We start from the raw sequence: 56,716 nt of genomic DNA, 5'->3' as shown, positions 1-56,716 counted from the left end.
CCAGGGCACCGGACGCGACGGGCAGCCGCCGACCACCAACATGTACCTGTGGCAGCCGCTGGCCGGCGGACCGTACCCGCCGTGCGTGGACGGCGACTACGACATGACGGTGATCGGCCACGAGTACACCCACGCGATCACCAACCGGATGATCGCCGGCCCGGACAGCGGGATCGGCGGCCACCAGGGCGGGGCGATGGGCGAGTCGTGGGGTGACCTGCTCGCCGCCGAATACCTCTTCCAGCACGGGTTGCGCGCACCCGGCGAGACGCCCTTCGTGACCGGCGGCTACGTCACCGGCAACCTGGTCAGCGGCATCCGCAACTACGACCTCAGCCGCAGCCCACTCAACTACTCCGACATCGGCTACAACACCGGCGGGCCGGCCGTGCACGCCGACGGGGAGATCTGGGGCGCCACCAACTTCCGGGTCCGCTCCGCACTCGTCAAGCGGTACGGCCTCGGCACCCCGCAGCGACAGCTCGAATGCGCGCAGGGGAAGGTCGCCGCCGACAAGTGCCCCGGCAACCGGCGCTGGTCGCAACTGGTCTTCGACTCGTTCCTGCTCCAGGCCGCCAGCCAGGTCAGCATGCTCGACATGCGGGACAACATGCTCACCGCCGACCTGCTCCGCTTCGGCGGCGCCAACCAGGACCTGATCTGGGCCGAGTTCGCCCGCTCCGGGATGGGCCGGGACGCCGTCACCCTCGGTGCCGGTGACACCGACCCGACGCCGAGCTTCGCCTCGCCGGGTGGTGGCAACGCGACGCTCACCCTGCGCCCGCGCGGGGACAGCGCCGACGCGCCGATCCGGGTGTACGTCGGGGCGTACGAGGCGCGGGCCGTGCCGGTGGCCGACACCGACCCGGCAACGCCGATCCCGGACACCGTGGAACTGGTGGCCGGCACGTACGACCTGCTCGCCGTGGCCCCCGGCTTCGGGCACCAGCGGCTCAGCGTGAACGCCAAGGCCGGGCAGAGCGGGTACGTGGACCTGCGGATGAGCCGCAACCTCGCGTCCACCGCGTCCGGTGCCACGGTCAGCGGCGACGGGGTCAACCTGGACCGGATCGTCGACGACACCGAGTCGACGAACTGGGCCTCTCTGGACGGGGTCGCCGGCCGGCAGCTCACCGTGGCGCTGCCCGGGGACGCCGCACAGGTGGTCAAGCGCGTGAACGTCAGCGCGATGTTGCGCCCGGCGATCACCGGCGACGCCGACACCGGCAGTCAGAACGCGCTCAGCGCGTTGCGCTCGTTCGCCGTGTCCGCCTGCAACGCGACGACCACCGACTGCGCCGACCCGGCACGCTGGCAACGGATCTACACCAGCGCGGGCGACGCGTTCCCCGGTGGGGCGTACCGGGCCTACAGCCGGGACATCAACCTCCGGACGTTCGCGGTGCCCACCACCCTCGCCACCCACCTGCGGTTGGAGGTGCTGGCGAGCCAGTGCACGGGCGGTCCGCAGTACGCGGGCGAGCAGGACGACGACCCGGCCACGACGACGGACTGCGCGACCGCCAGCCCGGCCCGGAACCAGGTCAGGATCGCCGAGTTCCAAGCGTTCTCCAAGTGACACCGTGAGGGCCGGCGGGATGTCCGCCGGCCCTCACGGCCCCGGTCAGCGGCGGGCCGGTCGCCAACGGTCGGCCGCGGCCGGTCGCTCCCAGCGCCGGTCCACGGGCGGGCCTTCGACCTCGTCGCCCGCGGCGCGGGTCAGGTGACGCAGCCGCAGCAGCAACCCCATCCCGAGCGAGAGCAGCAGCCCGCCGAGCAGGAACGCGGCCTGCACCGCCCCGAACCCTCCGGACTGCGAGACCGGGCGGCCGGGCGGCGGTGCCGCGGCGTCGACCGGTTGGTCCCCGATCGGCTCCTCCACGGACGTGCTCTCCTCCTCGGCCGGCGCGCTCGCCGGGTCGCTGGGCTGCGGCGGAGTGGCCTTCGGCTTCGGCGTACCGGTCGGGGCGCCGCCCACACCCACCACCGAGCGAGTGGCCGTCTGCCGGGCCAGCAGACGCGCGTCGGCGTCGTACGCCTCGGCGGCGAGGGTGACCCGGCCCTGGGTGACGTCCTCGTCGAAGGCCACCCGGTAGCGTGCCGTGACCGTGCGGCCCGGGCAGAGCGTGCCCGGGTCGAGCTGCCGGTCGGTCAGCCGGGCCACGTTGCCCTCGGTCCGGACGTCCAGGGGGAAGTCCCCGGTCTCCTCCACCCGATCCATCTTCACCTGGTCGAGTCGGACGCCCTGGACGCTGAGCACCATCGACCAGCGCACCTTCACGCAGCCGCCGCGCCGGTCGGTCCGAGCGACGACGGCGGACACCGTGCGCGCCTGCTCGCCGGCGGTGAACCGGGCCGGCAGCCCACTCAGCTCGGTGGTGAACGCCGCCTGTGCCGGAGCGGGCAGGGCCAACCCCACCCCGCTCAGGCAGGCCAGCACCACCCCTGCCCTCAGCGCATACCGCCACACCGTCACCACCGCCGTCCTCGCCTCCGGTTGCCCCCACCCCGCAACGCTAGAAGCGGGGCATCGACCCGACCAGACGGGTGTGTTCGCACCCGACGGCAAGGACAGGGTGGGTTTTCACCGACGGTGGTGAACCGGTCACCGCTCCCCCGCGACACGCCGGGAGTCGGCCCGCTGGGACAATCAGCGACGTGTCCGAGCTCTCCAGCGCGTTCGTCCGGCTGCACGCCCGGCTGACCCCGGTCCCCTTCGTCCCCGAGGTGCGGCTGCATCAGGCCGACGAGCCGATCGGGTTGTGGGAGCTGACCGAGGGCGAGTTCTCCACCGACCGGCCGCCGCCGTTCTGGGCGTTCGCCTGGGCCGGCGGGCAGGCACTCGCCCGCTACGTGACCGACCACCCGGAGCTGGTCGCCGGCCGCCGGGTGCTCGACCTTGCCTCCGGCTCCGGCCTGGTGGCCATCGCCGCCGCCCGTGCCGGCGCCGCGTCGGTGCGAGCCGTCGAGGTGGACGAGCTGGCGGTGGCGGCGGTCGCGCTCAACGCCGAGGCCAACGGGGTACGCGTCGACGCCGAGTTCGGCGACATCCTCGACTCCGACGCCGGGGACGCCGAGGTGGTGCTCGCCGGCGACGTCTTCTACAGCGACGCGATGGCCCGCCGGGTCCTGCGGTTCCTGCTCCGCGCCACCCGGGCCGGCGCACCGGCGTTGGTTGGCGACCCCGGCCGGGCCTTCCTGCCCCGGGACCGCTTCGACGAGTTGGCGGCGTACGACGTGCCGGTGCCGGAGGCGCTGGAGAGTGTCCGGGTGAAGCGCACCACCGTCTGGCGTCTGCGGGCCGGGCTGCCGGGGGCCTCCAGCTAGCGTGTCCGGGTGCTGTTCCGCAGCTGGGCGCAGGTGACCGACCCCGCATGGCCGGACGTGGCCCGGGTGCCGGACCACGTCGGCGGCACCCACCTGCTCGTCACCCGGCACGCGTTGGTCCGTCAGGTCCTCGCCGACCCGGTCACCTACCGACCGGACAACGCGCTGGACGCGGTGACACCGATGCCGGCGACCGCGCTGCGGGTGCTCGCCGGGCACCGGTTCCGGCTGCCGCCGACCCTGGCGAACAACTCGGGCGCCAACCATCCCCAGATCCGGGCGATCGTGGCGGACGCCCTGCACCCCGCCCGGGTCGCCGCGCAGCAGCCCTGGCTCACCACGCTGGTCCGGGACCGGGTCGCCCAGATCGGCGCCACCCTCGCCGCCGGCACGCCGGTCGACCTGTACGCGGACCTCGCCGCCGACCTGCCGCTGCTGGTGCTGGCCCGGCTGGTCGAGCTGCCGGACGCTCCGGTCGACGCGGTCAAGGAGTTCGCCCGCGCCGCGCTGGAACTGTTCTGGGCACCGCTGGACCCCGACCGGCAGGTGGCACTCGCCGCGGAGGTGGGCCGGTTCCACCGCGTACTGCGCGACTTCGCCGCCACCGGCGGCGGGTTGGCCGCCGAGTTGCGCGCGGCCGGGCACGCGCCGGACGTGGTGGTCGGCGCGCTCTTCTTCCTGCTGGTCGCCGGGCAGGAGACCACCTCGCAGTTCCTCACCCTGCTGCTGCACCGGTTGGCCGGCGAGCCCACGGTGCGCGCCGGTCTGCGCACCGGCGAGGTCGCGGTGGCCGACGTCGTGGAGGAGGGGCTGCGGCTGGAACCGCCGATCGTCACCTGGCGGCGGGTGGCGGCGACGGACACCACGCTGGGTGGGACGGCAGTGCCGGCGGGCAGCAGCCTCGTGCTCTGGCTGGGTCGCGCTGGTCGGGACCCAGCGGTCGTCGAGTCGCCCGACGAGTTCCGCCCGGGTCAGCGCGGATCGCGCCGACACCTGGCGTTCGGGGCGGGCGCGCACCGCTGCGTCGGTGACGTGCTGGCCCGCATGGAGGCGGCCGTGGTGGTTGCCGAGGCCGCGCCGCTGCTGGACGGGGTGACCGTGGTCCGCCCGCCCTGGTGCCCGGACAATCTGACCTTCCGGATGCCCGACGCCTTCGTGATCGCCCCCGCCCGGGCGAGCAGCACCGAGGGGGCGCGATCCTGACCTTGACCCGATATGTTTCCGGGCGTGTTGTCAGCCCCCGTGCGCCGCATCGTCGCGGCGGTAACGCTTCCGGCCATCCTGGCGCTGAGTAGCTGCACAGCCGGCCCCGGCCACGCGGCCCACGCCCGCCAGGTCGCCGCGGGCCCGCCGAGCCCGTCCGCCCCACCCCCGACGCCGTCGACCTCGCCGTCCCCGACGGCGAAGCCCGCACCCGGGACCCTGGAGTGGTACGTGTCCCAGGTGCCGACCTTCCCCGAGGCGCCACCACCGCAACCGGTACAGCTGCCGGCGACCGGCCCGGCCCCGATCTGGCATCGCCTGCCCACCGAACAGAAGGTCGCCTTCATCACCATCGACGACGGTGGCCTGGCCCGCCCGCCCGCGGTGGCCGACTTCATCTGGCAGGCGCACATCCCGGTCACGATGTTCCTGAACTCGCCGGCGGCGGAGGAGCACGACGTCTACTTCCGGCAGATCGAGGTGGCCGGCGGGGTCGTCGAGAACCACACGATCAGGCACACCTCGCTGGCCGGCCGGTCGTACGACCACCAGAAGCAGGAGATCTGCGGTGCGGCGGACAAGCTGGAAGCGTTGTTCGGCAAGCGCCCGACGCTGTTCCGGCCCCCGTTCGGCGAACATGACACCACCACGTTGCAGGCCGCGCACGACTGCGGCGCGAAGGCGGTCTTCCACTGGACTGAGACCGTCCACGAGGGGAAGGTGCGCTACCAGACCCCGGAGAAGGTGGTACACCCCGGCGACGTGCTGCTGATGCACTTCCGGCCGGCCCTGATGGACGACCTCCTCGCGGCGTTGAAGGCGATCCACCGAGCCGGGCTCACGCCGGCACTACTGGAGGACTACGTACGGTGACCAACCAGCCGCCCACCTGACGAAAGTCAGTGCCGGGTGGTGTCGTTCGGGCGCGGCGCGGCAGCAGGCCGCGCGCCTAGCGTCAGCGCATGATCACATTACGTGGGTTGACGAAACGGTTCGGGGCGACCGTCGCGGTCGACGCCTTGACCGTCGACATCGCGCCCGGCCGGGTCACCGGCTTCCTCGGCCCCAACGGCGCCGGCAAGTCCACCACCATGCGGATGATCCTCGGGCTGGACCGCCCCACCGCCGGGCAGGCGCTGATCGGCGGGCGCGCGTACCGGGAGTTGCGCCGACCCCTGCACGAGGTGGGCGCTCTGCTCGACGCCCGAGCCCTCCACCCGACCCGGTCCGGCCGGGCGCACCTGCTGGCCATGGCCCGCAGCAACGGCATCCCCACCCGCCGGGTCGACGAGGTGCTGGACACCGTCGGGCTGGACGCCCGGGCCGCCGGTAAACCGGGGCGGACCCTCTCCCTCGGCATGGGCCAACGGCTCGGCATCGCCGGCGCGCTGCTCGGCGACCCACCGGTGCTGATGTTCGACGAGCCGGTGAACGGCCTCGACCCGGACGGGGTGCGCTGGGTACGGCAGCTGATGCGCTCACTGGCCGACCAGGGGCGCACGGTCTTCGTCTCCAGCCACCTGATGAGCGAGATGCAGCTCACCGCCGACGAACTCGTGGTGATCGGCCGGGGACGACTGCTCGCCGACGCACCAGTCGACGAGGTGATCGCCGGCAGCGCGGTCGCGGTACGGGTCCGCAGCCCGCACCCGGATGGGCTGGCCGCCCTGGCCGCACGGCTCACCGCCGCCGGCGCCACCGTGGAGGCGGCCGACCGCAACGAGCTGACCGTCACCGGCACCACCGCGAACCAGGTCGGTGACCTGGCATACGAGCTGGGTGTACGACTGCACGAGCTGAGCCCGCACGGCGCGTCGCTGGAGCAGGCGTTCATGGAGTTGACCGCCGACAGCGTCGAGTACGCGGGTGGACTGACCGAAGGTGGGACGCGATGAGCACCAGCATCCGTGGTGGCGCCGTCGCCGCCGAGTGGACCAAGCTCTCCTCGGTGCGGAGCACCTGGTGGACGGCCCTGGCCGGGCTGCTGGTGATGGCCGCGAGCGCCGGCCAACTGGCCATCTACGCCGCCAACGCCAACACCAACGACGACCCGGTCGACGACCGGGGGATCGTCACCGTCGGCAGCGTGCTGATCGACTCGGTCGAGCTGACCCAGTACGTGGTGCTGGCGTTGGGCCTGCTGGCGATCACCGCCGAGTTCACCAGCGGCACCATCCGCACGACGTTGCAGTGCACCCCGTCACGCGGTCGTGTGCTGCTGGCCAAGGCCGCAGTGGCCGGCACGGTCACCTTCGCCCTGGGGCTGCTGCTCGGCGGCATCGGCGCCCTGGTCGCCCGACCGGTGCTCGGCGAGTGGGGCAGCGCCCCGGCCGCCGGCACGTTCGGCGACATCGTGGCGGTGGCGATCTACCTGGCGCTGGTCGGCGTCCTCGCCCTGGGCCTCGGCGCCGCACTACGCAGCGCGGTGCTCACGATCACCGTGCTCATCGCCACCCTGATGATCGTGCCGCTGTCACTGCAGGAGCCGGACATCGATGTGCTGAACCGGATCGCCGACGTGTTCCCCGGCGTTGCCGGCGGGCACTTCATGGCGGGCGACACCGAGCCGTACCCGAGCCTGGTCGGGCTGCTCCTGCTGGCCGGGTGGGCCGGTGCCGCGCTGCTGCTGGGCCGGGCCGCGCTGCGCCGCCGCGACGCGTAACGGCGTACCGGCTGAGCGGGGACCGCGCCGGTCCCCGCTCAGCCGTCGACCAGCCCCGCCTCGTACGCGAGGATCGCCGCCTGCACCCGGTTGCGCACGTCCAACCGGGTGAAGATGCTGGTCAGGTAGCTCTTCACGGTGCCCTCCACCAGGTGCAGCCGGCGGGCGATCTCGGCATTGGACAGCCCCGCCCCGACCAGGGCGAGCACCTCCCGTTCCCGCTCGGTCAGCCCGGCCGTACGGTCCCGCGCGACGGGCCGGCGGGCCAGCCTCCCGGCACCCAGCTCGATCACCCGGCGGGCCACCTTCGGCGACAGGTACGCACCACCGTCGGCGACGGCGTGCACACCCGCGATCAGCTCACGCGGATCGCCGGCCTTGAGCAGGAACCCGTTGGCGCCGTGCCCGAGCGCCCGGGCCACGTGGTCGTCCTCGCCGAACGTGGTCAGCATGATCGTCGCCGTCTCCGGCACGACCCGGCGGATCTCGGCGGCGGCAGCCAGCCCGTCCAGCCGCGGCATCCGGATGTCCAGCAACGCGACCCGAGGCCGGTGCGCGCGAACCAGCTCCACCGCCGCGTGCCCGTCGCCGGCCTCGGCCACCACCTCGATGCCGGGGTCGGTGGACAGGATGGCCCGGACCCCGGCCCGGATCATCGCCTCGTCGTCGGCCAGGACGACCCGGACCGGCGGTGCCCCGGCCATGTCGGTGTTCACTGCGCGATCCACTCCTTGCTGGCCAGCCGGCCATCGGTGAAACAGAGCCGCCAGGTCGGCTGCGCGAGGGGAAAGTTGCCGTCGGTGTAGTACTCGCAGTCGGACCGGTCGGCCAATGTGGGGCGTTCCAACTGCCGCCGAGGCAGACCGTTCAACTCCGACCTGGCCGTGCCGACGCGCATCTGGTCGAAGGTGGCCCGGTCCAGCACCGTCCCGGCGGTCGCCACCGGGTAGTAGACGAGGGAGAGCACCAGGGCGAAGCCGGCCGGTGCCACGAGCGCCACGAGGAGACTGCGCCGGACCCGTCGGCGGGCGTCCTGTAGCCGCCGCTCCGCATCCGCCGGCCGCTCCACCGGACCGGGCTTGCCGTCGCCGAGCCGTGCTGCCACACCCAGCCCGGGGCCCACCATCTCGATCGCCTCCAACGGCGGCGCGCTCACCGGCAACGCCGCCCGTAGGGCGAACCCGCCGTCGTCGCGTGGGCCGGCGTCGAGAGTCCCACCGGCGAGGCGGACCCGCTCGGCGAGGGCGAGCAACCCGCTGCCCTGCGACGTCGGCGCGGGCAACGGCCCAGCCGGCGGGGCGCCGTTGACGACACTCACCTCGACCCGGTCACCGTCACGGGCGAGGCGCACGTCGACCGGGGCACCCGGCGCGTACCGGGCGGCATTGGTCAGCGCCTCACGGACGATCCGGTGGGCCGCGTGGCCGGTCATCGCCGGTAGGTCCGCGACCGCCGGGGCGGCGTCCATCCGTACCGCCATGCCGGCCTCCCGGGCACCGTCAACCAGGTCGGCGACGGTCTCCCCGCTCGGCCGCACCGACGCGCCGCCCTCCTCGCGGAGCACCCCGATGATCTCGTGCAGTCGCTCGGTCGCGGCCGAGACGCTGGCCCGCAACTCCCCCGCCGCGGCCCGGTGCCGGTCGTCAAGGTCGGCGGCGACCTCAAGGGCGGCGGCGCGCAACGCGATCAGGCTGAGGTCGTGACCGAGCGAGTCGTGCATCTCCCCGGCGATCCGGGCCCGTTCCCGCAACCGGATCCGCTCGGCGGCACCCCGCTCCTCGCGGGTCAGCGCCTCGACGTGGCGACGACCCGCATGGGCCAACTCCTGCTGCTGGAGCCGGTACCGGCCCACCAACCAGGGGAACACCGCGGCGAAGAGCAGCACCGAGGCGAGCAGGAACCAGGTGGCCGCGCCGGTGCCGAGCAACCCCAGATTGAGCGCCGTGCCGCCGCCCACGATCAACACGAAGACCACGGCCGCCGAGGCCACGGTCGCGCTGCGCCGCCCCGCCAGATAGCTGAAGACCGGGATGGCGAACACGAAGTTGCCGTCGACAACCGACCCGAGCACCACCAGCACGACGGCGACCAACGGCGCGCGTCGACTCGCCACCACCGCCGCGCCAAGCAGCAGCAGCTTGCCGAGCACCAGCGGCAACGAGTACCGCGGATAGGGCGGGCTGAACCCGGCGTAACCGACCGGGGCCGCGACCACCGCCCAGAGCAACGCGTCCAGCAGTGGGCGACGCCACCGTTCCGCCCAACCTGGCAGCGAGAGGTCGAGGATCCGCACGGCCGTCAGGCTACCCAGGCCCGACCTGCGCGGACACCGACGAAAGTCAGGTCTTCAGCCGCTCTCCTCGGCCCAGACCCGCCAGTCGTCGAGCACCCCGTGCAGGGCCGGGGTGAGCCAACCCGGCGCGGAGCGCCGGAACACGCCCGGATCCATCGCGCCGGCGCCGTCCGGCAGCGCGCCGAGCAGATTCGGCACCAGGTCGGTGAGGTTGGTCCAGTGCACCAGCTCCGGCCTGGTCGGCCAGGCCCCGATCACCACACCGGCCGGCACCGCACGCCGGTCGAGCGCCTCCAACGTCAGCGCGGTGTGATTGAGCGTGCCCAACCCGGCTCGGGCAACCACCACCGCCGGTGCACCGAGCGACACCGCCAGGTCGGCCATCGTCCACGGCTCACCCGACGGACGCAGCCCCATCGGAACCAGCAACCCGCCCGCGCCCTCGATCAACACCAGGTCGTGCTTGTCGGCCTCGTCACGGACCGCGTCCACCGCCGCGTACAACTCCAACGGAGGCAGGTCGGCGACCCGGGCAGCGGCCAGCGGGGCGAGCGGGTCCGGGTAACTGGCCAGGGTCCGCCCGGTCAGCGGGGCAGCCAGCCGGTTGACCGCGTCCACGTCACCGGGCTCACCGCCGGCCGTACCGGTCTGGCCCGGCTTGACCACGGCCACCCGCAGCCCGGCAGCCTGCGCGGCGGCCGCGATCGCCGCGGTCGCCACGGTCTTGCCGACCTCGGTGTCGGTCCCGGTAACCAGAACCGGCCCCTCCCACCCGCTCACAGCACCACCTCGGCTCGCGACTGCGGGGCTCGCAAACCCGGCTCACTCCTCGCGCTCACGGGGCACAGTCCACGATGACCTCCAGGGCCCGCTCGAAATCCGCCCGGGGCACCCCGGCGCTGACCGTGAGGCGCAGGCGGGAGCGGCTGTCCGGGGTCGACGGCGGCCGGAAACAGCCCACCGCGACGCCCCGGTCCCGGCAGTCGGCGGCCCAGGCGGTCGCCGCCTCCGGCCCGGGGGCGGTCACCGAGATCACCGCCGCGTCCGGCGCGGAGACGGTCAGCCCGGCGGCACGCAGCCGACCAACCGCCAACCCCACCCGGTCGGACAGCTCCACGCGCAGGTCGTCGCCGACCCGCGCCAGCCGCAGCGCGGCGTGCACACCAGCGGCGACCGCCGGTGGCAGTGCCGTGTCGAAGATGAACGTGCGTCCGGTCTCGACCAGGTGCCGGATGAACTCGGCCGGGCCGGCGACCAGCCCACCCGCGCCACCGAGCGCCTTGGACAGGGTGGCGGTGATCACCACGTCCGGTTCGCCGGCCAGCCCGGCAGCGGCGACCGCGCCCGCGCCGGCCGGACCGGTCACACCGAGCGCGTGCGCGTCGTCGACCAGCAGAAGCGCGCCGTGCCGACGCGCCACCGCGTGTAGTTGGGTCAGCGGGGCGAGGTCACCGTCGACCGAGAAGATCGACTCGGTGACCACCACCGCCGGGCGGCCCGGAGCGGCCGCCAGCGCCGCGGCGACCGCCTCCACGTCGGCGTGTGGGGTGACCACCGTCTCCGCACCGGAGATCCGGCAGCCGTCGATCAGGGACGCGTGATTGTGCGCGTCGGAGACGAGCAGCGTCCGAGGTTGGACGAGCGCCCGCAGCGCACCGAGGTTGGCCAGGTAGCCGGAGGAGAAGACGAGGGCGCGGTCGGTGCCCAGCCACTGCGCCAGCTCGTCCTCCAGCGCCTGGTGGGCGTCGGTGGAGCCACGTACCAGACGCGACCCCGTCGCCCCCAGCCCGTACGCCGACAGAGCCGCCGTGGCCGCGGCGGTGACCTCCGGGTGGGTGGCCAGGCCGAGGTAGTCGTTGCCGGCCAGATCGGTCATCTGATCGCCAGCGGGACGCGGGTGCAGTCGCCGGGTCAGCCCGGCCTTCGCCCGCAACTCCGCGCGGCGGTCGAGCGCCGCCAGCCAGTCCGCCACCGTCACCCCTCGCCGCCGTCCGCGCCGGTCAGCCCGACACCTGCCGGGCGAAATTACCACCCGCCATCATCGGCCCGACGGATCCACTCGGTGCGAGGGGTCGACGGGCTGCCAGGTCATTCCGCCTGTCCGGGGGGCCTTGTAGGGTACGAGCCATGCCAGAGATCCTCGACCAGGCCCGGACCCAGGTCCTGGGTGACGGTGTCGGCCTCGACCAGGCCGGCATCCTCGCGGTGCTCAACCTGCCCGACGAGCACCTACCCGCCGCCCTGCAGCTCGCCCACGACGTACGGATGCGCTGGTGCGGCCCGGAGGTCGAGGTCGAGGGGATCGTCTCGCTGAAGACCGGCGGCTGCCCGGAGGACTGCCACTTCTGCTCCCAGTCCGGCCTGTTCACCTCCCCGGTGCGCTCGGTCTGGCTGGACATCCCGTCGCTGGTCGAGGCGGCGAAGCAGACCGCCAAGACCGGGGCGACCGAGTTCTGCATCGTCGCCGCGGTGCGCGGCCCGGACGCCCGGCTGATGAAGCAGATGCGCGAGGGCGTCGCCGCCATCAAGGCCGAGGTCGACATCCAGGTCGCCGCGTCGCTGGGCATGCTCAGCCAGGAGCAGGTCGACGACCTGGTCGACATGGGCGTGCACCGCTACAACCACAACCTGGAGACCTGCCGGTCGTACTTCCCCAACGTGGTCACCACGCACTCCTGGGAGGAGCGCTGGGAGACGCTGCGGATGGTCCGCGACTCCGGCATGGAGGTGTGCTGCGGAGGCATCCTCGGCCTCGGTGAGACCGTCGAGCAGCGGGCCGAGTTCGCCGCGCAGCTCGCCGAGCTGGCCCCGCACGAGGTGCCACTCAACTTCCTCAACCCGCGCCCCGGCACCCCGCTGGGCGACCGCCCGGTGGTGGAGGGCAAGGACGCGCTGCGGGCCATCGCCGCGTTCCGGCTGGCCATGCCGCGCACCATCCTGCGGTACGCGGGTGGTCGCGAGATCACCCTTGGTGACCTCGGCACCCGCGAGGGTCTGCTCGGCGGCATCAACGCGGTCATCGTCGGCAACTACCTGACCACGCTGGGTCGGCCGGCCACCGCCGACCTGGACCTGCTGGAAGAGTTGAAGATGCCGGTCAAGGCGCTCTCTGCCACGCTGTGACGACCATGACGACGACCGAGCTGTGGTGCGACCGGTGCGGTGAGCCGGCGACGGCGAGCGCCGCCCATCCGGGTTGCGCGGAAGCCCGCCGGTTGGAGCCGCCCCGGTTCTGCCACCAGTGCCGCCGCCGGATGAAGGTGCAGGTGCTGCCGGTCGGCTGGTCGGCGGTCTGCGTCGAACACGGCGAGATGCGAGGCTGACCCGGTGCTGCGCGGGCGAGCGGTGACACTGCGACCGGCGACGGTCGACGACGTGCCCGCCCTCGCAGCGATCCGGGCCGACCCGGAGGTACACCGGTGGTGGCGGGGCGGCGACGACCTGGCCGGCTCCGTCCGGGCCGACCTCGACGACGACGACCTGCACGTGTACGCGATCGAGCACGATGGCCAGGTGATCGGCGCGATCCAGTGGTACGCCGAGCCGGACCCGGACTACCGGCACGCCAGCCTCGACGTCTTCCTCGACCCGGCGGTGCGCGGCGCCGGCCTCGGCGGTGACGCGATCCGCACCATGGCCCGCCACCTGATCGACGAATACGGCCACCACCGTTTCACCATCGACCCGGCCGCGGCGAACAGCGCCGCGATCCGGGCGTACGCGAAGGTGGGTTTCCGCCCGGTGGGCGTGCTGCGCCGCTACGAGCGCGGCGCGGACGGGCGCTGGCATGACGGTCTGCTGATGGACCTGCTCGCCGACGACCTCGTGGAGTGACCGGAAGCTCACCCTTCTCCGCGCCCTGGCGGACGGTGCACCCGTCTAGCGGGCCGAGTCGGGAGTGCGCTGCGGAACAGCCAGGACCCAGCCGGCAAAGGCTTCGACGCCGTCCACGACCGCCTCGAAGCGCGGGGAGTGAAAGAGGTCGAACGCGTGCTGTCCGCCGGGCAGTTCGGCGTAGACCACCGCGTTGGAGGAGATGCGGCGCAGCCCAGCGGCGAAGTCGCGGGCGGCTTCGACGGTCGCCAGGGCGTCCTTGGTGCCGTGGGCGATGAGGAACGGCGGCGCGTCGGGCTGGAGGTAGTCCCATGGTTGATTCGGGGACGGCGTGTGCTCGGGCGTCTCGCCGAAGTAGTAGCCGTAGTAGCCGTAGAGGCAGATCGCGGCGGTGACCGAGGTGTCGGCGGACTCGAATCCGGGCTGGAACGCCGGGTCGTTCGGGGTGAGTGCGCACAGGGCCGCCAGGTTGGAGCCGGCGGAGCTGCCTGCCACGAACAGCCGCGACGGATCGGCACCGTACTCGGAGGCGTGCTCGCGGACCCAGGCGATGACTTTCTTGGCATCGATCTGATGGCCGGGGAAGGAAGTCTGCGGCCGCAGCCGGTAGTTGGCGCTGATGCACACCCATCCCCGGCTGGCGAGCTGGTACAGCAGCGGCCGCGCCTCGCGGTTCTTCGCTCCGCTGGTGAAGCTGCCGCCGTGGAAGTAGATCAGGACCGGTGCGTTCTGCGGCGCGTCACGGCGGCGGTAGAGGTCGAGGAGATTCCGGCGTCCGGCGTCCCCGTAACTGATGTTGGGGATCCGCTCCACGTCACGCCGCCCCATGAGCCCCGGTAGCAGCAGGATGCGGGTCCAGGGCCGGTGGCTGCGCAGCGGTGCTTGCACACGATTTCGCCAGTCGGCCCCCAGCCCCTGGTCGAGGGCCTGTCTGACCACCCGAACGGTCCGTACGCCCTGCCAGGCGGAGACCGCCAGCCCGGCCAAGGTGACGGCCGCCACTGCGGCCGTCGCCTTGGCGCCCGATGACTCCAGATCGCCCTGAGCGGCGGCCAGTGCCGTGGAGGCCAGCAGCGCCAAGATGCCCAGGAACGGCACCTCGTTGAGGATGAGGCCGAACCAGAAACTCAGGGTCGCCAGCGGTTGGGGTCGGCGCGGCGCGACAACGGCGAAGAAGGTGCACCAGGCGAGCAGCGCCACAGTGAACACATAACCAACGGGCACGAAGCCTCCAAGGACGAACACCGGCGCCGACGCGGTCTGGGCGAATGTAAACGACACGTGTCGTTCCTCCATGATCATGACCATGGACGCGATCGGTGTCAACACGACACGTTCCGTTTCCACTAAGGTAGGGGGATGTCCAGGGCACCGAACGCCGCGCGCCGCAGCGAGAGCAGCCGACGGGCGATTCTCACCGCCACCGCGGAGCTCTGTAGCGAGGACGGTTACGGGCGGCTGACCATCGAGGCCATCGCCACCCGTGCCGGGGTGAGCAAGAAGACCATCTACCGGTGGTGGCCGTCCAAGGGCGCGGTCGTCCTGGAGCTTCTCGACGAGGCAGCGAGTGTCGCCGTCGACCCGCCCGACACCGGTGATCTGGCCACCGACCTGCGCGCCCTCTTGACCGAGGTCATCGGCCTGCTCACCCCGCCACACAACTCGCCCGCCATCGGCTTGATCGCTGAGGCACTGCACGACCCAGACCTCGCCCGCGACCTGCGGGAACGCCTCATCCAACCGCGCATCGCCACGTTCAAGGAACGGCTCCGCCGAGCCCAAGAGACCGGCCAGCTACCCCCGGACGCCGACCTCGACGTCGCGCTCGACCTGCTGTACGGCCCGCTCTACCACCGCATGGCCCTTCATCTCGGCATGCCCGACTCCAGCCACCTCGATTCCCTCATCGCCCACGTCCTGCGCGCGCTCACCCCGCCGCCGTCCGCCGGTGTCCCCGAGCAGCGAAGGGAATCGCAGACCGGCGTTTCATGAGTCGGCAACCGTCCAAGATCTCGTTGCGGCGCGGCTCAGGCGACGGCGCAGGCGGTGTTGTTGACGGTGAAGGCCGTCGGCTTCGGGTTGGTGCCGGTGTGGGCGCCGTTGAAGCCGAAGCTCACCGACGCGCCCGGCGCGATCGTGCCGTTGTAGGAGAGGTTCGTGGCCGTGACCGCCGCGCCGCTCTGGCTGACCGTCGCCGACCATCCCTGGCTGACGGTCTGCCCGCCCGGGAAGCTGAACCGCAGCGTCCAGCCGTTGATCGCGCTGGTGCCGCTGTTGGTGATCGTCACCGTGGCGGTGAAGCCGGTGCTCCAGTCGTTGGTGGCGTACCCCACCGTGCAGGTGCCGCCGACCGGCGGAGCCGCGGTGGTCACCGCGACCGGCGCGGACGCCGCGGAGGTGTTGCCGGCCGCGTCGACGGCGACCACGTAGAACTGGTACGCCGTCGAGGCGGTCAGCCCGGACACGGCGAGGGTGGTGCCGGTCGGCGAGCCGACCAGCGGGTCGGTCGTGCCGGCCTCGCGGTAGACGCGGTACCCGGTGACGCCGACGTTGTCGGTGGACGCCGCCCAGCTCAGGGTGAGACCGGTGGCGGTGACCGCCGAGGCGGCCGGGGTGCCGGGCACGCTCGGCGCGGTGGTGTCGGCGCTGCCGGCGGGCGGCGTGGTCACGGTGAGCACCGCTGAGGCCGCCGACGTGTTGCCCGCGCCGTCGCGGGCGACGACCGAGAACTCGTACGTCCGCTCCGGCAGCAACGTCGAGATGGTGAGCGTGGTGCCGGTGACGGGCCGGTTCACCACCACGTCGTTGCCGACCAGGAATTCGCGGACCTCGTACCCGGCCAGGCCGCTGCCGCCGGTGTCGGTGGACGCCGCCCAGTTGAGGGTGACCGAGCGGGGCGCGAGGCCGGACGCCACGGGCTTGCCCGGCACGGTCGGCGCGGTGGTGTCCGGAACGGCCGGGCCCGGCTCGTCGCCCCAGACGCGGGTGGTGCCGGAGTAGAGCGGCACTTTCCGGTTCGGCCCGGCGGTGGCCTGGTACGACGGGTCGTTGGTGGGGTCCCAGGTGCCGCCCTCCGGCACGCCGATCTTGAACTGGACCTCCATCCGGTGCTGCGACTGCCCGGCGGGCGCGATGGTGTGCCCGGTGCAGTCCACTTCGACGTACCAGATGTCGCCGCTGAGCTGTTTGGCGGTGGTCGGGGACGGGCAGCCCTGGGTGTAGCCGGCGGTGACCTGGACCGGGCCCGTGCCGTCGGGCCGGAAGTAGTACCGGAATCGACCGTCGGTCAGCGCGCGGGCCGGGAACGCCGACTTGTTGTAGACGATCGCCTTGAGCCCGGTGGCCCGGGGCTCGGCCTGCATCACCGTGGTCTCCACGGTCAACTCGTCGATGTCCGGCGTCTCGGCGACCGGGAAGCCGGCGAGCGGGCTGCCGCCGTACTCGGAGGCCAGCCGGACCAGCGCGGACGTGAAGCCGGCGTTGTAGTCGGTGGCCACCTCGTTCATCACGTAGTCCGACCGGCTGTCGCTGTAGGCGTCGTTGGCCGCGGACGGACCGCCGACCATTGCGCCGTAGAGGGTATGCCGCGTCTCGACGGGGACGGTCTGGCTGTCCCACCAGGAGCCGTGCGCGGTGCGGTGGTGTGGGTTGCGCGGCGCGTTGGCCCCGAACCCGATGAGGTAGCTGGAGTTGCGCGGGTTGTCGCCGAGCGCGTAGTTGATCTGCCGGACGGCGAAGTCGTGGTAGCGCGCCTTGCGGGTGGTGTCGGTGGTCTTGTCGCTGTAGACCAGCGCGGCGAACGAGGTGTTGGCCGCGTAGCGCAGCGCTCCCCAGGAGTCGAGCACCGCCATCCCGCCCGGCGAGTACGGCACCCGCTGGCCGTTCACCCCGACGGTCCAGTAGTCCAGCCAGCGGTTGGCGTCGTCGACGTACTTCTGCTTGCCGGTCAGGTTCGCCAGCAGCACGTACGCCCCGAACTGCTTGTTGTCCCAGGCGATGGTCCACTTGTAGGAGCGGGTGGTGGACTGGTTCTCGGTGCCGAGCTTGTCGTATTCGCTCTCGGCCTTCGCCAGGTAGCTGGCCTCGCCGGTGGCCCGGTGCAGCCAGATCGCGGCCCACACCAGCTCGTCCTGCCAGCCGCTCCACGAGCGGTAGAAGCTGGTCGCGTCGGTGATGCACTCGTGGTAGGCCTTCCGCACCGTGTCGGCGAAGGTGTAGAGCTGCCGGGCGTGCCCGAGCAACCGGTCGGCGTAGGCCGCGTCGGTGGGCCGGAACACCATCGACGAGGCGGCCATCGCGGCCGCCGTCTCCCCCGCCAGGTCCGCGCCGCCACAGCTCGCGTCGATCTTGTACGCGGGCCGCGCCATCGCCATCACCTCGGCCGGGCCCCACCACTTGTGGTCGTCGTCGCCCTTGCCGACCTGTCCGTAGAGGACGTTGGCCGACGGGTGCGCCTTGATGAAGTAGTCGTTGACGAAGCGCAGGTTGTTGAGCAGGTGTGGCAGTTGCCCGGATGCCGTGTAGCCGCTGCGGTACTCCACCGCGCCCCAGGCGAGCATCGTGGCGCTGAACGCCATCGGGAAGCCGAACTTGACGTGGTCGCCGGCGTCGTACCAGCCGCCGGTGAGGTCCAACCCGACGTCCGCGCCGTCGGTGAGCGCGCTGTCGCCGCGCCAGGAGACCCGGTTCCAGTCGGGCAGCCGGCCGGACTGCTGCGCCTCGTAGAAGAACAGCGACTTCTGCAACGCCTCGGCGTAGTTGTAGGTCGCCGCCGGGGCGGCGGACGCGGGCGACGACGCCGGCCCGGCGGCCACGAGGGACAGGCCGGTGAGCAGGGCGATGCCGGCGGCCAGCAACCGCCGCGGCCAGGGTTGGTCGGCCGGAGACAAGCCGGGGCGGCCGGAGACCGGCCGGGTGGGGTGGCGCATGGCGGGCTCCTGTCGGAGGCGCCGCCGGCGGCCGCACCGACGCGGGACGGCGTCGAAACGGCACGACCACCGGCGACTGCGTGGGGTGGCGGCGTGACCAGAGTCAGCGCTGTGGAAGCGCTCCCATGGATAACCGACAATGTAATGCGCTCGTCACCGATTTGTGAAGGGGCACCCGGGCCCGCGCTATCGCCACACCGTCGCCGCAGCCACGACTAGCGTCACCACCAGGCGGTACGCAACGAGTGCGCCGACAGGAGGCGGGAGTCGCATGAGCATCAGGACGGAGAAGTGGGCACCCGAGGGCCCCGGTGCCACGCGGCTCACACTGCACCAACCGGAGGCCCCCGACCCGGGCACCGGCGAGGTCACGATTGCCGTTCGCGCCGTTGGCATGAACCGTGTCGACGCGATCAACGTCTCCGACGGAGCGCCGGACATCGGTTACGAGGTGTCCGGAACTGTCGCGGCGCTCGGGCAGGATGCCGACGGTCACGACATCGGCGACGAGGTCCTGTCGTTCCGGGTGCAGGGCGGCTACGCGACCGCGGTCACCGTCTCAGCCCGGGACGTCTTCGCGAAACCACCGGGCCTCGGATGGGCCGAAGCGGCCAACCTCCTGCTCACCGGCACCACCGCCGCCGAGATGGTCCACCGAACCAAGATCGCGGCGGGCGACGTCGTTCTCGTCCACGGCGCATCCGGCGCCGTCGGCATCAGCGCCGTTCAGCAGTCGAAACTGCTCGGAGCGCGCGTGCTGGGAACGGCGAGCCAGAAGAACTGGGATCTGCTCCGACGCTTCGGCGCCGAGCCGGTGGCCTACGGACCGGGCCTTGAGCAACGCGTACGCGAGTTGACCGATCACGTCGATGTCGCCCTGGACGCGGTCGGCACGGCCGAGGCCGTCGACGTCTCACTCGCCCTGGTCGCTGACCGCCGACGCATCGCCTCCAGCGCGGCGTCCGATCGTGCGAAATCCGACGGCTTCTGGATCGCCGGCCACGAAACCGACAGCGCCGACTACCGGAACCAGGTTCGGTCCCACCTGATCGAGCTCGCCGGCGCGGGACGCCTCACGGTGCCCATGGCGAAGACCTTCCCCTTCGCGGACGCTCCCGACGCGCTGAACCTCGTGGCCTCGGGACACGCCGGCGGGAAGGTCGCCCTGCTCGTGTGAGCAACCGGAGCTACTTCACATCATCGATGGTCGTTGATGGCTGCATCTGCGTCCGCACTGCTCAGGTCAGACCCCGCTGCGTCAGCCACTCGACTGTCCGGACGTGACCACGCCCAGCCAGACAAACGTACTGTTGCCGACCGACTACCCGGCGCGAGACAGTACCGATCATCAGTGGTGCCATCGACGCCGCCGCTCCCCGGTCAACCCTGAGGAGAACGCGATGGCACTACGACTCGCCGAGGGCACCGCCTGGTCCGACGTCCTCGCCCGCGCGGTGGCCGCCACCCCGGAGGCGTTCGGCGCCGAGGTCGACGGCATCACCACGCTGCACAATCTCATCGAGGGCGACTGGCGGGCAGGCGGCCAGCCTGCCCCGGTCCGCACCCCGGTGGACAACACCATCGTCATCAACCTGCCCCGGCTCGACGCCGAGGCCGCCCGCGCCGCGGTCACGCACGCCGCCGCCGCGCACCGGGCCTGGGCCCAGACCCCGCTCTCCGACCGCAAGGCCCGGGTCGCCGACGCACTGGACTCACTCACCGCCCACCGCGACCTGCTCGCGCTGCTGCTGGTCTGGGAGATCGGCAAGCCGTGGCGGCTGGCCTGCGCCGACGTGGACCGGGCGCTGGACGGCGTCCGCTGGTACGCCGGCGAGATCGACCGGATGCTGGCCGACGGCCGCGAGCCGCTCCCCGGCCCGGTCAGCAACATCGCGTCGTGGAACTACCCGATGAGCGTCCTGGTGCACGCCGAACTGGTCCAGCTGCTGGCCGGCAACGCGGTCATCGCCAAGACCCCGTCCCAGGGCGGCGCGGTCTGCCTGACCGTCGCGCACGCGCTGATGCGCCGGGCCGGCCTGCCCGCCACCCTCGTCTCGGGCAGTGGCGAGGAATTGTCCGAAGTGCTGGTCCGGGCACCTGAGATCGGCGCCGTCGCGTTCGTCGGCGGCCGCTCCAACGGTGGCAAGGTCGCCGCCGCGCTGCTCGACAGCGACAAGCGGCACTTCATCGAGCAGGAGGGCCTCAACGCCTGGGGCATCTGGAACTTCTCCCAGTGGGACCTGCTCGCCACCCACCTCAAGAAGGGCTTCGAGTACGGCAAGCAGCGCTGCACCGCGTACCCCCGGTTCGTGGTCCAACGCGACCTGGTCGACGAGTTCCTCGACATGTACCTGCCGGTCGTACGCTCCGTCCGCTTCGGCCACCCGCTCGCCGTCGGCGACGACTGGGCCGTCGGCGACCCGCTGCCCGAGCTGGACTTCGGCCCGCTGATCAGCGCCGCCAAGGCCGACGAACTGCACCGCAAGGTCGACGAGGCGGTCCGTGGCGGCGCGGTGCCGCTGCACCGGGGCAAGTTGACCGGCGCGCCGTTCCTGCCCGAGCAGGACACCTCGGCGTACGTGGCACCGGCGGTGCTGCTCGCCCCGCCCGGCCGGTCCCGGCTGATGCACGCCGAGCCGTTCGGGCCGGTCGACACGATCGTCGTGGTGGACACCACCGACGAACTGCTGGCCGCGATGAACGCCTCCAACGGCGCCCTGGTGGCATCGCTGGCCTGCGACGACACCGACGAGGCCGGCAAGCTCGCGGTGGACCTGCAGGCATTCAAGGTGGGCATCAACAAGCCGCGTTCGCGGGGTGACCGGGACGAGCCGTTCGGCGGCCGGGGCGCCTCCTGGAAGGGCGCGTTCGTCGGCGGCGACCTGCTGGTGCAGGCCGTCACCGTGGGCGGCGGCAGCCGGCTCTACGGCAACTTCCCCGACTACAACAGCTACCCCACCACCTGAGCGCAGTACGCGGGAGGGCGCCAGCTACACGGAGGTGCCCTTCCGCTCCGCCAGGGCGGCCACGGCGAGCGGAACCGTCATGGTGAGGAACGCGCCGTCGCGGTCCACGGCGCCGGGCCGGCCCAGTCGGCGCAGCGTACGCAGCATCGGGCCGTTCTCCGCCTGCACGTGCAGCACCAGCGCCGCGTACCCGGCCCGGTCGGCATGCTGGGCCAACCGGCGCAGCAGCGCGGAGCCGAGCCCCCGCCGCTGCCAGTCGTCCCGCACCAGCAGCGCCACCTCGGCCTCGTCACCCTCACCGAGCAGGTTCGCCATGGCGACCACCGACTCCGCCGCGCCGTCCGAGCCGGTGGTGGTGGCGAGCAGAGTCAGCCCACGACTCGGTTCCAGCAGCCGACGCAGTCGGGCCGGCTGCGGCAGCGCCGCCCCGCCCAGGTAACGCCGCTGCCGGCTACGCGGTGAGCACGTCTCGTGCAGCTCCAGCACGCCGGACAGGTCGTGCGCGCTGGCCGGCCGGACGTCCACCTCGGCTCCGTCGGGCAGCACCAGGGTGACCTGTTCCGCAGCCCGGCGCGCCACGGTGGCGGCCAGCTCGACCAGGGCCTGCGCCCGCGCGTACTCCGCCGGGGTGAAGGCCGGCGCGGCCCGGCGCAACGAGAACGAACCGCCCGCCGGGTCGGCCAGCAGCATGCTGGCGCCGGTGATCCCCCGTTCGACGCCGGTCGACGCGGGTCGCCAGCTGACCGAGTCGGCGCCGAGCAGCGTCCGCAACGCCTCGCCCGTCGCGTCCGGGTCACGCACCAGCCGGTTGGCCAGGCCGAGCACCCGGGTGGGCTGGTCGGCCAGGCCGCGCGCCTCGCTGCGCGCAACCCAGCAGTCCCGGCCCCGACCGCGCTCGACGGCGGCGATCAGCTCAGCCTCGTCGAGCGTGTCCGGCGCGTCCACCAGGAAGTCGTCCACCGCGCCCTGCTCGGTGGGTTGCACCTGCACGGTGAGGATGTTGACCCCGCGCAGCGCGAGGCTCGCCGTGAGCACCGACAGGTATCCCGGCCGGTCGTCCACGGTGGCTCGAATCCGCCACAACGTCATGGTTGGCTCCCTTCCCCACCCAAGAGCCTTGCCCCCGCCTGTTGCCGCCCGGTTGCTCAGCGGTGTCGGCCCGGGAACTCCTCGGACTGCTCAGGGGCCGGCGACCACCGGGGGCGTCCCGACGAGGTCGAGCCGATCACCGAGGATCACCGCGCTGGCCCGGACGAGCTGGGTGAGCCGGTCCACCTCGGTGCTGTGGAACGCGGCGGCGGAGAGGGTCTCGCTGTGTTCGCGGGCCACCACCAGCACCAGGCCCGCCCGGCCGAACGGCGCAATCGCGTGGTGGGTGCCGTCGGGCGTGGTCATCGACCGCCCGCGCAGCGGGGTCACCTCCGGCAACCGCAGGGGTACGGGAGTACGCCAGCTCGCGTGCCCCACGGTTGCCCCGCCACTCCCGTTCCGTGACGCCCAGTCGACCGGCACCACGGCGGCGACGGCCCAGTCGGCTGCCAGCAGCCCGGGCACCGCGTCGACCAGGGTGGCCAGCCCGTCGGCCGGGTTGGCCGCGACCTGGGCCAACAGCTCCGCGTCCTGGCCGGTGGTGGTGGGCGCGCCGATCGCCCGCCACACACCGTCCACCCGCACGCCCGGAATCGCCGCGAGACCAGCCAGCAGCCGCTCCACCCGCGCCGCGCCCGGCCAGACGACCGTGAAGTCGTCCACCGCGCGCCCGCCGAGACGTTCGAGGACCACCACCTGGACGATGTCCGCCCCGGAGACGCCCAGCGTGCGGGCGACCTGGCCGAGCGTGCCCGGACGGTCCGGCAGGGTGACCCGAACTCGCAGCAACATGTCTGTCCCTCCGCTCGGCGGGCCGGCGAAGAGCGGCCGGCAGGCTGCGTCCCAGCCTGACTGTTGACCATTTCGTCCCTGTTGCAGAGGCATGTCCCGAGGGGAAAATCTGACCTTGACAACGTGAGCGAGCTGCCATGAACTAGTCCGATGAGTGATCCGGCCGTCGATGCAGTGCGGCCGGGTGCCGTCCCCACCTCTCCCGCCGGGCTCTCCCTGGACCGGCTCGCCGGCTACCTGGCCGAGCACCGACCCGAGCTGGCCGTCGGTCCGCTACGGGCCAACCTGATCGCGGGCGGCAAATCCAACCTCACCTACCTGCTGAGCCTCGGCGACCGGGAGGTCGTGCTGCGCCGCCCTCCGCTCGGGCACGTGCTGGCGACCGCGCACGACATGGCCCGCGAGTTCCGGGTCATCTCGGCGTTGGCGCCGACCGAGGTGCCGGTCCCGGGCGCGCTGCTGCTCTGCACCGATCCGGACGTGATCGGCGCGCCGTTCTACCTGATGGAGCGGATGCCCGGCGAGGTGTTCCGCACCCGCGCGCAGACCGACCCGCTGGGTGACGAGCGACGCCGCGCCCTCGCCCTGGCGATGATGGACACGCTCGCCGCGCTGCACAGCGTCGAGCCGTCCACGGTCGGGCTGAGCGACTTCGGCCGCCCGGAGGGCTACCTCGCGCGGCAGGTCCGCCGCTGGGGCGGACAACTCGACCGCTCGCGCAGCCGCCCGCTGCCCGGCATCGACGAGCTGCGTGACCTGCTCGCGGCGACCGCCCCGGAGGGCGCGAACGCCGGCCGGATCGTGCACGGCGACTACCGGTTGGACAATCTCCTCGCCTCGGCCGACCCGGTGGCCGTGCACGCGGTGCTCGACTGGGAGATGGCCACCCTCGGCGACCCCCTCGCCGACCTGGGGCTGCTGCTGACGTACTGGGACGTGCTGGGCGGCAGCGACACCGCCGCGGGCAACCCGGTCGCCGACGGGCTCGGCCCGCGCGCCGGCTTCCCCACCGGCAGCGAGCTGATCGACCGGTACGCCAGGCGCAGCGACGTGAACGTCGGCCCGCTGCACTGGCACGTGGCGCTGGGCTGTTTCAAGCTCGCGGTCATCTGCGAGGGCATTCACTACCGCCACACGCTCGGGCAGACGCTCGGCGAGGGCTTCGACCGGATCGGCGAGATGGTGGCACCGCTGGTCGCGCACGGGCTGACCGCCGCCAGGGAGCGGTGATGGACTTCTCATTCGACAGCCGGACCGAGGAGCTGCGCGACGAGCTGACCCGGTTCCTGACCGAACATGTCTACCCGGCCGAAGCCGTGCACGCCGAGCAGGTCGCCGCCGGTGACCCGTGGTCGCGTACCCCCGTGCTGGCCGAACTGAAGGCCGAGGCCCGCAAGCGCGGCCTGTGGAACCTGTTCCTGCCCGACCCGCGCTACGGCGCCGGCCTGACCAACCTGCAGTACGCGCCGCTCGCCGAGCTGACCGGGCGCAGCCCGCACCTCGCGCCGGAGGCGGTCAACTGCGCGGCACCGGACACCGGCAACATGGAGTTGCTGGCCGAGTTCGGCTCGGACGCGCAGCGGCAACGCTGGCTCATGCCGCTGCTGGAGGGGGAGATCCGCTCCGCGTTCTGCATGACCGAGCCGGACGTGGCGTCCTCCGACGCCACCAACATCGCCACCCGGATCACCCGTGACGGCGACGAGTACGTCATCAACGGGCGCAAATGGTGGTCGTCCGGTGCGATGGACCCGCGCTGCGAGATCTTCATCGTGATGGGCAAGACCGACCCCGCCGCCGACCGGCACCGCCAGCAGAGCATGGTGCTGGTCCCCCGGGACACCCTCGGGGTGAGCGTCCGCCGGGGCATGACCGTCTTCGGCTACACCGACGGTTCACACGGCGGGCACGCCGAGATCGACTTCACCGACGTCCGGGTGCCCGCCGAGAATCTGATCGGCGCCGAGGGCACCGGCTTCGCCATCGCCCAGGCCCGGCTGGGTCCGGGCCGCATCCACCACTGCATGCGGCTGATCGGGATGGCCGAACGAGCACTGGAGCTGCTCTGCCGCCGGGCCAACGAGCGGATCGCGTTCGGCCGGCCGCTGGCCGAGCAGGGCGTGGTCCGGGAGTGGATCGCCGAGTCGCGGGTGCGTATCGAGCAGGCCCGGCTGCTGGTGCTGAAGACCGCCTGGCTGATGGACACCGTCGGCAACAAGGGCGCCCACACCGAGATCCAGGCCATCAAGATCGGCACCCCGGCGATGGCGGAGTGGGTGATCGACAAGGCCATCCAGGGGTACGGCGGCGCCGGCGTCAGCCAGGACACCCCCCTCGCCGCCCTCTGGGCGCAGACCCGCACCCTGCGCCTGGCCGACGGTCCCGACGAGGTCCACCGCAACTCCCTCGCCAAGCGCGAACTCCGCCGCTGGACCGCCACCCCCGCCTGACCACGCCAACCCCGAACACGCCGCACGACCGCACGCCCTCCGCACCCCGCGCGACCGCACACCCTCCGCACCCCGCGCGACGCATCCCCGCGCCGCGCGAGATCGTGCTACTTCCTGGTTGTAGTGGCCTCCAGCCGCACGGAGACCACTACAACCAGGATCGAGCGTGATCTTGCCCTTTGACCCCGTCGATGGCCACCGGGGCGGGCGGGGGTGGGTCAGGCGGAGGCGCGGTGGACCAGCTGGGTGTCCAGGACGATCTGCGGGGCGGGGATGTCGTCGCCGCGAATTCGGGCGACCAGCAGGCGAGCCATCTGCCGGCCCATCTCTTCCACCGGCTGGAAGACCGTGGTCAGCGGCGGGTCCGCCCGGAGGGCGATCGTCGCGTCGTCGAAGCCGATCACCGCGACGTCCTCGGGCACCCGCCGGCCGGCCTCGCGCAGGGTCCGCAACGCGCCGAACGCCATCAGGTCCGATGCGACGAAGACCGCGTCCAGATCCGGGCAGGTGTCCAACAGTCGGCGCATGCCGGACGCGCCGCTGCCCTCGCTGAAGTCGCCGTACACGATCAGGTCGGGGTTGACGCCGGCCCCGTTGGTCTTGACCGCCTCGGTGTAGCCGGTCAGCCGGGCCAGGCCGACACCCATGTCCTGCGGCCCGGCGATGGTGGCGATGCGCCGCCGTCCCTGCCTCGTCAGGTACTCCACCGCCTGCCGGGCCCCGCCAACGTTGTCCACGTCGACGAACCAGGCGGGCTGAGCACCGGGTTGCAGCATCCGGGCGGGCCGACCGCCGAGCACGGCGGGCAGGCCGCGCTCCTCCAGCAGCGTCGGCAGCGGGTCGGAGTCGTGCAGAGACAGCAGCAGTACGCCGTCGACGTGCTGGTTGGTCAGGTGGTGCTCGACCCGCTCCCGCTCCACCGGCGACTGCGCCATGGCCAGCCAGAGCTGCATCGGCGTCTCCAGCAGCCCGGAGCTGATCCCCCGGACGATCGCGGCGAAGAACGGCTCGGTGAAGACCCGCTCACCGGATTCGGACACCACCAGCGCGACGGAGTCGGTCCGCTGGGTGACGAGCGCACGGGCGGCCCGGTTCGGCACGTACCCCAGCTCGGCGATGGCCTGTTGGACCGCGGCCCGGGCCTCCGGGCTGACCTGTGGTGAGCCGTTGACCACGCGGGAGACCGTGCCCCGGCCGACACCGGCGCGCGCCGCGACCGCATCGAGGGTCGGGCGCCCGAGCGACCGGGTGCGCTGCGTTGTCATCGTCTGCTCCTCCGACGGCGGGCGGACCCGGCGCCACCTGCGAGAGGTGGACGCCAGGACCGTCCTGATGGCTGGCCCGAGCCTATTGTGCGGCCAGACCGTTGCGCCGGATCACCGAGGCGTACCACTTGGCGCTGGACTTGGGGATGCGTACCTGACTGTCGTAGTCGACGTGGATCATGCCGAAGCGCTTGGTGTAACCCCAGGCCCATTCGAAATTATCCATCAACGACCAGGCAAAGTATCCCCGCAGGGGCACTCCGGCGTTGATCGCCTCGTGCGCGGCGCGCAGGTGCGCGTCGAAGAAGGCCAGCCGGTCGACGTCGTCGACCTCTCCGTCGACCACCGTGTCGACGAACGCCGAGCCGTTCTCGGTGACGTAGAGGGGCAGGTCGGTGTAGTCGTGCACCCGGCGCAGCGTCTCCACCAGGCCCGGGGCGTCGATCTCCCAGCCCATGTCGGTGACCGGGACGCCGCGGGTGACGAACCGGACGTCCTCGCTGCCCGGCCAGCACGAGGGGGCCGGCTCGGCCTCGACGCTGCCGGTCGGGGCGGCGACCACGTGCCGGCTGTAGTAGTTGACCCCGACCAGGTCCAGCGGCGTGGAGATGGTCGCGAGGTCACCGTCCTGCACGTGGTCGAAGTCGGTCACCGCGCTCAGGTCGGCCACCAGGTCTTCCGGGTACGACCCCCGCAGCAACGGGTCGAGGAAGAACCGGTTCGCCAACCCGTCGATCCGCCGGGCGGCGTCCACGTCGGCAGGGGTGTCGCTGGCCGGGTCGACCGGGTAGAGGTTGACGGTCACGCCCACCTCGGCGGTCGGCCGGGCGGCCCGCAGCGCCTGCACGGACAGGCCGTGACCGAGCATCAGGTGGTGCCCGGCGCGGACCGCGTCCGCGCCGGCGGTGCGACCGGGAGCGTGCACCCCGGAGCCGTAGCCGAGGAACGCGGAGCACCACGGCTCGTTCAGCGTGGTCCAGTAGCGCACCCGGTCACCGAGCGCGTCGGCCACCAACGTCGTGTAGTCGGCGAAGCGGGCCGCGGTGTCCCGGGCCGGCCACCCGCCGGCGTCCTCCAGGGGCTGCGGCAGGTCCCAGTGGTAGAGGGTGAGCCACGGCTCGATGCCGTTGGCCAGCAACTCGTCGACCAGCCGCCGGTAGAAATCCAGACCCCGCGGGTTGGCCGCGCCGGTGCCGCCGGGCTGCACCCGGGACCAGGAGACCGAGAAACGGTACGACTTCAGGCCCAGCTCGGCCATCAGCGCGACGTCTTCGCCGAGCCGGTGGTAGTGGTCGCAGGCCACGTCGCCGGTGTGCCCGGCGAGGACCCGACCGTCGGTGTGGCTGAAGGTGTCCCAGATCGACGGGGTGCGGCCGTCGACGGCCGCTGCCCCCTCGATCTGGTACGCCGCGGTCGCGGCCCCCCACAGGAAACCGGGTGGGAAGGTCAGCCCGGGGCGCTCGTCGAGGACGTCAACGGCGAATGGGCTGGCGGGGTTGCTCACGACTTGACGGCACCTTCCATGATCCCGCCGATGATCTGGCGGCCGAACACGAGAAAGACGAGCACCAGGGGGATCGTGCCGATCGCCGTGGCGGCGAACACCTGGGAGTAGTCGGTGTAGTAGGCGTACGAGAGGAAGGAGAGCGAGACCTGCAGGGTCGGGTTCTCCGGGGTGAGGATGGCGTACGGCCAGATGAACGAGTTCCAGGTCTCCATGAAGGTCAGCAGACCGAGGACGCCCGCGGCGGGGCGCAGCGCGGGCAGCACGATGCTCCAGTAGATCCGGAACGTGCTCGCCCCGTCGACGCGACCGGCCTCGATCAGCTCGTCGGAGATGGCCTGGCTGGCGTACTGCCGCATCATGAACACGCCGAAGGCGCTGACCAGGAACGGCACGGTGACCGCGTAGAGGGTGTCGTACCACCCCAGGTCCTGCATCATGCCCCAGAGCGGGATGAGCCCCATCTGGGTCGGGATCATCATGGTGACGATGATCGCCAGCAGGAGGGCGTTGCTGCCCCGGAACCGCAGCTTGGCGAAGGCGAACCCGGCCAGCGAACCGGTGAGCACCACCGACAGGGTGACCACCGAGGAGACGATGATCGAGTTCATCATGCCGGTGAGGAAGTTGGCGGCGTCGTTGTCGAGCACCCGCCCGAAGTTGTCACCGAACGCTCCGCCGGGGGTCAGCGGCGGCGGCACGTCGTTGATCGAGTCCAGGCTGCGACTGCCGATCACCAACATGTAGTAGAACGGGTAGATCGACAGCAGCGCCGCCAGGACGAGTGCCGCGTAGGTCAACGGGCTGGTGCGCCAGAGGCGCTGGGAAGCCGAGATCATCGCTCTCTCCTCACTTCGCCGAGCGGCGGACGAGTAGGAAGTTGAACAGCGACACCACGACGATGATCATGAAGATCGCCCAGGCGACCGCGGCTCCGTAGCCGGCGGTGTTCAGGTTCGAGATGCCCATCTCGTACATGTACATGGCCAGCGTCTGGAACTCCCGCTGGCTGCCGCCGAGGATGTTGCCGTTGGCGAAGAGCAGCGGCTCGGTGAAGAGCTGCATGCCGCCGATCGTGGACAGGATGACCACGAAGATGAAGGTGGGCTTGAGCATGGGCAGGGTGATCTGCCAGAACTGCCGCCACTGGCTGGCGCCGTCGATCGCCGCAGCCTCGTAGAGGTCCTTCGGGATCGCCTGCATGCCGGCGAGCAGGATCAGGGTGTTGTACCCGGTCCACCGCCAGTTGACCATCGTCGAGATGGCAAACCACGAACTCCACCGCTGCCCGTCCCAGTCGACCGGGTCGACACCGACGAAGCTGAGCAGCCAGTTGAACAGGCCGAACTCCCGCTGGAACAGCATCCCGAAGACGATCGCGACCGCGGCCACCGAGACCACGTTCGGCATGAAGATGGCCATCCGGAAGAAGGTCTTGGCGCGCAGGAAGGTCCGGTTCAGCAGGTTCGCCAGGAAGAGGGCGAGCAACAGCTGCGGGATGGTCGACAGGGCGAAGATGCCGAACGTGTTGACGAGCGCGTTCCAGAAGTACTCGTCGGAGAACAGCCGGGTGTAGTTGTCGAACCCGATGAAGGTGTGGTCGCCGATCATGTCCCAGTCGTGCAGCGACATCCAGGCGGTACGCACCATCGGGTACAGCCCGAAGGCGCCGAAGATCAGGAAGAACGGGGCGATGTAGAAGTACGGCGAGTACTTGACATCGAAGCGGTTGAGTAACCTCCCCCGCCGACGTCGCGCATCGACGTCGGGAGAAGGCGGTGCTGCTGGCGACGGCGGTGCCGTCGTGGCCGACAGGCTCATGCGAATTTCCTTTTCCGGCGAGGCCCGGGGGCCCTCGCGCAGGGCGCTACGCGGAGGGGACCGGCCGGTGGCGTCCGGGAAGCCCCGAACGCCACCGGCAGGGAATCACTCAGAAGGCACCCTGAGTCTTGGCGTCCTTCGTGAACTGCTCCCAGGCCTTCGCCTTGTTGGCCTGCCCGCTCTCGAAAGCCCGCAGGGCCGGCTCGAGCGCGTTCTCCTTGACCGCCTGGTGCTTCGGGCCCAGGTGGGTCGGCTGGATCTTGGCGACGCTCTCCCCGAAGATCTTGCCGGTCGGCGCGTTGCTGAAGTACTCGTTGGTGTAGCTGGTAAACGCGTCGTTCTTCAGCGCCTCCAGGTTCGTGGGCAGCGGGCCCTTGAGCTTGAAGGCCTCGACCTGGCTCTTCGCGTTGGTCAGGTACTCGGCGAGCTTCGCCGCCTCCTTCGGGTACTTGCTCTGCGCCGGGACCGCGAGCCACGAGCCGCCCCAGTTACCGCCGCCGCCCGGCACGGACGCGACATCCCACTTGCCCTTGTTGGCCGGACCGGAGTTGTCCGACACGATGCCGAGCATCCAGGACGGGCAGAAGGTGGCCGCGAAGGTGCCCTGCTTGAAGCCACCCGACCACTCCGGCGACCAGGTCTGCGCCTTGGCGGAGATGTCCGCCATCGACGTCGCGGTGTCCCAGGCGTTCTTCACCGCGGGGCTGGTGTCCGCGATGATGTTGTCTTCCTTGTCGTAGAACAGGTCACCGTTGCCCTGGAACATCACGCCGTTCGAGACGGCGGTGATCGAGTCGATGAGCGCCTTGCCACCGCTGCCCTGCTTGTACTTCAGACCGGCCTGGTGGAAGCCGTTCCAGTCCGGCCAGAGCGCCGACACCTGGTCGCGCTCGGTCGGCAGACCGGCAGCCTGGAACAGGTCCTTGCGGTAGCAGACGGCGAGGCTGCCGACGTCGGTCGGCAGGCCGATCAGCCGACCGTCCGGCGCCTTGCCCAGCTCCCACTTCCAGGGCAGGTAGTCCTTGGAGTGGTCGGAGACCAGCGGCGCGAGGTCGGACCAGTTGCGCGCGTTGGGCTTGAACTCGTTGAGGATGCCCTCTTCCAGGGCGGTGACGTCCGCCGCGCCCTTGCCGGTGGCCAGGTAGCGGACCAGCTTCGGCCGGTACTCGGCGAGCTGCGCGGTCTTGCGCAGCTCGACCTTGATGCCGGTGTCCTTCTCGTACTGCTTGACGAGCTCGTCGTAGCCCATCTCGCCGAAGGTGTCGACGACCAACTTGGCCGGCTTCTCGCCGGCCGCCGGCTTGTCGTCGTCGTTGCCGCAGGCCGCGAGACCGCCGATTGCGGTGATCGCGGCCAGGGCAGCGGCCGCCAGGCGGGTACGCCGCGTGGTGACACTCATTCGCTGACCCCTCTTTCCGGTGGTGAGGCTGGGTGGTTTGTGGTGGGGGGTGCTCATTGCGCCAGACCGGGGATTGCGTGAGTGACCCATGCCACCTCGGGAGCGCTCCCATGAGATTGCCGACAGGTAACGGGAGTGTCAATAGGGCGATGGGAGCGTTCCCAGATCGTTACCGCCACGCTTCCTCAGAGCTCACGCCCTGTCCCCACCTCCCAAATCACCCCCAACCGGGAGTGCGGGCGGGGTCAGCAGAAGCGGCGCAGGAGGGTGGTCGTCCGGCGCGGGTCGAAGCGGGACGGGTCGAAGGTGGAGCCCGCCCAGTCGCGCAGCATCGCGTGCCGCGGGTCGGCCAGGTCGCCGCCGTCGCCCAACGCGACAAGCAGCGCCTGATAGCCCGACGACCCGCCGATGCCCTCCGGCGGGCAGGCCTGCTCGCCGTCGCGACAGACCGGGTACCGCTCGTCGGCATCGACGGTCAGCGCGTCCTCCACGACCAGGTCGTGCTCCCACCAGTCACTGAAGTCGTACGTGTAGGAGAACCGGCTGCCCTTGCCGAGCACCGCGTCCAGCCGCACGTCCAGCTCGTCGTGCAGCGCCAACTCCCCGTCCGGGTCCGGCTCGCCGTACTGCACGGCGTCGATCTCGAACGAGTGCAGGTGGCAGTCCCGCCAACCCATCGCGTGCTGCACCACCCGGTGCAGCCGGTCCAGCGTGTACCCGGCCGGAACGAGCACCCGGCGCCACACCAGCGGGCGGACGCCGGCGAGGGACATCTTCAGCTGGAAGATCTGACGCGGCATGCTGTCCTGTCCTCCCGCGGCTTAGGCTGCGAGCATGATCTGCCGAGCGTGCCGGGCCCGGCGGCACGACGACTGCCCGGGCCGGAACTGGTGCGACTGCCAGCACCGTACCGCCGAACCGACCCCTCCGGTCACCGGTCCGGCCAGCGAATGACCGTCGGAATCCCGATCCGGCGGCTCTGGCCGGAGCCCTCGACGCAGCCGCTCGACGACGACGCGCTGACCGCCCTCTACGACCGCGCCGACGAGCCCCGGCTCCGGGTCAACTTCGTCACCAGCCTGGACGGCGCGGTCAGCGTGGACGGCTACTCCGCCGGGCTCTCCGGTGAGCCGGACAAGCGGGTGTTCGGCCTGCTGCGGATGGTCTGCGACGCGCTGGTGGTGGCCGCAGGCACGTTTCGCCAAGAGGGGTACCGGGCGGTCCGCCTCAACGAGCGGCGCCGCGCCTGGCGCCGCGAACGCGGGCTGACCGAGTACCCGACGCTGGTGGTCGTCTCCGGGTCACTCGACCTGGATCCGGCGCAGGCCGCCTTCGCCGACGCGCCGACCCGCCCGATCGTGCTCACCCACGCCGACGCCGATCCGCCACCCGGCCTGACCGACGTCGCCGACCTGCTGCGCTGCGGCACCGGGCGGGTCGACCTGGCCGCCGGTCTCACCGAGCTGCACCGACGCGGGCTGACCCAACTGCTCTGCGAGGGCGGCCCACACCTGTTCGGCGCGCTCACCGCCGCGGACCTGGTGGACGAGCTGTGCCTGACCGTCTCACCGATGCTGGCGGGCCCCGGGCCGGGCCGGATCACCGCGGGCGACACCGTGCCACCTCGACAGCTGTCCCTGCGGCACGTGCTCGCCGCCGAAAACGGTGTGCTCATGCTCCGCCACGCCCGCCCGTGATCTCAGTCGACGAGCACCGCCCCGGGAGCCCACGGGATCTGGTAGCGCCGGCCGTCCTCGGTGCTCGCCCACACCTGCACATCTTCGTACGGCTCGGCGGCGACCACCTCGACCACCGCGCCCTGCGGCGCCGCGCCGAGCGGATGCGGCACGCCGTTGGCGACGACCTCGACGGTGCGCCCCTGCGGCGCCTGGACCAGGACGTAGAGCCGCCCGCCGGAGCGACGGGCCACGGCCACGCCCAGCCCGCTGCTGGTGGATCGGACGGCCGCGCAGACCGCGTCACCGTCGACGCAGGCCAGGTCGTACGAGAGGTAGTCGAGTAACCGGCGCGGTTCGCCCGCGTCCGGGGCGACCAGGACCTCGACGGCCTGTCCCCCGGCGGCCCGCTCCTGGGCGCGTGGTTCGCGTCGGATCAGCACCAGCGTCTCCGTCCCGGCCCGGCCGACTGCCACGACCTGCGCCAAGGGCACCCGTCGACCGTCGGGACCGACGATTCCGGCCGGGACGTCGGCAGCGGCGCTCGGCCCGGTGCCCCCGCCCTCGCTACCGCCACCGCGACCGGCGGGCCACAGTTGCGGGAGCACCAGTGCCCCGGCGGCGACCACCACGGCCACCGTGCCACCCGACAGCAGCAGACGCCGACGGCGGCGCGTCCGGCTTCTCGTGATGACCCGGTGCGCGAGACCGGGCGGCAGCTCCACGGTCGCGACAGCATGGTCGAGCAGGCCAGCCACCTCGTGGTCACGCATGATTCTCCTCCGCAAGGTCGAGGTCGAGTGGGTAAACACCGGCAGCCTCCAGCCGGGCCCGCAGGCGGTGCAGACCACGGGAGGCCTGGCTCTTCACCGACCCCACGGAACATTCCAGTTCGGCAGCTGCCTCCGCCTCGGAGAAACCAAGCCAGTACCGGACCACCACCACCGCCCGCATCCGCGGCGGAAGGTCCCGCAGTGCCGCCAGCAGCAACTCGCGGTCGTCGACCCGGGTCATCTCATCCTGCTGCGGCAGCACGTCCGGAAGGCCGGCGACCCGACGTCGGTTCCACGGTGAGCGCCACCGGCTGACGAGCCGATTGGTCATCGCGCGACGCAGGTAGGCCTCCGGCTGCCGCTGCCGGACCGCAGACCAGCGTGGGTACGCCTGCTCCAGCACCTCCTGCAGCAGGTCCTCGGCGTCCGCCCGCTGCCCGGTGATCAGTACGGCGAAGCGGAGCAGTCGCGGGCCGCTCGTCGCGACGAAGGCGCCGAAGTCGTCATTCATGCGTGCTCCATGCCTAGGTAACGCGACCGGCGCCCCGGGAGTTGAGTGCTGGCCGTGCGTGGTGCGCGCGGACATCACTCCCGCCCACCTCACGCACTCGGACGAGCACCCAGCGTCATGAGTGTGACGGCGCATGGTGTCGTCCGCCGCGTCGCGTGGCGACCTGTCGTACTCCTCGGGCAGGATGCACAGCATGGTTCCCGACCGTGCTGCCCGACCGACCCGAGTCGCCCGATGACCGACGCCGACCTCGACAGCCCGGGCGAGGCGGTCGGGCGGGTGCTGGGCACCGCCGACGCCACTCCGTTGCAGTTCTGGACGGCCGTGGCACCCGGCAGCTACCTCCAGCTCGACGACGTCGTGGTCACCCGGCGGGAGCTGCCCAACCGGGAGCCGGTGACGATCGCCGGCGTCGTCACCCAGGTCCGCGCTCGGCACGAGGGCGCCCAGTTCGACTCCGACGTGTTCGCCATCGCCGACGGCACGCTTCCCGCGATGGTGCAGGAGGCGGCCGAGGTCACCACCACACGGGTCGATCCGGAGCTCTACGTGCCGCCGACCCCGGGCGCGGTGGTGCACCGGGCCGAGGGCGACGCCCGGGCGCGTGCGCTGCACTTCGACCGGATGGAGCGGCGCATCCCGATGGGGATGGGTCGCGACGGGGTCCCGGTCTACCTCAACGCCGACTTCCTCGACGGCAGCCGGGGCGCGCACGTCTCCATCTCCGGCATCTCCGGGGTCGCCACCAAGACCAGCTTCGCCACCTTCCTGCTCTACTCGGTCTTCCGCTCCGGGGTGCTGGGCGGCGACGCGGTGAACGCCAAGGCGCTGATCTTCAACGTCAAGGGTGAGGACCTGCTCTTCCTGGACCACCCCAACACCCGGCTCGACGAGCCCACCCGCGCGGCGTACGCGAAGCTGGGTCTGAGCGCCGGCGCCTTCCCGGACGTGCGGGTGTACGCCCCGCCCCGCGTCGGTGACGCGGCCGGCACGCCGGACGTGAGCAGCCGGCTCACCGGGGTCGATTCGTTCTACTGGACGCTGAGCGAGTTCTGCGCCGACCGGCTCCTGCCGTACGTCTTCGCCGACGCCGACGACGAGCGCCAGCAGTACACGATGGTGGTCCACTCGGTGACCGCGCACCTGGCCCGCTACGCCCAGCCCGCCGACGGCGGGGTGAGCATCGACGGGGTTCGGCTCGGCTCCTACGGCGATCTGGTCGACCACATCGTCGACCAGCTCAACAACGACGAGACCCGCTCCGACTGGGCGGGCAGCGCGGTCGGTCTGGGCACCGTCAACGCGTTCGCCCGGCGGTTGATCGGCAGCAAGAAGGACCTCGCCCGGCTGATCCGCGGCGACCTCGCCACCCGCCGCCCGCATTCCATCAACACCAGCGAGTCGGCGCAGGTCACCGTGGTCGACCTGCACAATCTTCCGGATCGCGCCCAACGGTTCGTGGTCGGCGTGACGCTCAAGAGCGAGTTCGAGCGCAAGGAGAAGTCCGGCACCGCCAAGCCGCTGCTCTTCGTCGTCCTCGACGAGCTCAACAAGTACGCCCCCCGCGAGGGCTCCTCCCCGATCAAGGAGGTCCTGCTGGACATCGCCGAGCGGGGTCGCTCGCTCGGGGTGATCCTGATCGGCGCGCAGCAGACGGCGAGCGAGGTGGAACGGCGCATCGTCACCAACTCGGCGATCCGGGTGGTCGGCCGGCTCGACCCGGCCGAGGCCTCCCGCCCGGAGTACGGTTTCCTCCCGCCCGCGCAGCGACAGCGGGCGCTGCTGGCCAAGCCGGGCACCATGTTCGTCAACCAGCCGGACATCCCGGTGCCGCTCTGCCTGGAGTTCCCGTTCCCGGCCTGGGCCACCCGGGTCTCCGAGGCGGGCCGGGCACCATCCGAGACGCTGCGCTCGATCACCCAGTCCGCCGACCCTTTCGCCGTGGTGGGCTCCGGTGGCGGCACCGACGACGACATCCCGTTCTAGGCAGGGGCCAGCACAGCCATGAAGATCCTGCACACCTCCGACTGGCACGTGGGAAAGGTGCTCAAGGGACAGTCCCGGGCCGAGGAGCACAAGGCCGTGCTGGCCGGGGTGATCGACATTGCCCGCGCCGAGCAGCCGGATCTGGTGATCGTCGCTGGCGACCTCTACGACACCGCCGCGCCGACCTCGGAGGCGACCCGCCTGGTCACCCGGGCGTTGACCGCGCTGCGCCGCACCGGCGCGGACGTGGTCGCGATCGGCGGCAACCACGACAACGGCCCCGCGCTGGACGCGCTGCGCCCCTGGGCTGATGCCGCCGGCATCACGCTGCGCGGCGGGGTGCGCGAAGATCCGGACGAGCACGTGATCGACGGCGTCACCGCCGACGGCGAGCGGTGGCAGTTGGCCGCCCTGCCGTTCCTCTCCCAGCGGTACGCGATCCGCGCCTTGGAGATGTACGAGCTGACCGCCGCGGAGACCAACCAGACGTACGCCGACCACCTGGGCCGGGTGCTGGAGCGACTGACCGAGGGTTTCCGCGAACCGGACCGGGTGCACCTGGTCACCGCGCACCTGACGGTGACCGGCGCGGCCACCGGCGGCGGCGAGCGGGACGCGCACACGGTGCTGGGCTACGCCGTCCCGGCCACCGTCTTTCCGGCCACCGCGCATTACGTGGCGCTGGGCCATCTGCACCGGGCGCAGCGGGTCGAGGGGCCCTGCCCGGTGCGCTACAGCGGCAGCCCGCTCGCTGTCGACTTCGGTGAGCAGGAGAATGTCCCCTCGGTGACGGTGGTGGAGGTGACCGCCAGCACCGCCGCCCGGGTGCGTGAGGTGCCGGTGACCGCGGCGAGCGCGCTGCGGACGGTGCGCGGCACCCTGGCCCAGCTCGCCGAGATCGAGGCACCGGACGCCTGGCTGCGGGTGTTCGTGCGGGAGCAACCCCGCGCCGGCCTGCGCGAGGAGGTGCAGGAGCTACTCCCCCGGGCGCTGGAGATCCGGATCGACCCGGAGCTGCTGGCCGCGCCGGGCAGCGGTGCCCGCATCGCGCAACGCTCCGGGCGTTCGCCACGGGAGTTGTTCGCCGACTACCTGGACAGCCGGGGTCACGCCGACGAGGGCGTACGGGAGCTCTTCGACGAGCTCTTCGAGGAGGTCGATCACTGATGCGTCCGATGCGGTTGGACATGGCCGGTTTCACGGTCTTCCGGGACGACACCACCATCGACTTCACCGACGCCGACTTCTTCGCCCTGATCGGTCCGACCGGGTCGGGTAAGTCGACGGTGCTGGACGCCATCTGCTTCGCCCTCTACGGCATGGTGCCCCGCTGGGGTGGCGCCCGAGGGTTGGCGAACGCGCTCGCGCCGTCGGCGACCGAGGCCCGGGTGCGGTTGGTCTTCGAGTCCGGCGGGGCCCGCTATGTGGCCACCCGGGTGGTGCGCCGGGACGGCCGGGGCAACGTCAAGACCGCGAACGCCGGGTTGCAGCTGATGCCGGCCGGCTTCGACGTGACCAAGTTGGACACCGGGTTGAGCCCGGACGACCTCGGCGAGGTGGTGGCCGGCACTCCCGCCGAGATGGAGCAGGCGGTGCTGGAGGCGGTCGGGCTGCCGTACGAGCAGTTCACCAGCTGTGTGGTGCTGCCGCAGGGGCAGTTCGCCGATTTCCTGCACGCCAAGCCGGCGACCCGGCAGCAGATCCTGGTCAACCTGCTCGGCCTCGGCGTCTACGAGGACGTGCAGAAGAAGGCGACGGTGCGCGCCGCACAGGCGGACGCCCGACTCGACGCGGTCGACCAGTTGCTCGCCGGGCTGACCGGCGTGGACGACGAGGCGTTGGCCGAGGCCGACGCCCGGGTCGACCAGATGGCCGAGCTGGCGGCCGCGGTGACCGCCGCGGTGCCGGAGCTGGCGTCGGCCAAAGCCACCGCCCGGGAGGCGGCGGCGGCGCTGACCGCCCTCGACGACGAGCTGACCGTGTTGACCGGGGTGCGTGCGCCGGGCGGGGTGGCCGAGGTGGCCCGGGCGGTCACGGCGGCGCGGGCCGAGGCCGAGGCCGCGGCGAACGGGGTGTCGCTGGCCGAGGAGCGGGAGGAGAAGCTGCGCGGCGAGCTGGCCGGTGCCGGCGACGAGAGCGCGGTGCGACTGCTGCTGCGGGCGTACGACGATCGGGACCGGCTGTCCGGCGAGGCCGACACGGTCCGTGCCGCGGTGAGCGCGGCGAACGACGAACACGCTACGGCGGTGGCCGCGCTGACCACCGCCCGTGCGGCGGCCGAGCGGGCCGACGCCGAGTTGGAGGCGGCCTTCCGGGCGCACGAGGAGGCGAAGGCCACCGACCTGGCGGTCAGCCTGCGGGTGCACCTGCATGCCGGCGCGGCCTGCCCGGTCTGTGAGCAGCCGGTGGCGCAGGTCCCGGCGGTGCCGGCCGATTCGGCGGTGGCGGCCGCGACGGCGGCGGGCAAGGCGGCGCGGGCCGCGACCAAGGCCGCGCAGACGGCCGTGCAGCAGCGGGACGCGGCAGCACGTGACCTGGAGCGGCTGCTGGTGCAGGCGCGGGCCCGCCAGGAGCAGTTGGAAGCCCGACTGGCCGAGCTGGACGGGCAGCTCGCCGGTGCGGCCGAGCCGGCGGTGCTGCGCCGGGAGTTGGCCGAGCACGCCCGGTTGCGGCGCGCGCTGGAGGAGGCGGCGACCGCGGTCCGGGCCGGCCGCGAGACCGCACGCCAGACCCGGGCCGGGGTGGACGCCGCCGAGGAGCGGCTGCGGGCGTCGTGGCGGGCCTTCGACACCTCCCGTGACGGGCTGGCCCGGTTCGGCCCGCCCGCGACGGATCGGGACGACGTGGCCGCCGCGTGGGCCGTGCTGACCGGTTGGACGACGAGCGAGGCGGATCGCCGCCGCGCCGACCGGGCCGGCCGAGCTGCCGCGGTCGCCGAGGCCGAGTCGGTGGCCGACGTGGTGCAGCGGCGGATCGCCGGCCTCCTCGCCGACGCCGACGTGCCGGTCGGCGACGACCCGGTGCACGCCGCGACAGTGGCGGTGGAACGGGCCGACGCCGACCGACGGCGGCTGCGGGAGCGTCGGGAGCAGGCCGGGACGTTGCGCGAGCAGCGGGCCGGGCACGAGCGGGAGGCGCAGGTGGCGCGCGCGCTGGCCGGGCACCTGCGGGCCAACAACTTCGAGCGGTGGTTGCTGGCCGAGGCGTTGGACCTGCTGGTCGACGGCGCGTCGGGGATCCTGCGGGAGCTCTCCTCCGGCCAGTACGAGCTGGTGCACGACAAGGGCGAGTTCGTCGTGGTCGACCACCACGACGCGGGGCTGCGCCGGGGCGTACGCACCCTCTCCGGGGGTGAGACGTTCCAGGCGTCGCTGGCGTTGGCGTTGGCGCTCTCCGAGCAGTTGGCCGGGATGTCGACCACGGCGGCGAGCCTGGAGTCGATCGTCCTGGACGAGGGCTTCGGCACGCTCGATGCGGCCACCCTGGACACCGTCGCCGCCACGTTGGAGAACCTGGCCGCCCGGGGCGACCGGATGGTCGGCGTGGTCACCCACGTGCCGGCGCTGGCCGAGCGGATCCCGGTCCGCTTCGAGGTCCGTAAGGATGCCCGGTCAGCCCGCGTCGAACGGACCGGCCGGTGAGCGCGAGGAGTGCAGCGCAGCGGAGCCTCGCAGCCGCGAACGAGAGGCCAGCGCGGTGAGCGCGAGGAGTGCAGCGCAGCGGAGCCCCGCAGCCGCGAACGAGAGGCCCACGCGTTGAGTGACGCCGCGTTCTTTGTCGACTCGTGGGATCCGGCGTACGGGGCGTCGTTCGAGGCGTCCGCTGCCGGGCCGGCCACGCCGAGCAGCGCGCAGGTCGAGGCGGACGTGGAGTTGCCCGCCGTGGACTGGCGGGCGATCGGGGTACGCCCCGGGGTGCGGGCACCCGACGTGGTGCTGCTGGTCGACGGGGTTCGCCGGATCGACGCGAGCATCTGGACGGCGGAGACCGACGGCGGGTCGTTCCCCGGTCTGGCCGCCTCGTACGCGGCCGGGGTGGTCCGGTGCGACCTGGGGCGGGGTGCGGCGCAGTTGGCCGGTACCCGGGTTGGCCGGGGCCTGTTCACCGCGAGCCCGTCGGCGCAGGACGTGGTGGCCGGTGCGATTCGTTACCCGGTGCACCGGGTGGGTGGCACCGGTGAGCTGGCGAAGCTGCCGGCCGCCGTGCAGGGTCCGCTGACCGCGCTGGAGGTGGCGGTGTCCGACGCCGCCCGGGTCGATGGTGACCTGCTGGTGGTGGACGGGCCGTTGCGTAGTCGCCGGCAGTTGCCGCGCACGCTCGGCTATATCAAGACCCAGCACAGCCAGTACCTGGATGCCCGGCTGACCGCGGTGGTGACCGGTATGGCGTCGGGTGAGCGTTCGCCGGTGTTCCGGCTGGGCACCGCCTGGGGTGGCTGGTCGTGGTATCTGCGGCTGCCGGTGGCGGTCGGCGCGCCGTGGGCGGGCATCGTCCGGGTGGAGTGCTCTGCCGACCTGCCCGTCGAGGCGGCGATCGAGCTGGCCGACCTGTCGCTGGTCACTCTGCCGCGCTTCGCCTCCACCCCGTACAAGGATCCGCGGGCGCCACAGAATCTGATCCCGATCGCCGGGCTGGAACGCCGACTGCGTGCCCTGCTCGGCGATTCCCGACTGCTGCACCGCGCGTTGACCGCTGCGGCCCGCGCCGCCCGTTGAACGCGGATACTGGTCGGGATGGGACGTAAACGGGCGGCTGACCGGGTGGTCGAGCAGGTGGACACCGGGCAGGCCGAGCTTGTTCCGGACCAGGACCGGGCCGGCTCGTGGACGTTGCTGCTGGACGGCGCGCCGCAGTCGCACGTCGACCTGACCGACCCCACGCATCTGGAATTCGAGTACGTGCGGCGGTTGGCCGCCGCCGTGGACCTGATCGCACCGGCCGGTGAGCCGCTGCGGGTGCTGCATCTGGGCGGCGGCGCTCTGACCCTGCCCCGGTACGTGTCGGCCACCCGGCCCGGCTCCACCCAGCGGGTGTCCGAGGTGGACGGCGCTCTGGTGGAGCTGGTTCGCCGGGTGTTGCCGTGGCCGTCCGATACCCGGCTGCGGGTCCGGGTGGAGGATGCGCGGGCGGTGTTGACCTCCACGCGGGACGCCAGTTACGACGTGGTGGTCGCCGACGTCTTCGCCGGTGCCCGTACTCCGGCGCACCTCACGTCGGTGGAGTACGCGGCCGAGGTGGCGCGGGTGCTCCGCCCCGCCGGCTGGTATCTGGCGAACCTGGCGGACGGCCCGCCGCTGCGGCACGCGCGTGGGCAGGTCGCCACGGTCCGGTCGGTGTTGCCGCAGGCCTGTCTGGTCGGCGACGCGGCGGTGTTGCGTGGGCGTCGGTACGGGAATCTGGTGCTGGTCGCCGGGCGGGTGACGCCGCCGGTGCCGGAGCTGACCCGGCGCGCTGCCGGCGACTGGTTCCCCGGCCGGGTGGTGGCCGGCGACGAGTTGGACCGCTTCGCCAGCGGCGCGCAGGTGGTCCGGGACGCGGACGCCACCGGCTCCGATCCGCCACCGCCGGGCCTGTTCTCCGTCCGCCGCTGACCGCCCACCCGACACCCGCGCAGAATTTTTTTCGCCGTTTGTTGATCCGCTCGGGGCGGTGCTGCGTACCACCGGGCGGCCCGCTTCGTGGGCCGGCGATGGTCACGGACACCCCGGAGGTCTGCATGCATGCGGTGGCGGCCGGTTGGCATGGCGACGCGGTACGCGCGGACTGGTTGTCGGCGCGGTCCTCGTCGCGGCCGACGTCGTCTGCCCGGGGGGTCGACGCACGCGCGACGTCTCGCCAGAATGGTCCGGTGACGCCGCGACCGGCGCCCGGGCGCCATCAGGCGACGTCAACCGAGGCCAGCCACTCCGATCAGCTGATCCGCTTGCTCTATGCCGAGCACGCCGGCCCGTTGCTGATGTTCGTCATGCGTCTCACCGGGGGGGACCGGCAGCGTGCGGAGGACATCGTCCAGGAGACCCTGCTGCGGGCGTGGCGTAACGCGCACCGCCTGGGCACGCAGGGGCAGGGTTCGTTGCGACCGTGGCTGGTCACGGTGGCCCGCCGGATCGCCATCGACGAGCACCGCAGCCAGGAGGCCCGCCCGCCGGAGACGTACGACCGGGATCTCACCGCGTTCGCCGAGGCGGACAGCACCGACCGGGTGCTGCGGACCATGACGGTGGCGGACGCGCTGCGTACGCTCAGTCAGTCGCACCGGGAGATCCTGATCTCGACGTACTTTCGGGGCCGGACGGTGCCGGAGGCCGCCGAGGAGTTGGGGCTGCCACTCGGCACCGCCAAGTCGAGGGTCTACTACGCGCTGCGCGCGCTGCGCACGGCTCTGCAGGAGCGGGGGGTGACAGAATGAGCCGGCCGGACCACATGGACGTCGCGGCGTACGCGCTCGGCGTGCTCGACGAGCAGGACACTGAGCGGTTCGAGGAGCATCTCGCCACCTGCTGGGCGTGTGCCGCCGAGTTGGAGACGATGGTGCCGGTGGTGGGGCTTCTCTCCGACATCGACGGCGAGACGATGATGGCGTTGGAGCAGACCGCGACGGACCCGGCGCTGCTGGACCGGACGCTGGGCGCGGTCCGGGCCGACCGCCGGCGCACCCGGTTTCGTCAGATGCTCGCGACCGCCGCCGCGGTGGTGGTCTTCGGCGGGCTGACCGGGTATGGCTTCGTCAACGTGACCGACAGCGAGCCGTCGCCGGGGGTGCTCGCCGAGTCGACGCCGAGCGCGCCGAGCGACCCGACGACGAGCGGGCCGACGGCCCCGCCGAGCGGTCCGGGTGTCGGCGGCACCGAGGAGGAGGGCGACCAGGTCGAGGCCACCGACCCGACCACCGGTGTGCAGACCACCATGTTCCTGGTGAAGCGGGAGTACGGCACCCGGATCAATTTCAGCCTGCGGAAGCTGCCCGGCCCGCGCACGTGCCGCTTGGTGGTGGTGCGAAAGAACGGCAGCACCGAGGTTGTCTCGAGTTGGTCGGTGCCCAATGAGGGTTACGGCACCAACGCCCGACCGCAGGGCCTCGAGTTGAGTGCTTCGACGTCGGCTCTGGCGGAGGAGATCAAGCAGCTCCAGGTGCAGTCGGTGGATGCCGCCGGTGTGGCGAGCCCGCTGGTCACGGTGCCGCTGTAGTCTCGCGTACCCTGTCGGCGCCGGTCATTGTCACAATGGCCGGCGCCGATCTGTTTTTTCGGGAAGTCTCCGTGCCGGGGACGTACGTATGGCGACCCAAATCAGTTCAATCAATTCAAGTGAAATTGACCACTGTTACTGCTTCAACCTTGACAGCCCGCCCTCCGTACCTATGGGTGAACTGCCAAGAATGAGGAGGGCACGTGGCACAGATGAAGCGGACCGTCATCGTCGCGAGCGCGATGGTCGCACTAACGGCCTGCGCTCCCGCGGGTTACGACGGGGCGAACTCGAGCGCGGCCGAGCCGGTCGCCGTCGCCGCGGCCGAGCCCACCGCGTCGGTTGAACCCGAGGCCTCGGCGTCCGCGGAGGCGCCGGCCGCCGACGCGCCGCCGGCGAACGTCAACCTGACCGAGCAGTTGATCGGCAAGAGCGTTGCCCGGATGGGCAAGGTGGTCACCGACCAGGACGGCTGGATCCTGTACCGCTTCGACAAGGACACCGCCGACCCGCCGTCGTCGAACTGCGTCGACAAGTGCGCCGAGGTGTGGCCCCCGGCGCTGACCGACGGCAACCCGCAGCTCACCGGTGTCTCCGATGACAAGGTCAGCAGCGTGACCCGCCAGGACGGCACCCGTCAGCTCACCATTGCCGGCTGGCCGGTGTACCGCTACATCGGCGACAAGAAGCCCGGCCAGTGGAAGGGCCAGGCTGTCGGTGGCACCTGGTTCGTGGTTCAGCCGGACGGCAAGAAGAACCTGAGCTGCCTGCCCACCTCCACGCCGAAGGCGGTCGCGCCGCCGGCGAACAGCGGCGCGAGCGACGCCGGAGGCGCGGGCTACTCGTACTGAGCCCGCTCGGCGCCAGGACGCGGTGGTCGGTCGTCGCCGGGGAGGGCGCGACCGGTCACCGTCGTACGGGGCGGGACGTCGGCACACCGGTGGTGCCGACGTCCCGCCTCGTGCGTGGCAGAGTTGGCGGGGTGACCGAAACCGAACCCGCCGCGACCAGGGTTTTGCACCCGCCGGTCGGCTACCGGCTGGCGGCTTCCGTCCGGGCGCTCACCTTCAGCCCGTACGACCCGTGCGCGCGCGTCGCCGCCGGCACCTTCTGGTGGGCCACCCGCACCCCGGACGGGCCCGCCACCCTCGCGCTGCGACCCGTCGGCGGCGAGTTGATCGCGGAGGGCTACGGGCCGGGCGCCGATCATGTCGTGGCGCGCGCCGACGCGATCGCCGGGCTGCGCGACGACCTGACCGGCTTCACCGAGTTGGCCGGGGCGCACCCGCTGGTCGCCCGGCTGGCCCGGGAGCACCGGGGGCTGCGGATGCCCGCCACCGGGCAGGTCTTCCCGCACCTGCTGCGTGCGGTCTTCGAGCAGAAGGTCACCGTGAAGGAGGCGTACCGGGCGTACGCGGCGACCGTGCGGCACTTCCGGGAGCCGGCACCCGGCCCGTTCCAGCCGCTGCTGCTGCCGCCCGAGGCCGCCGCGGTGGCCGCCACCCCGTACTGGGTGTTCCATCCGTTCGGGGTCGAACAGCGTCGCGCCGACACGCTGCGTCGCGCCGCGGCGCTCGCCGACCGGTTGGAGCGCAGCGCAGACGCCACCGACGCCACCCGCCGGCTGACCGCCATCCCCGGCATCGGGCCGTGGACGGCCGCCGAGGTGGTCCGGGTCGCGTACGGGGACGCGGACGCGGTCAGCGTCGGCGACTATCACGTCCCGAACACGGTGGCCTGGGCGCTGGCCGGTGAGCCGAGGGGCGACGACGCCCGGATGCTGGCCCTGTTGGAGCCGTTCCGGGGTCACCGGGGCCGGGTGTGCCTGCTGCTGGGGGCCGCCGGCATCCAGGCGCCGAAGTTCGGTCCACGCGCCCCGATCCGCTCGTTCGCCCGATTCTGACTCCCGTCAGCCCCGCTCGCTCCGACTCCGGAGCCCGTCGGCCTCCAGCCGAAGGTAGCGGCGGAACAGCCCACCGTAGAGCCGACCGATCACGCCGGCCAGCAGCCCGGACTGGCTCATCGCCAGCTCGACGCGGGTGCGTCCGTCGGGCAGCGGCAGCAGCCGGTGCTCGGCCGTGGTCCGCACCCCCGGGGTGTCGGAGACCCAGGCGAACTCCCGCTGCTCGGTAAGCTCGGTGACCCGCCACACCGCCGGCCGTAGCTTCGGCTGGGTCAACCGGGCGGTCGCGCCGACGGCGAGGGGCCCTGACTCCCCCCGCTCGGCCTGGGTCACCGAGGCCGTCCACTCCGGCCAGCGCGGAATGTCGACGAGCACCGCCCAGACCTGCTCGACGTCGGCAGCGATCTCCGTAGCGGCTTCGAACCGCATCGTCTCCCCTCCCCGGCGGCGCCGTCGGGCACCCGCCACGGATGCAGACGAGGCCGCCAGGTGGATCGTGACAGCAGCGCGCAACCCGGCGAATCAGGCGGCTTCGCGCAGGTCGGCCAGGCTCAGAGGGGTACGCCGACGCAGCAGCTCCTCCAGCTCCGGCACCGAGCCGACCTCGCCGAGCACGTTCCGGCCGCCGCCGAACCGCTGCGGGTAACGGCGGGTCAGCCGGTAGCGATAGCGGCCCCGGATCAGCTCGACGCTCACCCGCCACCGCCCGCAGCAGTCACAGACCCACTCGGACACCTCGCGAAAGTAGCTCTGACCTGCGGTTATTCGATTCGCCCGGTCGGGACGAGCGGCGCAGGGGCGGACACGCCGCCTCGGCACCCACGGTGATCTGCCTCACGACTGTCGGCACCGTCTGATTGACTGGTCGCCGTGGACCTGCCGATCAACCCTCCGGTCGAGCCGATGCTGGCCAAGAGTGTCGCCAAGCTCCCCACCACGCCCGGGGTGACCTACGAGCCCAAGTGGGACGGGTTCCGGTGCATCGTGTTCCGCGACGGCGACGAGGTCGAGCTGGCCAGCCGGGGCGGCAAGTCGATGACCCGCTACTTCCCCGAGGTGGTCGATCAAGCCCGCCGGCAGTTGCCCGAGCGGTGCGCGGTCGACGGCGAGCTGATCGTCATCCGGCGTGACGGGCCGAGCGGTCAGGCCCGGTTGGATTTCGAGCTGCTGGCCCAGCGCATCCACCCGGCCGCCTCGCGGGTGAAGATGCTGGCCGAGACCACACCGGCCGACTTCGTCGCGTTCGACCTGCTGGCCATCGGCGACGAGGCGCTGCTCGACCAGCCCTACCCGCGTCGCCGGGAGCGGTTGGTCGAGGCGCTCGCCGGGGTGCGACCGCCGATGCACGTCACCCAGGTCACCACCGACCCCGACACCGCTCGCCGCTGGTTCGACGTCTTCGAGGGCGCCGGCCTGGACGGGTTGATCGTCAAACCGGCCGACCTGCCGTACGAGCCGGGCAAACGGCTGATGTTCAAGGTCAAACACTCCCGCACCGCGGACGCGGTGGTGGCCGGCTTCCGCTGGCACAAGTCCGGCCCGGTGGTGGGTTCGCTGCTGCTCGGCCTCTACGACGACGCCGGGGTCCTGCACCACGTGGGGGTGAGCGCGTCGTTCAGCATGGCCCGCCGCGCCGAGCTGCTCGACGAGTTGGCGCCCTACCGGGACACCGGCGGCGAGCACCCGTGGGTGCATGGCGACCACGAGCGCGGCCAACGCATCCCGGGTGGAGTGAGCCGGTGGACCGGCACGAAGAACCTGGAGTGGGAGCCGGTGCGCCCGGAGCTGGTGGTCGAGGTGGGCTACGACGCGATGGAGGGCGAACGGTTCCGACACACCGCCCAGTTCGTCCGCTGGCGCCCGGACCGCGATCCGCGATCCTGCCGCTACGACCAGCTCGACCGCCCGATCCGCTTCGACGTGGACCAGGTGCTGCGCGGCGACCCGGCGACCACCGTGGACCGGGCCGCCAGCGGCTCGGCGTAGCCTGGCCGTCGACTCGATTCCGGAGGACCACGTGACCCGCACCGCCCATGAGCCTCGGATGGCGACCAGTCGCCGGGTCCGTCGTACTCTGGCCGCCTTCACCGTCGCGGCGCTGCTCACCGCCGGGTGCACGTTGCCGGCGTTCGCGCCACGCACCGAAGTGGAGGGTGCGGCCGCACCGACCGGCAGCGCGCCCACCTGGCGGCCCTGCCCGGAGGTGCCCGACGACCTGGTCGGGCGCGGAGCGCCGGACATGCGCTACGAGTGCGCGCGGATCGCGGTGCCTCGCGACTGGGGCACCGGCGGCGGGGCGAGCACCGGCCCGGGCGCCGGGGAGACCTTCGAGATCGCCCTGCTGCGGGCCCGTTCCACGAAGCAGCGCGACCGGGTCGGCTCGTTGGTGATCAACCCGGGCGGCCCGGGCGGCTCCGGCGTCGACACCGCCGTCTACCTGTCCTTCGGCCCCCAGTTCGGCGGGCTTCCCACCTCGATCACCGAGCGCTTCGACATCGTCGGTTTCGACCCGCGTGGGGTTTCCCGGTCCAGCCCGGTGAAGTGCATCTCCGACGCCGACCTGGACGCCAGCTTCGGCTTCGACCCGGATCCGGCGAGCCAGTCGGCGTTCGACGGCTTCGTCGGCCTGAGCCAGCGGATCGGGCGTGGCTGCGGCGATCGGTACGGCGACCAGTTGCCGCTGTACGGCACCGAGCAGGCCGCCCGGGACATCGACGCGGTACGCGCCGCCGTGGGCGACGACAAGCTCACCTACCTCGGCTACTCCTACGGCACTCTGCTCGGCGCCACGTACGCCCAGCTCTACCCACAGCGGGTGCGTGCGCTGGTGCTCGACGGCGCGGTCGACCCGCAGCAGCGGCTGGTGGAGGGCTCGGAGAGCCAGGCCCGCGGTTTCGAGCGGGCGTTCAACAACTTCACCCGCTGGTGCACGGCGAACGCCGACCGCTGCCCGATCGCCCCGGACGCGCGGGCCGCGGTCACCTCGGCCATCGACAAGGCCAAGGTCTCCCCGGTACGCGGCGCCAACGGGCGGGAGGCGACTTCCGGCTGGGTGTTCTACGCGGTCATCTCGTCGCTCTACACCGAAGCCGGCTGGCAGGAGCTGGCCCAGGCGATCGACAAGCTGGCCGAGGGCGATCCGAAGGACGTGTTCCGGCTCGCCGACGCGTACGCCGGCCGGGGCAGCGACGGGCGCTACTCGAACCTGTTCGACGCCAACCTGGCCATCAACTGCGCCGACGAGACGGAGAAGCCGAGCCGGGAGCAGATCCGGCAGTTGCAGGCGGAGTGGCGTGGGAAATATCCGCTGTTCGGGCCGGCGCTGGCGGTCGGCATGCTGAGCTGCGTCGAGTGGCCGGGTGGGCGTGACCCGTACCCGACCGGCCGGGCGAACGGCGCGCCGCCGATCGTGGTGGTCGGCACCACCGGCGACCCGGCGACGCCCTACGAGCAGACCCCACGGCTCGCGTCGATGCTGGGCGTTGGCCGGGTGCTCACCTGGGAGGGCGAGGGGCACACCGCGTACCCGCAGACCTCCTGCATCACCAATGCTGTCGACGCCTACCTGCTCGACCTGAGCGTTCCCCGGGAGGGCCTGCGCTGCCCGGCCCGCTGACGTCACGGCTCGGCGGCAGCGCCGGTAGCTCGATGCCCTGCCGGGCGGCCAACTCCTCCAGCAGCGCCCGCATCCGGCGCACGTCGGCCTTGAGCTGCTCCTGTTCCTCGTGCTCGAAGGCGTTGTCGTCGACGATGAGCCGGCTCGCGAAGTGCGCGGTGATCAGCGGGATGACCAGCAGCACCATCGTCGAGATGAGGAGCGCGGCCAGTGTGCGGCCCGCCCAGGTCGTCGGTGAGATGTCGCCGTACCCGACGGTGGAGGCGGTGACCACCGCCCACCAGACGGCGTCCGCCGGGCTGCGCTGCTCGACCTCGCCGTAGATGACCCCGGCCACCACGATCATCAGCAGGTACGAGGTGATCAGCGTGCGGGGTGAGTTCGCAAACCACACCAGCGCCCGATAGATCCACCGGAACGGCAGCAGCAGAGGCTCCATGCCGCCCCATGCTGCCCGTTGCTGGCAACCGCCACCGTCCCATCCGCCGCCATCCCATCCGCCGACGTCGCTGTGCCAGGCTCACCAGCATGACCGACGTGATCTACCGGGAGGCGGTCCGGGCCGACCTGCCCGCCGTCATCGCCCTGCTCGCCGACGATGTCCTGGGCAAGGCCCGCGATTTCACCGTGGTCGACGACGCCTACGAGAAGGCGTTCGCGGACATCAGCGCGGACCCGCGCAACCAGCTGATCGTGGCCGAGCAGGACGGTGAGCTGGTCGGCTGCCTGCAGATCACCTACATCCCTGGCCTCGGCCGGCACGGCAGCGAGCGGTCCCTGATCGAGTCGGTTCGGGTCCGCTCCGACCGGCGCGGCGAAGGGCTGGGCCGGGACCTGATGACCTGGGCCATCGATCAGGCCCGGCAGCGTGGCTGCGCCCTGGTGCAGCTCACCACGGACAAGACCCGCCTGGACGCGCACCGCTTCTACCTGGGCCTCGGCTTCGCGTCCAGCCACGAGGGCATGAAGCTTGCGCTCTGATCGAGGGCTCAGCTAGCTTCGCTGCTGTGGGTGGGCCCGCAACGACCGACAGTCCTCCACCGCGCCCGCCCTGGCGGCGGACCGGCTGGGCGATTCTGACGGTCGGAGTCCTTCTGGTCGTCGCCGCGTTCTGGCTGCCCGCCTGGCGCACCGTCTATCCCGATCGAACGGATGTCACTCCGGGCTCAAAGGAGCTCGGCTGGGCGCTACCGTTCGCGGTGACCGCTGCCGTCTTCGCGACGCTGTCGCTCGTCAACGTCGGCCCGGCCCGCCGGATCTGGCGGCAGGCGAGCCTGGGGATGCTCATCTCCAACGCGCTCGCCTGCGGCAGCATCACCGGGGTGTACTGGTATTTCGAGGCCGAGGACCCCTACGTCGAGCAGGAACTGCTGTCGACCAGGCCGGGCGCCGGTCTCCTCCTGGCCCTGCTGGGCTACCTGCTGATCCCGCTCGCCGGCGCCCTCCCCAACGGCCGCGCCCCGGGTCCCGGGGTCACCTCTCCGCGCCTGTAGAGCTGCCCCGGATCTGGGGCAGCGGTCCAGATCCGGGGCAGCTCTACAGTGCGCCGAGGCGCGTCGGTCAGCCGTCGACGAGGCGGCCGTCGCGCAGGACGAGCACCCGGTCGGCGAGGTCGATCAGGGCCGGGTCGTGCGTGGCCACCAGCGCGGTCATGCCCCGCGCGTGCACCACCGCGCGCAGCAGGTCCATGATGGACCGACCGGTCTCCGAGTCCAGCTGACCGGTCGGCTCGTCGGCGATGAGCAGGTCCGGCTCGTTGGCCAGTGCTCGGGCCACCGCGACCCGTTGCTGCTGACCACCGGAGAGCTCGTACGGGCGCTGGGCCGCGTGCCCGCCCAGGCCGACCAGTTCCAGCAGCACCGCGACCCGCTGCTCCCGCTCGGCGGCCGGCACCTGCGCCAGCCGCAACGGCACACCCACGTTCTCGGCGGCGGAGAGGATCGGCACCAGCCCGAACGTCTGGAACACGAACCCGACGGTGCCCCGACGCAGCCGCAACAGCTCCGCCTCACCGGCCGAGGTCACCTCGTGCCCGGCCACCACAACCTGGCCGCTGTCCGGCCGGTCCAACCCGCCGATCAGGTTCAGCAGCGTGGTCTTGCCGGCCCCGGAACGGCCCCGGATGGCGACCAGCTCACCGCGATTGGCGCTGAACGACACGTCCCGCACCGCGTGCACAGCGTGCTCGCCCCGGCCGAAGGTGCGGCTCACGCCACTGACCCGGACCACCTCGGCAGGGTGCGCCGCAGGCCCACCACCGAAACCGGCCGCGCCGGTCACCACCATGTCCCGACGGCTCATGCCCGTGCCCCCCGCTCGTCCGAGGCCCGGTCACCGGACCGCACCTGCACATGGTCCGGCTCCAGATCGAGCCGGACCCGCTCCTTCAGCGAGAGCGCGTCGACGAACGCGGCCGGTAGCTGCATCCGGCCGTTCCGGTCCAGCACCGCGTACTCCTCGCTGACCAACTCGGTGTTGCCGTCCGCGCCGATCCGAGCGGTTCGGCGTACCTCGGAGGCGGTCCGCCCGTCGCGGATCGCGACGGTCCGGCGAACCTGCGTGGCCACCGCGTGGTCGTGGGTGACGACCACGATGGTCACGCCCAGCTCGGCGTTGATGGTGCGCAGCGCGCCGAAGACGTCGGCGCCGGTCGCCTCGTCCAGTTCACCGGTCGGCTCGTCGGCGAAGAGCACCTCCGGGTCGTTGGCCACCGCCACGGCCACCGCGCACCGCTGCTGTTCGCCACCGCTGAGCTGCCCCGGCCGCCGGTCCGCGCAGTAGCCCACGCCGACCATGTCGAGCAGCTCCCGGGCGCGCTGCCGGCGGGCCCTGCCGCCGCGCTTGCCGGCCAGCTGCATCGGCAGCTCGACGTTCTCCAGCGCGGTGAGGTACGGCAGCAGGTTGCGGCCGGTCTGCTGCCAGACGAAGCCGACCAGCTCCCGCCGGTAGCTCAACCGCCGCTTCGTGGACAGCGAGAGCAGGTCGTAGTCGGCCACCCGGGCGATGCCGGCGGTCGGCGTGTCCAGGCCGGAGAGGATGTTGAGCAGGGTCGACTTGCCCGAACCGGACGCGCCGACGATCGCCACCAGCTCACCCCGGTCGATGACCAGGTCGAGCCCCTGCAGGGCGACCACCTCCACCCCCTCGGTCTTGAAGATGCGCACCAGGCCGTCGCAGACGATGTGCCCGCGCAGCCGGTCCTGTCCGCCGGCCCGCTCGGCGGCGCGTTGCGCGGCCCGCTGCTGCAGTGCGGCCAGGTCGGGCACCAGTGAAGTCTGGGCGGTAGCGGTCATCTCAGCTCTCCTCTCCGAGCCGAAGCACCTCACCGAGGCGCAACCGGCGGTTGTTCAGGGCCTCGACGGCGACCGCGAAGCCGAGGGCGACCACCCCGAGCGCGAGCACCGCGGCCACCAGGCCGGGCTCGAAGGCCACTCGGACCGGCATGCCACTGGTGAAGGCGGACAGGCCGAGCACCGGGTTGAGCAGCAGGGGCAGCACCGCACCGACGAGCGCGCCGGTGAGCACCGACACCCCGACCAGCGGGGCGAGCTCGACCAGCAGCAGCCCGCGCCACTGCCGGCGGGACAGACCGAGGGTACGCAGCCGGGACAGCACCTGGCCTCGGGCCCGCGCGCCGGCCAGCACGGTGAACGCGATGGCCAGCAGCCCGAGCACGGAGCCGCCGGCGGCGCCGGCCACGAACCCGAAGGCCAGTACGCCGTTCGCACCGCCGTCACCGAGTTCGCGCCGGACGTCGGCCCGGGTGTCGACGACGACCCCGATCGGCCGTTCCTGCCCGGTGACCGCCCCTTCCTGCTGGTAACGCAGCTGCCCCTGGTCGCCGGCGCGGCGTAGCGCCTCCGCGTCCAGCCGATCCCCGGCGACCAACAGGCTGGTCGCCACGGGTGTGGTGTTTCGCGTCGGCAGCGCCTGCCAGGGCAGGATGACGAACCGGCTGGTGTTCGCCGACAGCAGTGGGAAACTCTCCTCGCTGCCGGCCACCCGGAACTCGTACCGCTGGCCCTGCACGGAGATGAAGGCGGAGCGGTCCAGCCCGGCCTTGGCCAGGTCGGCGGCGACCGACGGCGAGACGATCGCCGGCAGCGGCCCCGGTTCGGGCCGGGCGGAGCGCAACGCGTCCGACAGCGCCAGGTCCACCTCGGATTCCCGGGCCACCGCGGCCAGCCCTGATCCGTCGACCAGCAGCACGGCCGTCCCCCCGAGCCGAGGGTCGGTCCCGAGCTCGTCGACGCTCAGCTGCTCGTCAGACGCGTACAGCACCCGCGTCACGGCCCGGACCCCCGGCAGGCGGCCCAACTCGTCGACCGTGTCGGGAGCGAAGCGCTCCCCGCGGATCACCGCGTCGGCGGGCACGATCCGCTCGGCGGCCCGGTCCCGGCTCGCGTCGACGCCCGCGGCCACGACCGCACAGAACGCCGCAGTGCCGATCGCCAGCACCACGACGACGAGCGGAGCGGCGACGGCCGACCGACCGGCCCGCGCCGTCCCGAGGAAGGCGACGCTGCCCCTCCTCCGCGCGGCCAGCCGGCTGACCAGCAGCAAGGGCCAGGGGTACGCCCGCAGCGCGAGCACCGCCGCGGCGACCGCGAGCAGCACCGGCACCGAAACCAGCAGTGGGTCCACCTCACCGAGGGTGAGTCCGCGCCGACGCAGCAGCACCGCGCCGAGCACTGCGAGCAGCAGCACGAACAGCTCGACGGTGAGCCGGCGGGTCGACGGGCGCATCCGGACCAGGTCGCGGCGGGACGCCCCGCCGGTCGGCACGGCCAGCGTGGCCAGCGGCAGTGCCAGGGTGACCAGGACGGCTGCGGCGATCGCGTACGGCGTGATGGGGTCCGGGGCGCCGGGGACCAGGGTGCCCAGCCACCAGCCGAGCGCGGCGGCGACGGGCACCACCAGTAGTGATTCGGCGAGGCTGCGGCGGGCGCCGGCCGTGGCGCCGCCACCTCGTGCGCGGATCAGCACGAACTCCGATCGGCGCCGCCGGGTGGCGAGGGTGGCCGCGAGCACGATCAGCCCGGCCAGGGTCGCCAGTACGCCGGCCGCGATCACCGCCAGCAGGGTCCGGGCGGCGTTCACCTGCGCGGCGAACGCCCGCAGCGGAATGTCAACGCCCTGGGCCAACGAGAGGTCGGACGGCTTGTTGCGCTGCGATTCCTGCAGACCGTCGATCACCTGGTCCAGCTTCCGCGCATCGATGCTGTCGACGCCCAGTCGATAACGCCAGTTGGTCCGGATCGGCCAACCCGCCGCGGCCCGCTTGTCGAGGGTCGACGGTGCGACCGCGCCCGTGGCGATGAACGGCTCACCGTCCCCGATTGGTTCGGTGATCCGCAGCATCGATGGCAGGCCGTCCCAGATGCCGCCCGTACGGTCGACGGGGCGGAACAGCCCGACCACCACCAGCGGGGAAGCGTCGACAAATCTGTTCTTGCCTTCGGCCCTGCCGATGCGTAGGTGGCTGCCGGTGCGCAGGTTGAGCTTGGTGGCCACGTCGACGTCCAGCGCCACCTCGATCGGGCGGTCGGGGAGATAGGTTTCGCTGGGCCACGCCCCCTCGACGATGGTGCTGGCGTTCTGAATGTCGGGCACGGCCCGGAGACCCAGGTCGACCAGCAGATTGCGGGCCGCGAGGTCCGGCCCGACCACCCGGGTCGCTTGGGCGTCCACGTTGTACCACCGCTCGGTCACCGCCGAGCGCACCAACGGCGGCATCCCCGCAGCCAGGGCCTCGAACCGCACACGAGCGTTGATCATCGCGGTTTCGTTGGCGGGGGCGTTCACCACGCCAGTGGTGTAGGAGATGTCCCGACGGGCTGCCGGCTCACTGTTCAGCTGCGCCCGAAGCCCCTGTTCGGCGAGTCGGTTGACCAGCCGGGGCACGCCGCTGATCAGGAGCGTGACCACCAGCGTCAGCACCGCCAGGAGCAGGAACTGCCCTCCGTACGCCCGGACCCGCCGGACAGCCGCGCCGACGCTCATCGTTCTCCCCCGATTCGCAACTGCACCGCCGCCACCCGCTGACGGATGCCGGCGGCGATGAACGCGCTGAAGGCGAGCGCCGCCAGCAGCAGACCGACCGCGGTCAGACCGATCGGCACCCAGGGAAGCGCGAACGCCGCCGGGGGGATCGGCCGGCCGGCGGCCGGGGTGAGGATGACCAGTGGGGCCATGGTGGCCCCGACCGCGGCACCGAGCAGCAGACCGACGCCTACGCCGATGCCGGCGAGGAAGGTCTGTTCGGCCAGCAACGACCGGGCCAGCAACCGAGGTGTGGCACCGAGGGTGTGTAGCACCGCGAACTCGCTGAGCCGGCGCCGGGCGGTGGCCCACACGTCCACCATCAGGCCGACGATGGCGAGCAGCACCGCGCCGAGCGCGGCGGCGAGCATTCCGGTACGCGACCCGCGCCAGTACGGGTCGTCGGCGGCCGCCTCGATCACCTTCTCCCGGTCGAGCACGGTCACACCGGGCAGTTCACTGACGGCCTGCGCGGCGGCCGACGCGTCGTTGGTGCCGACCCACCACTCCGGAATCGACCGCACCGTGCCGCCCGCATGGATCAGGGCGTCGACCCCGGCGGGCAGGTCGAGCAGCACGCCTTCGCCGGTGGTGGTCGGCACGGAGGCAAGTTCACCGAGCAGGTGGACCTTCAGTGACACCCCGGAGAGCGTCAGGTCGACGGTGTCGCCGACGCGCAGGCTCATCGCTTCGCGTACCCCGGGGGTCATCAGCACCGGGACGGGCGTGCTCGGACCGGCGGGCACGATGGCGAACCGGGTCGGCGGTTGGTACGCGAACTGACCGCCGGGAATGACCTCCACGCCGTGGACCGCGGCGAACCCGACACCCGTGGTCCGTACCGGTGTGGGTTTCTCGCCGGGGGCCGTCATCACCCAGTCGCCGCTCAGCCCGGCGGGCTGGGTCGTGCCGTCGGCCTTGACCACCGTCAACCCGTCCATCTGGAGTCGGTAGGCGTTGCCGGCCGCAAGCCCGCCGTCGGCCTCGAACCCGGCCAGCCGTAGCCGCGCTCCGCCCACGTCGGGTAGCTGCACGGTGAACTGGGTGGCGCGGCCGTCACTGGGGGCGTCGGCCGCCGGCAACCGCAGGGCGAGCCCGTCGGAGCTGGTGACCAGCAGCGTCACCGCGACCCGGAGTGACCGGACCGCGCTGCTCACCGGGGTACGGACCGTGCCGGTGATCGCGCGCGCCCCGGCGGGCAGTTCGATACCTGCGGGGACCCCGCGCGCATCGATCATCCGCTGGTACTGCTCCGACACCGAACCGTCGGCGAGGCGGTCGGCGAGACGGACGACGCCGGGGGCGCTGGCCGGATCGACGCCGATCACGGTCACCGGTAGGTCGTCCCGGCCGACCCGCACCTCGTCGCGCCACGCCGGGAGCGCACGGTCCACTCCCGGCAGCGCGGCGAGTTGAGCGGCCCGGTTCGGCGGAGCGGAACCGCCGCGCTCGGTGACCCGCAGGTCGGCGCCGACCGTGTGGCCGGCC

Annotated in this window: 52 protein-coding genes (2 of these 52 only partly in view); 28 read left to right on the top strand and 24 right to left on the bottom strand. The window is 72.1% G+C overall.

Annotation, left to right across the window (positions count from 1 at the left end; translation table 11 throughout):
- A protein-coding gene (locus tag HNR20_RS22450; protein ID WP_184183133.1) for a M36 family metallopeptidase crosses the window boundary here: on the top strand, positions 1–1,579 show its 3' portion. Its footprint begins 1,352 nt before the window's first position; only the last 1,579 of its 2,931 coding nucleotides appear in the window; its start codon lies off the left edge, out of view; the stop codon is at positions 1,577–1,579.
- Between the two features lie 45 nt (positions 1,580–1,624).
- Here the strand turns inward: HNR20_RS22450 and HNR20_RS22445 are convergent, their stop codons facing one another.
- Positions 1,625–2,476 carry a hypothetical protein gene (locus HNR20_RS22445; protein WP_229687377.1) on the bottom strand — a complete coding sequence of 284 codons (852 nt, stop codon included), beginning with the start codon at positions 2,474–2,476 and terminating at the stop codon, positions 1,625–1,627.
- Between the two features lie 182 nt (positions 2,477–2,658).
- On the opposite strand from HNR20_RS22445, the gene HNR20_RS22440 reads away from it, so the two are divergent.
- The 5 genes from HNR20_RS22440 to HNR20_RS22420 all read left to right on the top strand — a co-directional run bounded on the left by HNR20_RS22440 (position 2,659) and on the right by HNR20_RS22420 (position 7,192).
- Positions 2,659–3,327 carry a class I SAM-dependent methyltransferase gene (locus tag HNR20_RS22440; protein ID WP_110566205.1) on the top strand — a complete coding sequence of 223 codons (669 nt, stop codon included), beginning with the start codon at positions 2,659–2,661 and terminating at the stop codon, positions 3,325–3,327.
- A gap of 9 nt (positions 3,328–3,336) precedes the next feature.
- A complete protein-coding gene (locus HNR20_RS22435) occupies positions 3,337–4,530 on the top strand; it encodes a cytochrome P450 (protein WP_184183128.1) in 1,194 nt (397 codons plus the stop codon).
- Positions 4,531–4,554: 24 nt separating this feature from the next.
- Positions 4,555–5,403, top strand: coding sequence for a polysaccharide deacetylase family protein (locus tag HNR20_RS22430; protein ID WP_229687378.1), 849 nt, complete (start codon positions 4,555–4,557; stop codon positions 5,401–5,403).
- Between the two features lie 89 nt (positions 5,404–5,492).
- Complete coding sequence (locus HNR20_RS22425) at positions 5,493–6,425, top strand: ABC transporter ATP-binding protein (RefSeq protein WP_184183122.1); 933 nt, start codon at positions 5,493–5,495, stop codon at positions 6,423–6,425.
- Positions 6,422–7,192: an ABC transporter permease subunit gene (locus HNR20_RS22420; RefSeq protein WP_184183105.1), complete on the top strand. Its 771-nt coding sequence runs from the start codon at positions 6,422–6,424 to the stop codon at positions 7,190–7,192. The genes HNR20_RS22425 and HNR20_RS22420 overlap by 4 nt, the downstream gene beginning before the upstream one ends.
- 38 nt (positions 7,193–7,230) lie before the next feature.
- Here the strand turns inward: HNR20_RS22420 and HNR20_RS22415 are convergent, their stop codons facing one another.
- Genes HNR20_RS22415 through HNR20_RS22400 form a run of 4 tightly spaced genes read right to left on the bottom strand, consistent with a single transcriptional unit; the run spans position 7,231 to position 11,457 of the window.
- Entirely contained in the window at positions 7,231–7,896 is a 666-nt protein-coding gene (locus HNR20_RS22415) for a response regulator (RefSeq protein ID WP_184188801.1), read from the bottom strand.
- An 8-nt stretch (positions 7,897–7,904) separates the two neighbouring features.
- Positions 7,905–9,485 (bottom strand): sensor histidine kinase, encoded by a 1,581-nt coding sequence (locus HNR20_RS22410; RefSeq protein ID WP_229687379.1) that lies wholly within the window; start codon positions 9,483–9,485, stop codon positions 7,905–7,907.
- Between the two features lie 54 nt (positions 9,486–9,539).
- Positions 9,540–10,265 carry a dethiobiotin synthase gene (bioD, locus tag HNR20_RS22405; RefSeq protein WP_184183104.1) on the bottom strand — a complete coding sequence of 242 codons (726 nt, stop codon included), beginning with the start codon at positions 10,263–10,265 and terminating at the stop codon, positions 9,540–9,542.
- 55 nt (positions 10,266–10,320) lie between these two features.
- Positions 10,321–11,457 (bottom strand): 8-amino-7-oxononanoate synthase, encoded by a 1,137-nt coding sequence (locus HNR20_RS22400; RefSeq protein ID WP_184183102.1) that lies wholly within the window; start codon positions 11,455–11,457, stop codon positions 10,321–10,323.
- A gap of 155 nt (positions 11,458–11,612) precedes the next feature.
- Here HNR20_RS22400 and bioB point away from each other — a divergent pair, with 155 nt between their 5' ends.
- The 3 genes from bioB to HNR20_RS22385 are packed head-to-tail and all read left to right on the top strand — an operon-like array spanning position 11,613 to position 13,319.
- On the top strand, positions 11,613–12,608 hold the full coding sequence (gene bioB, locus HNR20_RS22395) for a biotin synthase BioB (RefSeq protein WP_184183100.1): 996 nt from the start codon (positions 11,613–11,615) through the stop codon (positions 12,606–12,608).
- Between the two features lie 5 nt (positions 12,609–12,613).
- Complete coding sequence (gene bsaP / locus HNR20_RS22390; RefSeq protein WP_184183097.1) at positions 12,614–12,808, top strand: biotin synthase auxiliary protein BsaP; 195 nt, start codon at positions 12,614–12,616, stop codon at positions 12,806–12,808.
- 4 nt (positions 12,809–12,812) lie between these two features.
- Positions 12,813–13,319: a GNAT family N-acetyltransferase gene (locus HNR20_RS22385; protein WP_184183093.1), complete on the top strand. Its 507-nt coding sequence runs from the start codon at positions 12,813–12,815 to the stop codon at positions 13,317–13,319.
- A gap of 45 nt (positions 13,320–13,364) precedes the next feature.
- Here HNR20_RS22385 and HNR20_RS22380 read toward each other — a convergent pair whose 3' ends face one another.
- A complete protein-coding gene (locus tag HNR20_RS22380; protein ID WP_184183090.1) occupies positions 13,365–14,615 on the bottom strand; it encodes an alpha/beta hydrolase in 1,251 nt (416 codons plus the stop codon).
- 63 nt (positions 14,616–14,678) lie between these two features.
- Between HNR20_RS22380 and HNR20_RS22375 the strand changes: the two genes are divergently transcribed.
- Entirely contained in the window at positions 14,679–15,311 is a 633-nt protein-coding gene (locus HNR20_RS22375) for a TetR/AcrR family transcriptional regulator (RefSeq protein WP_184183087.1), read from the top strand.
- A 35-nt stretch (positions 15,312–15,346) separates the two neighbouring features.
- Here the strand turns inward: HNR20_RS22375 and HNR20_RS22370 are convergent, their stop codons facing one another.
- Positions 15,347–18,247, bottom strand: a complete 2,901-nt coding sequence (locus HNR20_RS22370; RefSeq protein WP_229687380.1) for a glycoside hydrolase family 9 protein — start codon at positions 18,245–18,247, stop codon at positions 15,347–15,349.
- Between the two features lie 271 nt (positions 18,248–18,518).
- On the opposite strand from HNR20_RS22370, the gene HNR20_RS22365 reads away from it, so the two are divergent.
- The gene (locus HNR20_RS22365; protein ID WP_184183084.1) at positions 18,519–19,424 is read left to right on the top strand and encodes a quinone oxidoreductase family protein; all 906 of its coding nucleotides are present in this window, start codon (positions 18,519–18,521) and stop codon (positions 19,422–19,424) included.
- Between the two features lie 223 nt (positions 19,425–19,647).
- A complete protein-coding gene (locus HNR20_RS22360; RefSeq protein WP_184183081.1) occupies positions 19,648–21,213 on the top strand; it encodes an aldehyde dehydrogenase family protein in 1,566 nt (521 codons plus the stop codon).
- 24 nt (positions 21,214–21,237) lie between these two features.
- On the opposite strand, the gene HNR20_RS22355 is transcribed toward HNR20_RS22360, so the two are convergent.
- Positions 21,238–22,302, bottom strand: a complete 1,065-nt coding sequence (locus tag HNR20_RS22355) for a GNAT family N-acetyltransferase (protein WP_184183077.1) — start codon at positions 22,300–22,302, stop codon at positions 21,238–21,240.
- A gap of 90 nt (positions 22,303–22,392) precedes the next feature.
- A complete protein-coding gene (locus HNR20_RS22350) occupies positions 22,393–23,094 on the bottom strand; it encodes an ACT domain-containing protein (RefSeq protein WP_184183074.1) in 702 nt (233 codons plus the stop codon).
- A gap of 150 nt (positions 23,095–23,244) precedes the next feature.
- Between HNR20_RS22350 and HNR20_RS22345 the strand changes: the two genes are divergently transcribed.
- A complete protein-coding gene (locus HNR20_RS22345; protein WP_184183071.1) occupies positions 23,245–24,324 on the top strand; it encodes a phosphotransferase family protein in 1,080 nt (359 codons plus the stop codon).
- The gene (locus tag HNR20_RS22340) at positions 24,324–25,544 is read left to right on the top strand and encodes an acyl-CoA dehydrogenase family protein (RefSeq protein ID WP_184183070.1); all 1,221 of its coding nucleotides are present in this window, start codon (positions 24,324–24,326) and stop codon (positions 25,542–25,544) included. Before HNR20_RS22345 ends, HNR20_RS22340 begins: the two co-directional genes overlap by 1 nt.
- A 218-nt stretch (positions 25,545–25,762) precedes the next feature.
- Here the strand turns inward: HNR20_RS22340 and HNR20_RS22335 are convergent, their stop codons facing one another.
- The 6 genes from HNR20_RS22335 to HNR20_RS22310 form a co-directional block, all read right to left on the bottom strand.
- Positions 25,763–26,809 carry a LacI family DNA-binding transcriptional regulator gene (locus tag HNR20_RS22335; protein WP_184183056.1) on the bottom strand — a complete coding sequence of 349 codons (1,047 nt, stop codon included), beginning with the start codon at positions 26,807–26,809 and terminating at the stop codon, positions 25,763–25,765.
- A gap of 82 nt (positions 26,810–26,891) precedes the next feature.
- The gene (locus tag HNR20_RS22330) at positions 26,892–28,313 is read right to left on the bottom strand and encodes a GH1 family beta-glucosidase (RefSeq protein ID WP_184183054.1); all 1,422 of its coding nucleotides are present in this window, start codon (positions 28,311–28,313) and stop codon (positions 26,892–26,894) included.
- A complete protein-coding gene (locus HNR20_RS22325) occupies positions 28,310–29,152 on the bottom strand; it encodes a carbohydrate ABC transporter permease (protein ID WP_184183052.1) in 843 nt (280 codons plus the stop codon). Before HNR20_RS22325 ends, HNR20_RS22330 begins: the two co-directional genes overlap by 4 nt.
- A gap of 10 nt (positions 29,153–29,162) precedes the next feature.
- Positions 29,163–30,134, bottom strand: coding sequence for a carbohydrate ABC transporter permease (locus HNR20_RS22320; protein ID WP_184183050.1), 972 nt, complete (start codon positions 30,132–30,134; stop codon positions 29,163–29,165).
- Positions 30,135–30,243: 109 nt separating this feature from the next.
- Positions 30,244–31,533, bottom strand: coding sequence for an ABC transporter substrate-binding protein (locus tag HNR20_RS22315; RefSeq protein ID WP_184183048.1), 1,290 nt, complete (start codon positions 31,531–31,533; stop codon positions 30,244–30,246).
- A 245-nt stretch (positions 31,534–31,778) separates the two neighbouring features.
- Complete coding sequence (locus tag HNR20_RS22310; protein WP_184183046.1) at positions 31,779–32,333, bottom strand: plasmid pRiA4b ORF-3 family protein; 555 nt, start codon at positions 32,331–32,333, stop codon at positions 31,779–31,781.
- A 150-nt stretch (positions 32,334–32,483) separates the two neighbouring features.
- Here HNR20_RS22310 and HNR20_RS22305 point away from each other — a divergent pair, with 150 nt between their 5' ends.
- Positions 32,484–33,230 carry a pyrimidine reductase family protein gene (locus tag HNR20_RS22305; RefSeq protein ID WP_184183043.1) on the top strand — a complete coding sequence of 249 codons (747 nt, stop codon included), beginning with the start codon at positions 32,484–32,486 and terminating at the stop codon, positions 33,228–33,230.
- 2 nt (positions 33,231–33,232) lie between these two features.
- Here the strand turns inward: HNR20_RS22305 and HNR20_RS22300 are convergent, their stop codons facing one another.
- Both HNR20_RS22300 and HNR20_RS22295 read right to left on the bottom strand, forming a co-directional pair.
- Positions 33,233–33,982, bottom strand: a complete 750-nt coding sequence (locus HNR20_RS22300; protein WP_184183040.1) for a hypothetical protein — start codon at positions 33,980–33,982, stop codon at positions 33,233–33,235.
- Entirely contained in the window at positions 33,975–34,493 is a 519-nt protein-coding gene (locus HNR20_RS22295) for a SigE family RNA polymerase sigma factor (protein WP_184183037.1), read from the bottom strand. The genes HNR20_RS22300 and HNR20_RS22295 overlap by 8 nt, the downstream gene beginning before the upstream one ends.
- Before the next feature lie 234 nt (positions 34,494–34,727).
- On the opposite strand from HNR20_RS22295, the gene HNR20_RS22290 reads away from it, so the two are divergent.
- The 9 genes from HNR20_RS22290 to HNR20_RS22250 all read left to right on the top strand — a co-directional run bounded on the left by HNR20_RS22290 (position 34,728) and on the right by HNR20_RS22250 (position 45,570).
- Positions 34,728–36,479, top strand: a complete 1,752-nt coding sequence (locus HNR20_RS22290) for an ATP-binding protein (RefSeq protein ID WP_184183035.1) — start codon at positions 34,728–34,730, stop codon at positions 36,477–36,479.
- Positions 36,480–36,497: 18 nt separating this feature from the next.
- On the top strand, positions 36,498–37,646 hold the full coding sequence (locus tag HNR20_RS22285; protein WP_184183033.1) for an exonuclease SbcCD subunit D: 1,149 nt from the start codon (positions 36,498–36,500) through the stop codon (positions 37,644–37,646).
- On the top strand, positions 37,646–40,120 hold the full coding sequence (locus HNR20_RS22280; RefSeq protein WP_184183031.1) for an AAA family ATPase: 2,475 nt from the start codon (positions 37,646–37,648) through the stop codon (positions 40,118–40,120). The genes HNR20_RS22285 and HNR20_RS22280 overlap by 1 nt, the downstream gene beginning before the upstream one ends.
- 114 nt (positions 40,121–40,234) lie before the next feature.
- Positions 40,235–41,194, top strand: coding sequence for a hypothetical protein (locus HNR20_RS22275; RefSeq protein ID WP_184183029.1), 960 nt, complete (start codon positions 40,235–40,237; stop codon positions 41,192–41,194).
- 18 nt (positions 41,195–41,212) lie between these two features.
- Positions 41,213–42,070: a spermidine synthase gene (locus HNR20_RS22270; RefSeq protein ID WP_184183027.1), complete on the top strand. Its 858-nt coding sequence runs from the start codon at positions 41,213–41,215 to the stop codon at positions 42,068–42,070.
- Between the two features lie 125 nt (positions 42,071–42,195).
- Positions 42,196–42,888: a sigma-70 family RNA polymerase sigma factor gene (locus HNR20_RS22265; protein WP_184183025.1), complete on the top strand. Its 693-nt coding sequence runs from the start codon at positions 42,196–42,198 to the stop codon at positions 42,886–42,888.
- Positions 42,885–43,667 carry an anti-sigma factor family protein gene (locus HNR20_RS22260; RefSeq protein WP_184183023.1) on the top strand — a complete coding sequence of 261 codons (783 nt, stop codon included), beginning with the start codon at positions 42,885–42,887 and terminating at the stop codon, positions 43,665–43,667. Before HNR20_RS22265 ends, HNR20_RS22260 begins: the two co-directional genes overlap by 4 nt.
- Positions 43,668–43,870: 203 nt before the next feature.
- Positions 43,871–44,518, top strand: coding sequence for a hypothetical protein (locus HNR20_RS22255; RefSeq protein WP_184183020.1), 648 nt, complete (start codon positions 43,871–43,873; stop codon positions 44,516–44,518).
- Positions 44,519–44,649: 131 nt separating this feature from the next.
- Positions 44,650–45,570, top strand: coding sequence for a DNA-3-methyladenine glycosylase family protein (locus tag HNR20_RS22250; RefSeq protein ID WP_184183016.1), 921 nt, complete (start codon positions 44,650–44,652; stop codon positions 45,568–45,570).
- Between the two features lie 6 nt (positions 45,571–45,576).
- Here the strand turns inward: HNR20_RS22250 and HNR20_RS22245 are convergent, their stop codons facing one another.
- Positions 45,577–45,999 (bottom strand): SRPBCC family protein, encoded by a 423-nt coding sequence (locus HNR20_RS22245; RefSeq protein WP_184183013.1) that lies wholly within the window; start codon positions 45,997–45,999, stop codon positions 45,577–45,579.
- Between the two features lie 93 nt (positions 46,000–46,092).
- On the bottom strand, positions 46,093–46,305 hold the full coding sequence (locus HNR20_RS22240; RefSeq protein WP_110563419.1) for a hypothetical protein: 213 nt from the start codon (positions 46,303–46,305) through the stop codon (positions 46,093–46,095).
- A gap of 135 nt (positions 46,306–46,440) precedes the next feature.
- Here HNR20_RS22240 and HNR20_RS22235 point away from each other — a divergent pair, with 135 nt between their 5' ends.
- Positions 46,441–47,556, top strand: coding sequence for an ATP-dependent DNA ligase (locus tag HNR20_RS22235; protein WP_184183010.1), 1,116 nt, complete (start codon positions 46,441–46,443; stop codon positions 47,554–47,556).
- Between the two features lie 58 nt (positions 47,557–47,614).
- A complete protein-coding gene (locus tag HNR20_RS22230; protein WP_184183006.1) occupies positions 47,615–49,186 on the top strand; it encodes an alpha/beta hydrolase in 1,572 nt (523 codons plus the stop codon).
- Here HNR20_RS22230 and HNR20_RS22225 read toward each other — a convergent pair.
- Positions 49,113–49,625: a potassium channel family protein gene (locus tag HNR20_RS22225; protein ID WP_184183004.1), complete on the bottom strand. Its 513-nt coding sequence runs from the start codon at positions 49,623–49,625 to the stop codon at positions 49,113–49,115. The two genes, HNR20_RS22230 and HNR20_RS22225, sit on opposite strands and share 74 nt — an antisense overlap.
- 89 nt (positions 49,626–49,714) lie before the next feature.
- On the opposite strand from HNR20_RS22225, the gene HNR20_RS22220 reads away from it, so the two are divergent.
- On the top strand, positions 49,715–50,167 hold the full coding sequence (locus HNR20_RS22220; protein WP_184183001.1) for a GNAT family N-acetyltransferase: 453 nt from the start codon (positions 49,715–49,717) through the stop codon (positions 50,165–50,167).
- A 26-nt stretch (positions 50,168–50,193) separates the two neighbouring features.
- Positions 50,194–50,679 carry a hypothetical protein gene (locus HNR20_RS22215; protein ID WP_184182998.1) on the top strand — a complete coding sequence of 162 codons (486 nt, stop codon included), beginning with the start codon at positions 50,194–50,196 and terminating at the stop codon, positions 50,677–50,679.
- Positions 50,680–50,746: 67 nt separating this feature from the next.
- Here the strand turns inward: HNR20_RS22215 and HNR20_RS22210 are convergent, their stop codons facing one another.
- The 4 genes in view from HNR20_RS22210 to HNR20_RS22195 are tightly spaced (at most 11 nt apart) and all read right to left on the bottom strand, a layout consistent with a single transcriptional unit that may run on beyond the window.
- On the bottom strand, positions 50,747–51,472 hold the full coding sequence (locus tag HNR20_RS22210; protein WP_184188792.1) for an ABC transporter ATP-binding protein: 726 nt from the start codon (positions 51,470–51,472) through the stop codon (positions 50,747–50,749).
- An 11-nt stretch (positions 51,473–51,483) separates the two neighbouring features.
- Entirely contained in the window at positions 51,484–52,479 is a 996-nt protein-coding gene (locus HNR20_RS22205; protein ID WP_184182995.1) for an ABC transporter ATP-binding protein, read from the bottom strand.
- Position 52,480: 1 nt separating this feature from the next.
- A complete protein-coding gene (locus HNR20_RS22200) occupies positions 52,481–55,189 on the bottom strand; it encodes an FtsX-like permease family protein (protein WP_184182992.1) in 2,709 nt (902 codons plus the stop codon).
- Positions 55,186–56,716 carry the end of an ABC transporter permease gene (locus HNR20_RS22195; protein WP_184182989.1) on the bottom strand. 1,655 nt of this gene lie beyond the right edge of the window, so the window shows 1,531 of its 3,186 coding nt (coding positions 1,656–3,186); its start codon lies off the right edge, out of view; the stop codon is at positions 55,186–55,188. The genes HNR20_RS22200 and HNR20_RS22195 overlap by 4 nt, the downstream gene beginning before the upstream one ends.

Origin of the sequence: Micromonospora parathelypteridis, assembly GCF_014201145.1 — a bacterium.
Taxonomy (GTDB): Bacteria; Actinomycetota; Actinomycetes; order Mycobacteriales; family Micromonosporaceae; genus Micromonospora; species Micromonospora parathelypteridis.
This window is presented reverse-complemented; position numbering and strand designations above follow the sequence as displayed.

Excerpts from the sequence above, each read along its gene's own strand:
- HNR20_RS22420 (WP_184183105.1), top strand. The coding sequence starts at position 6,422 with ATGAGCACCAGCATCCGTGGTGGCGCCGTCGCCGCCGAGTGGACCAAG.
- HNR20_RS22350 (WP_184183074.1), bottom strand. The coding sequence starts at position 23,094 with ATGTTGCTGCGAGTTCGGGTCACCCTGCCGGACCGTCCGGGCACGCTC.
- bioB (WP_184183100.1), top strand. The coding sequence starts at position 11,613 with ATGCCAGAGATCCTCGACCAGGCCCGGACCCAGGTCCTGGGTGACGGT.
- HNR20_RS22325 (WP_184183052.1), bottom strand. The coding sequence starts at position 29,152 with ATGATCTCGGCTTCCCAGCGCCTCTGGCGCACCAGCCCGTTGACCTAC.
- HNR20_RS22270 (WP_184183027.1), top strand. The coding sequence starts at position 41,213 with ATGGGACGTAAACGGGCGGCTGACCGGGTGGTCGAGCAGGTGGACACC.
- HNR20_RS22285 (WP_184183033.1), top strand. The coding sequence starts at position 36,498 with ATGAAGATCCTGCACACCTCCGACTGGCACGTGGGAAAGGTGCTCAAG.
- HNR20_RS22380 (WP_184183090.1), bottom strand. The coding sequence starts at position 14,615 with ATGGAGGAACGACACGTGTCGTTTACATTCGCCCAGACCGCGTCGGCG.
- HNR20_RS22200 (WP_184182992.1), bottom strand. The coding sequence starts at position 55,189 with ATGAGCGTCGGCGCGGCTGTCCGGCGGGTCCGGGCGTACGGAGGGCAG.
- bsaP (WP_184183097.1), top strand. The coding sequence starts at position 12,614 with ATGACGACGACCGAGCTGTGGTGCGACCGGTGCGGTGAGCCGGCGACG.
- HNR20_RS22425 (WP_184183122.1), top strand. The coding sequence starts at position 5,493 with ATGATCACATTACGTGGGTTGACGAAACGGTTCGGGGCGACCGTCGCG.
- HNR20_RS22290 (WP_184183035.1), top strand. The coding sequence starts at position 34,728 with ATGACCGACGCCGACCTCGACAGCCCGGGCGAGGCGGTCGGGCGGGTG.
- HNR20_RS22365 (WP_184183084.1), top strand. The coding sequence starts at position 18,519 with ATGAGCATCAGGACGGAGAAGTGGGCACCCGAGGGCCCCGGTGCCACG.
- HNR20_RS22345 (WP_184183071.1), top strand. The coding sequence starts at position 23,245 with ATGAGTGATCCGGCCGTCGATGCAGTGCGGCCGGGTGCCGTCCCCACC.
- HNR20_RS22415 (WP_184188801.1), bottom strand. The coding sequence starts at position 7,896 with ATGGCCGGGGCACCGCCGGTCCGGGTCGTCCTGGCCGACGACGAGGCG.
- HNR20_RS22315 (WP_184183048.1), bottom strand. The coding sequence starts at position 31,533 with ATGAGTGTCACCACGCGGCGTACCCGCCTGGCGGCCGCTGCCCTGGCC.
- HNR20_RS22265 (WP_184183025.1), top strand. The coding sequence starts at position 42,196 with ATGCATGCGGTGGCGGCCGGTTGGCATGGCGACGCGGTACGCGCGGAC.
- HNR20_RS22310 (WP_184183046.1), bottom strand. The coding sequence starts at position 32,333 with ATGCCGCGTCAGATCTTCCAGCTGAAGATGTCCCTCGCCGGCGTCCGC.
- HNR20_RS22260 (WP_184183023.1), top strand. The coding sequence starts at position 42,885 with ATGAGCCGGCCGGACCACATGGACGTCGCGGCGTACGCGCTCGGCGTG.
- HNR20_RS22205 (WP_184182995.1), bottom strand. The coding sequence starts at position 52,479 with ATGACCGCTACCGCCCAGACTTCACTGGTGCCCGACCTGGCCGCACTG.
- HNR20_RS22245 (WP_184183013.1), bottom strand. The coding sequence starts at position 45,999 with ATGCGGTTCGAAGCCGCTACGGAGATCGCTGCCGACGTCGAGCAGGTC.
- HNR20_RS22225 (WP_184183004.1), bottom strand. The coding sequence starts at position 49,625 with ATGGAGCCTCTGCTGCTGCCGTTCCGGTGGATCTATCGGGCGCTGGTG.
- HNR20_RS22355 (WP_184183077.1), bottom strand. The coding sequence starts at position 22,302 with ATGACGTTGTGGCGGATTCGAGCCACCGTGGACGACCGGCCGGGATAC.
- HNR20_RS22280 (WP_184183031.1), top strand. The coding sequence starts at position 37,646 with ATGCGTCCGATGCGGTTGGACATGGCCGGTTTCACGGTCTTCCGGGAC.
- HNR20_RS22300 (WP_184183040.1), bottom strand. The coding sequence starts at position 33,982 with ATGCGTGACCACGAGGTGGCTGGCCTGCTCGACCATGCTGTCGCGACC.
- HNR20_RS22230 (WP_184183006.1), top strand. The coding sequence starts at position 47,615 with ATGGCGACCAGTCGCCGGGTCCGTCGTACTCTGGCCGCCTTCACCGTC.
- HNR20_RS22370 (WP_229687380.1), bottom strand. The coding sequence starts at position 18,247 with ATGCGCCACCCCACCCGGCCGGTCTCCGGCCGCCCCGGCTTGTCTCCG.
- HNR20_RS22320 (WP_184183050.1), bottom strand. The coding sequence starts at position 30,134 with ATGAGCCTGTCGGCCACGACGGCACCGCCGTCGCCAGCAGCACCGCCT.
- HNR20_RS22220 (WP_184183001.1), top strand. The coding sequence starts at position 49,715 with ATGACCGACGTGATCTACCGGGAGGCGGTCCGGGCCGACCTGCCCGCC.
- HNR20_RS22210 (WP_184188792.1), bottom strand. The coding sequence starts at position 51,472 with ATGGTGGTGACCGGCGCGGCCGGTTTCGGTGGTGGGCCTGCGGCGCAC.
- HNR20_RS22335 (WP_184183056.1), bottom strand. The coding sequence starts at position 26,809 with ATGACAACGCAGCGCACCCGGTCGCTCGGGCGCCCGACCCTCGATGCG.
- HNR20_RS22340 (WP_184183070.1), top strand. The coding sequence starts at position 24,324 with ATGGACTTCTCATTCGACAGCCGGACCGAGGAGCTGCGCGACGAGCTG.
- HNR20_RS22295 (WP_184183037.1), bottom strand. The coding sequence starts at position 34,493 with ATGAATGACGACTTCGGCGCCTTCGTCGCGACGAGCGGCCCGCGACTG.
- HNR20_RS22375 (WP_184183087.1), top strand. The coding sequence starts at position 14,679 with ATGTCCAGGGCACCGAACGCCGCGCGCCGCAGCGAGAGCAGCCGACGG.
- HNR20_RS22360 (WP_184183081.1), top strand. The coding sequence starts at position 19,648 with ATGGCACTACGACTCGCCGAGGGCACCGCCTGGTCCGACGTCCTCGCC.
- HNR20_RS22305 (WP_184183043.1), top strand. The coding sequence starts at position 32,484 with ATGACCGTCGGAATCCCGATCCGGCGGCTCTGGCCGGAGCCCTCGACG.